Origin of the sequence: Vibrio satsumensis (genome assembly GCF_050337435.1) — a bacterium.
GTDB classification, from domain to species: domain Bacteria; phylum Pseudomonadota; class Gammaproteobacteria; order Enterobacterales; family Vibrionaceae; genus Vibrio; species Vibrio satsumensis.
Map to the genome: position 1 here is coordinate 114,893 of NZ_JAKJSX010000007.1, position 57,671 is coordinate 172,563.

59 protein-coding genes (2 of these 59 running past the window's edge) are annotated in these 57,671 nt (G+C 43.6%); 27 read left to right on the top strand and 32 right to left on the bottom strand.

Annotated elements, in window-relative coordinates:
• Positions 1-591: the 3' portion of an AI-2E family transporter gene (locus tag L4C44_RS09785; RefSeq protein WP_146492117.1), read on the top strand. The gene continues 486 nt to the left of window position 1, outside the view; the window shows 591 of its 1,077 coding nt (coding positions 487-1,077); the start codon falls outside the window, past its left edge; it ends in the stop codon at positions 589-591.
• 124 nt (positions 592-715) lie between these two features.
• Here the strand turns inward: L4C44_RS09785 and bcp are convergent, their stop codons facing one another.
• Positions 716-1,186, bottom strand: coding sequence for a thioredoxin-dependent thiol peroxidase (gene bcp / locus L4C44_RS09790; RefSeq protein ID WP_285954327.1), 471 nt, complete (start codon positions 1,184-1,186; stop codon positions 716-718).
• A 12-nt stretch (positions 1,187-1,198) separates the two neighbouring features.
• Positions 1,199-1,741: a glycine cleavage system transcriptional repressor gene (locus L4C44_RS09795; RefSeq protein ID WP_146492478.1), complete on the bottom strand. Its 543-nt coding sequence runs from the start codon at positions 1,739-1,741 to the stop codon at positions 1,199-1,201.
• A 374-nt stretch (positions 1,742-2,115) separates the two neighbouring features.
• On the opposite strand from L4C44_RS09795, the gene dapA reads away from it, so the two are divergent.
• Entirely contained in the window at positions 2,116-2,994 is an 879-nt protein-coding gene (gene dapA, locus L4C44_RS09800; protein ID WP_146492477.1) for a 4-hydroxy-tetrahydrodipicolinate synthase, read from the top strand.
• 49 nt (positions 2,995-3,043) lie between these two features.
• Entirely contained in the window at positions 3,044-4,090 is a 1,047-nt protein-coding gene (gene bamC / locus L4C44_RS09805; protein ID WP_428804955.1) for an outer membrane protein assembly factor BamC, read from the top strand.
• A gap of 146 nt (positions 4,091-4,236) precedes the next feature.
• Here bamC and L4C44_RS09810 read toward each other — a convergent pair whose 3' ends face one another.
• The 4 genes from L4C44_RS09810 to L4C44_RS09825 all read right to left on the bottom strand — a co-directional run bounded on the left by L4C44_RS09810 (position 4,237) and on the right by L4C44_RS09825 (position 6,758).
• The gene (locus L4C44_RS09810; RefSeq protein ID WP_146492475.1) at positions 4,237-4,446 is read right to left on the bottom strand and encodes a DUF2897 family protein; all 210 of its coding nucleotides are present in this window, start codon (positions 4,444-4,446) and stop codon (positions 4,237-4,239) included.
• An 8-nt stretch (positions 4,447-4,454) separates the two neighbouring features.
• On the bottom strand, positions 4,455-5,129 hold the full coding sequence (locus tag L4C44_RS09815; protein WP_132941892.1) for a M15 family metallopeptidase: 675 nt from the start codon (positions 5,127-5,129) through the stop codon (positions 4,455-4,457).
• Positions 5,130-5,174: 45 nt separating this feature from the next.
• On the bottom strand, positions 5,175-6,311 hold the full coding sequence (dapE, locus tag L4C44_RS09820; protein WP_428804956.1) for a succinyl-diaminopimelate desuccinylase: 1,137 nt from the start codon (positions 6,309-6,311) through the stop codon (positions 5,175-5,177).
• 99 nt (positions 6,312-6,410) lie between these two features.
• Positions 6,411-6,758: an ArsC family reductase gene (locus tag L4C44_RS09825; RefSeq protein ID WP_060982502.1), complete on the bottom strand. Its 348-nt coding sequence runs from the start codon at positions 6,756-6,758 to the stop codon at positions 6,411-6,413.
• 205 nt (positions 6,759-6,963) lie between these two features.
• Here L4C44_RS09825 and L4C44_RS09830 point away from each other — a divergent pair, with 205 nt between their 5' ends.
• Positions 6,964-7,251, top strand: coding sequence for a winged helix-turn-helix domain-containing protein (locus L4C44_RS09830; RefSeq protein ID WP_004734273.1), 288 nt, complete (start codon positions 6,964-6,966; stop codon positions 7,249-7,251).
• A gap of 92 nt (positions 7,252-7,343) precedes the next feature.
• On the opposite strand, the gene L4C44_RS09835 is transcribed toward L4C44_RS09830, so the two are convergent.
• Both L4C44_RS09835 and L4C44_RS09840 read right to left on the bottom strand, forming a co-directional pair.
• On the bottom strand, positions 7,344-7,676 hold the full coding sequence (locus L4C44_RS09835; RefSeq protein ID WP_371715071.1) for a DUF4156 domain-containing protein: 333 nt from the start codon (positions 7,674-7,676) through the stop codon (positions 7,344-7,346).
• 12 nt (positions 7,677-7,688) lie between these two features.
• Positions 7,689-8,033, bottom strand: coding sequence for a DUF2956 domain-containing protein (locus L4C44_RS09840; protein ID WP_428804957.1), 345 nt, complete (start codon positions 8,031-8,033; stop codon positions 7,689-7,691).
• 109 nt (positions 8,034-8,142) lie between these two features.
• Between L4C44_RS09840 and L4C44_RS09845 the strand changes: the two genes are divergently transcribed.
• The 4 genes from L4C44_RS09845 to L4C44_RS09860 all read left to right on the top strand — a co-directional run bounded on the left by L4C44_RS09845 (position 8,143) and on the right by L4C44_RS09860 (position 12,279).
• On the top strand, positions 8,143-8,604 hold the full coding sequence (locus tag L4C44_RS09845) for a DUF2919 domain-containing protein (protein ID WP_428804958.1): 462 nt from the start codon (positions 8,143-8,145) through the stop codon (positions 8,602-8,604).
• A gap of 65 nt (positions 8,605-8,669) precedes the next feature.
• On the top strand, positions 8,670-9,593 hold the full coding sequence (locus tag L4C44_RS09850; RefSeq protein ID WP_428804959.1) for a Dyp-type peroxidase: 924 nt from the start codon (positions 8,670-8,672) through the stop codon (positions 9,591-9,593).
• Positions 9,594-9,714: 121 nt separating this feature from the next.
• A complete protein-coding gene (locus tag L4C44_RS09855) occupies positions 9,715-10,848 on the top strand; it encodes a flagellin (RefSeq protein ID WP_428804960.1) in 1,134 nt (377 codons plus the stop codon).
• Between the two features lie 297 nt (positions 10,849-11,145).
• Entirely contained in the window at positions 11,146-12,279 is a 1,134-nt protein-coding gene (locus L4C44_RS09860) for a flagellin (RefSeq protein ID WP_010436625.1), read from the top strand.
• Between the two features lie 614 nt (positions 12,280-12,893).
• On the opposite strand, the gene crr is transcribed toward L4C44_RS09860, so the two are convergent.
• The 5 genes from crr to cysZ form a co-directional block, all read right to left on the bottom strand.
• Positions 12,894-13,403, bottom strand: a complete 510-nt coding sequence (gene crr, locus L4C44_RS09865; protein WP_004737851.1) for a PTS glucose transporter subunit IIA — start codon at positions 13,401-13,403, stop codon at positions 12,894-12,896.
• Positions 13,404-13,509: 106 nt separating this feature from the next.
• The gene (gene ptsI / locus L4C44_RS09870; protein ID WP_017061935.1) at positions 13,510-15,234 is read right to left on the bottom strand and encodes a phosphoenolpyruvate-protein phosphotransferase PtsI; all 1,725 of its coding nucleotides are present in this window, start codon (positions 15,232-15,234) and stop codon (positions 13,510-13,512) included.
• A 136-nt stretch (positions 15,235-15,370) separates the two neighbouring features.
• Entirely contained in the window at positions 15,371-15,628 is a 258-nt protein-coding gene (locus tag L4C44_RS09875) for an HPr family phosphocarrier protein (RefSeq protein ID WP_004734263.1), read from the bottom strand.
• A 302-nt stretch (positions 15,629-15,930) separates the two neighbouring features.
• Entirely contained in the window at positions 15,931-16,899 is a 969-nt protein-coding gene (cysK, locus tag L4C44_RS09880; protein ID WP_017061934.1) for a cysteine synthase A, read from the bottom strand.
• A 238-nt stretch (positions 16,900-17,137) separates the two neighbouring features.
• Positions 17,138-17,896, bottom strand: coding sequence for a sulfate transporter CysZ (cysZ, locus tag L4C44_RS09885; protein ID WP_146490396.1), 759 nt, complete (start codon positions 17,894-17,896; stop codon positions 17,138-17,140).
• 229 nt (positions 17,897-18,125) lie between these two features.
• On the opposite strand from cysZ, the gene zipA reads away from it, so the two are divergent.
• The 5 genes from zipA to cueR all read left to right on the top strand — a co-directional run bounded on the left by zipA (position 18,126) and on the right by cueR (position 24,327).
• Positions 18,126-19,169: a cell division protein ZipA gene (gene zipA / locus L4C44_RS09890; protein WP_428804961.1), complete on the top strand. Its 1,044-nt coding sequence runs from the start codon at positions 18,126-18,128 to the stop codon at positions 19,167-19,169.
• Positions 19,170-19,261: 92 nt separating this feature from the next.
• Positions 19,262-21,274 (top strand): NAD-dependent DNA ligase LigA, encoded by a 2,013-nt coding sequence (gene ligA / locus L4C44_RS09895; protein ID WP_146490394.1) that lies wholly within the window; start codon positions 19,262-19,264, stop codon positions 21,272-21,274.
• Positions 21,275-21,799: 525 nt separating this feature from the next.
• Complete coding sequence (locus L4C44_RS09900) at positions 21,800-22,936, top strand: porin (RefSeq protein WP_146490393.1); 1,137 nt, start codon at positions 21,800-21,802, stop codon at positions 22,934-22,936.
• 99 nt (positions 22,937-23,035) lie between these two features.
• The gene (locus L4C44_RS09905; RefSeq protein WP_428804962.1) at positions 23,036-23,842 is read left to right on the top strand and encodes a DUF2057 domain-containing protein; all 807 of its coding nucleotides are present in this window, start codon (positions 23,036-23,038) and stop codon (positions 23,840-23,842) included.
• Between the two features lie 92 nt (positions 23,843-23,934).
• Entirely contained in the window at positions 23,935-24,327 is a 393-nt protein-coding gene (cueR, locus tag L4C44_RS09910; protein ID WP_060982188.1) for a Cu(I)-responsive transcriptional regulator, read from the top strand.
• 61 nt (positions 24,328-24,388) lie between these two features.
• Here the strand turns inward: cueR and L4C44_RS09915 are convergent, their stop codons facing one another.
• From L4C44_RS09915 to L4C44_RS09940, 6 genes are all read right to left on the bottom strand, one after another.
• Positions 24,389-24,568, bottom strand: coding sequence for a hypothetical protein (locus L4C44_RS09915; RefSeq protein ID WP_081090150.1), 180 nt, complete (start codon positions 24,566-24,568; stop codon positions 24,389-24,391).
• 319 nt (positions 24,569-24,887) lie between these two features.
• On the bottom strand, positions 24,888-25,337 hold the full coding sequence (locus L4C44_RS09920; protein ID WP_146490391.1) for an NfeD family protein: 450 nt from the start codon (positions 25,335-25,337) through the stop codon (positions 24,888-24,890).
• A gap of 3 nt (positions 25,338-25,340) precedes the next feature.
• Positions 25,341-26,270, bottom strand: a complete 930-nt coding sequence (locus L4C44_RS09925) for an SPFH domain-containing protein (RefSeq protein WP_017063395.1) — start codon at positions 26,268-26,270, stop codon at positions 25,341-25,343.
• Positions 26,271-26,483: 213 nt separating this feature from the next.
• Positions 26,484-27,338: a co-chaperone YbbN gene (locus L4C44_RS09930; RefSeq protein ID WP_428804963.1), complete on the bottom strand. Its 855-nt coding sequence runs from the start codon at positions 27,336-27,338 to the stop codon at positions 26,484-26,486.
• Positions 27,339-27,734: 396 nt separating this feature from the next.
• Positions 27,735-28,562 (bottom strand): SDR family oxidoreductase, encoded by an 828-nt coding sequence (locus L4C44_RS09935; RefSeq protein WP_372383920.1) that lies wholly within the window; start codon positions 28,560-28,562, stop codon positions 27,735-27,737.
• Positions 28,563-28,605: 43 nt separating this feature from the next.
• Entirely contained in the window at positions 28,606-29,520 is a 915-nt protein-coding gene (locus L4C44_RS09940) for a TIGR01777 family oxidoreductase (protein ID WP_428804964.1), read from the bottom strand.
• Positions 29,521-29,808: 288 nt separating this feature from the next.
• Here L4C44_RS09940 and L4C44_RS09945 point away from each other — a divergent pair, with 288 nt between their 5' ends.
• Genes L4C44_RS09945 through yfcE form a run of 5 tightly spaced genes read left to right on the top strand, consistent with a single transcriptional unit; the run spans position 29,809 to position 32,671 of the window.
• Complete coding sequence (locus tag L4C44_RS09945; RefSeq protein WP_327783590.1) at positions 29,809-30,543, top strand: DUF1538 domain-containing protein; 735 nt, start codon at positions 29,809-29,811, stop codon at positions 30,541-30,543.
• A complete protein-coding gene (locus L4C44_RS09950; RefSeq protein WP_428804965.1) occupies positions 30,540-31,334 on the top strand; it encodes a DUF1538 domain-containing protein in 795 nt (264 codons plus the stop codon). Before L4C44_RS09945 ends, L4C44_RS09950 begins: the two co-directional genes overlap by 4 nt.
• Positions 31,324-31,674: a P-II family nitrogen regulator gene (locus L4C44_RS09955; protein WP_054547637.1), complete on the top strand. Its 351-nt coding sequence runs from the start codon at positions 31,324-31,326 to the stop codon at positions 31,672-31,674. Before L4C44_RS09950 ends, L4C44_RS09955 begins: the two co-directional genes overlap by 11 nt.
• On the top strand, positions 31,671-32,078 hold the full coding sequence (locus L4C44_RS09960; protein WP_428804966.1) for a CBS domain-containing protein: 408 nt from the start codon (positions 31,671-31,673) through the stop codon (positions 32,076-32,078). The genes L4C44_RS09955 and L4C44_RS09960 overlap by 4 nt, the downstream gene beginning before the upstream one ends.
• A 47-nt stretch (positions 32,079-32,125) precedes the next feature.
• Positions 32,126-32,671, top strand: a complete 546-nt coding sequence (gene yfcE / locus L4C44_RS09965; protein WP_428804967.1) for a phosphodiesterase — start codon at positions 32,126-32,128, stop codon at positions 32,669-32,671.
• Between the two features lie 71 nt (positions 32,672-32,742).
• Here the strand turns inward: yfcE and L4C44_RS09970 are convergent, their stop codons facing one another.
• From L4C44_RS09970 to L4C44_RS09980, 3 genes are all read right to left on the bottom strand, one after another.
• A complete protein-coding gene (locus L4C44_RS09970; RefSeq protein WP_428805014.1) occupies positions 32,743-33,021 on the bottom strand; it encodes an Rdx family protein in 279 nt (92 codons plus the stop codon).
• 195 nt (positions 33,022-33,216) lie between these two features.
• A complete protein-coding gene (locus L4C44_RS09975; protein WP_061019528.1) occupies positions 33,217-33,732 on the bottom strand; it encodes a regulatory protein ToxS in 516 nt (171 codons plus the stop codon).
• A gap of 1 nt (position 33,733) precedes the next feature.
• Entirely contained in the window at positions 33,734-34,645 is a 912-nt protein-coding gene (locus L4C44_RS09980; protein ID WP_146490383.1) for a transcriptional regulator, read from the bottom strand.
• 270 nt (positions 34,646-34,915) lie between these two features.
• Here L4C44_RS09980 and htpG point away from each other — a divergent pair, with 270 nt between their 5' ends.
• The 3 genes from htpG to hemH all read left to right on the top strand — a co-directional run bounded on the left by htpG (position 34,916) and on the right by hemH (position 39,095).
• Positions 34,916-36,820 carry a molecular chaperone HtpG gene (gene htpG, locus L4C44_RS09985; RefSeq protein ID WP_061019530.1) on the top strand — a complete coding sequence of 635 codons (1,905 nt, stop codon included), beginning with the start codon at positions 34,916-34,918 and terminating at the stop codon, positions 36,818-36,820.
• A gap of 388 nt (positions 36,821-37,208) precedes the next feature.
• A complete protein-coding gene (gene adk, locus L4C44_RS09990; RefSeq protein WP_060982203.1) occupies positions 37,209-37,853 on the top strand; it encodes an adenylate kinase in 645 nt (214 codons plus the stop codon).
• Between the two features lie 279 nt (positions 37,854-38,132).
• Positions 38,133-39,095: a ferrochelatase gene (gene hemH, locus L4C44_RS09995; RefSeq protein WP_428804968.1), complete on the top strand. Its 963-nt coding sequence runs from the start codon at positions 38,133-38,135 to the stop codon at positions 39,093-39,095.
• Positions 39,096-39,185: 90 nt separating this feature from the next.
• On the opposite strand, the gene L4C44_RS10000 is transcribed toward hemH, so the two are convergent.
• A complete protein-coding gene (locus L4C44_RS10000; protein WP_123311293.1) occupies positions 39,186-40,580 on the bottom strand; it encodes a peptide MFS transporter in 1,395 nt (464 codons plus the stop codon).
• 503 nt (positions 40,581-41,083) lie between these two features.
• On the opposite strand from L4C44_RS10000, the gene rfaH reads away from it, so the two are divergent.
• The gene (gene rfaH / locus L4C44_RS10005) at positions 41,084-41,590 is read left to right on the top strand and encodes a transcription/translation regulatory transformer protein RfaH (RefSeq protein WP_061019532.1); all 507 of its coding nucleotides are present in this window, start codon (positions 41,084-41,086) and stop codon (positions 41,588-41,590) included.
• Between the two features lie 78 nt (positions 41,591-41,668).
• Here rfaH and asnB read toward each other — a convergent pair whose 3' ends face one another.
• The 4 genes from asnB to nagA all read right to left on the bottom strand — a co-directional run bounded on the left by asnB (position 41,669) and on the right by nagA (position 47,599).
• Positions 41,669-43,339, bottom strand: coding sequence for an asparagine synthase B (asnB, locus tag L4C44_RS10010; RefSeq protein WP_017062196.1), 1,671 nt, complete (start codon positions 43,337-43,339; stop codon positions 41,669-41,671).
• 235 nt (positions 43,340-43,574) lie between these two features.
• Positions 43,575-45,161 carry a cation:proton antiporter family protein gene (locus tag L4C44_RS10015; RefSeq protein WP_285954943.1) on the bottom strand — a complete coding sequence of 529 codons (1,587 nt, stop codon included), beginning with the start codon at positions 45,159-45,161 and terminating at the stop codon, positions 43,575-43,577.
• Between the two features lie 84 nt (positions 45,162-45,245).
• Positions 45,246-46,460: a DNA-binding transcriptional regulator NagC gene (gene nagC, locus L4C44_RS10020; RefSeq protein WP_061019534.1), complete on the bottom strand. Its 1,215-nt coding sequence runs from the start codon at positions 46,458-46,460 to the stop codon at positions 45,246-45,248.
• A 2-nt stretch (positions 46,461-46,462) separates the two neighbouring features.
• Complete coding sequence (gene nagA, locus L4C44_RS10025) at positions 46,463-47,599, bottom strand: N-acetylglucosamine-6-phosphate deacetylase (RefSeq protein WP_146490379.1); 1,137 nt, start codon at positions 47,597-47,599, stop codon at positions 46,463-46,465.
• A 475-nt stretch (positions 47,600-48,074) separates the two neighbouring features.
• Here nagA and nagE point away from each other — a divergent pair, with 475 nt between their 5' ends.
• Positions 48,075-49,634, top strand: a complete 1,560-nt coding sequence (nagE, locus tag L4C44_RS10030; protein ID WP_048612171.1) for an N-acetylglucosamine-specific PTS transporter subunit IIBC — start codon at positions 48,075-48,077, stop codon at positions 49,632-49,634.
• Positions 49,635-49,936: 302 nt separating this feature from the next.
• A complete protein-coding gene (gene glnS, locus L4C44_RS10035; RefSeq protein WP_146490378.1) occupies positions 49,937-51,604 on the top strand; it encodes a glutamine--tRNA ligase in 1,668 nt (555 codons plus the stop codon).
• Between the two features lie 150 nt (positions 51,605-51,754).
• Here the strand turns inward: glnS and fcrX are convergent, their stop codons facing one another.
• Positions 51,755-52,204, bottom strand: a complete 450-nt coding sequence (fcrX, locus tag L4C44_RS10040; RefSeq protein ID WP_048606469.1) for a ferric iron uptake transcriptional regulator FcrX — start codon at positions 52,202-52,204, stop codon at positions 51,755-51,757.
• Between the two features lie 207 nt (positions 52,205-52,411).
• On the opposite strand from fcrX, the gene L4C44_RS10045 reads away from it, so the two are divergent.
• The gene (locus L4C44_RS10045) at positions 52,412-52,918 is read left to right on the top strand and encodes a DUF4442 domain-containing protein (RefSeq protein WP_060982212.1); all 507 of its coding nucleotides are present in this window, start codon (positions 52,412-52,414) and stop codon (positions 52,916-52,918) included.
• A gap of 96 nt (positions 52,919-53,014) precedes the next feature.
• On the opposite strand, the gene fldA is transcribed toward L4C44_RS10045, so the two are convergent.
• The 3 genes from fldA to L4C44_RS10060 form a co-directional block, all read right to left on the bottom strand.
• Positions 53,015-53,548 (bottom strand): flavodoxin FldA, encoded by a 534-nt coding sequence (fldA, locus tag L4C44_RS10050; protein WP_010436745.1) that lies wholly within the window; start codon positions 53,546-53,548, stop codon positions 53,015-53,017.
• A gap of 58 nt (positions 53,549-53,606) precedes the next feature.
• The gene (locus L4C44_RS10055) at positions 53,607-53,825 is read right to left on the bottom strand and encodes a DUF2788 domain-containing protein (protein WP_009847328.1); all 219 of its coding nucleotides are present in this window, start codon (positions 53,823-53,825) and stop codon (positions 53,607-53,609) included.
• 107 nt (positions 53,826-53,932) lie between these two features.
• A complete protein-coding gene (locus L4C44_RS10060; protein WP_146490398.1) occupies positions 53,933-54,694 on the bottom strand; it encodes an alpha/beta fold hydrolase in 762 nt (253 codons plus the stop codon).
• A gap of 93 nt (positions 54,695-54,787) precedes the next feature.
• On the opposite strand from L4C44_RS10060, the gene seqA reads away from it, so the two are divergent.
• Both seqA and pgm read left to right on the top strand, forming a co-directional pair.
• Positions 54,788-55,327 carry a replication initiation negative regulator SeqA gene (seqA, locus tag L4C44_RS10065; protein ID WP_017061953.1) on the top strand — a complete coding sequence of 180 codons (540 nt, stop codon included), beginning with the start codon at positions 54,788-54,790 and terminating at the stop codon, positions 55,325-55,327.
• Positions 55,328-55,419: 92 nt separating this feature from the next.
• A complete protein-coding gene (pgm, locus tag L4C44_RS10070; RefSeq protein WP_428804969.1) occupies positions 55,420-57,066 on the top strand; it encodes a phosphoglucomutase (alpha-D-glucose-1,6-bisphosphate-dependent) in 1,647 nt (548 codons plus the stop codon).
• A 156-nt stretch (positions 57,067-57,222) separates the two neighbouring features.
• On the opposite strand, the gene L4C44_RS10075 is transcribed toward pgm, so the two are convergent.
• Positions 57,223-57,671, bottom strand: partial view of a DUF1853 family protein gene (locus tag L4C44_RS10075; protein ID WP_428804970.1) — the 3' portion only. Its footprint extends 310 nt past the window's final position; 449 of the gene's 759 nt are visible here — the last part of the coding sequence; the start codon falls outside the window, past its right edge; its stop codon occupies positions 57,223-57,225.

Genomic DNA, 57,671 nt, shown 5'->3' on the forward strand with positions numbered 1-57,671 from the left:
GCAGTTTACTTGATTCTAGTACCGCTGCTGATCTTCTTCTTACTAAAAGATAAAGAAGAGATGATTAGCATGGCGAGTGGTGTTCTTCCTCGAAACCGTCGTTTGGCGACCAAAGTATGGGTTGAGATGAACCAGCAAATATCGAATTACATTCGCGGTAAGGTCTTAGAGATTTTAATCGTTGGTGGTGTCAGCTATGTAACTTTCGCGATTCTGGATCTGCGTTATTCAGTATTGTTGGCTGTAGCGGTTGGCTTCTCGGTATTGATTCCTTATATCGGTGCGGCAGCTGTGACTGTTCCGGTGGCGATTGTTGGTCTGTTCCAGTGGGGATTAGAACCTCAGTTTTACTGGTTGCTTCTCGCTTACGGTATTATTCAAGCGCTAGATGGCAACGTGCTCGTTCCGGTTCTTTTCTCTGAAGCGGTGAACCTGCACCCTGTGGCTATTATTGTTGCTGTGTTAGTGTTTGGTGGACTGTGGGGATTCTGGGGGGTGTTCTTTGCTATCCCGTTGGCAACGCTAGTTAAGGCGGTTTGGAATGCCTTACCGAGTCACGCATTAGACGATGACCCTGAACATCAAAAGTAATTGAACTTGTTATAGAAAAAGGCCGAACATTCATGATGTTCGGCCTTTTTTCGCTTAGCTTAATGAGTGTTGCTCTTGGCTTAGAGAGTGATGAATCTAAGGCATTAACTCACTCAAATCGCCTTTAAGCTTCTTGATTGAAGTAATCTAGAACCACTTCGTGGTGAGTCTTAGTCTTGAACTTGTTGAAGACGTGCTCAATCTGACCTTCTTCGTCAATTAGAAAGCTAATGCGGTGCAGGCCATCGTAAACCTTGCCCATGAATTTCTTCTCGCCCCAAACACCGAACTGCTCAGCAACACTGTGGTCTTCGTCAGATAGCAGTGTGAAGTTTAGAGATTTCTTCGCAACGAAGTTTGGTAGGCGTTTCACTGGGTCGATGCTGACACCCAGAACAACCACATTGAGGTCATCAAGCTGTGCTTTGATATCACGCAGGCCTTCTGCTTGCACAATACAACCTGGAGTCATTGCTTTTGGGTAGAAGTAGAAAAGTACTTTTTTACCTTTGAAGTCACCAAGAGATACGATATTGCCATCTTGATCTGGAAGCGAAAAAGCAGGTGCTGGAACACCAGCCGTTAGCGTATTCATGACATTTCCTTTTTAAAGACTGTTTTTAATAAAGTTGAGCGAGCCTTGGACTGATAGGCTCTGACACAGCGAGTTGAATTCTTCTTGTAGCTGCATCAAATTACATTCTGATTGTACAGAAGCGGTAATAGAGATATGGAATTGGTCGTTGTCGAGTTGAACCTTAGACTTATTGATGGTTCGTGCACTTAACGAATTGAGGCCGATATTTCGGTCTGCGAAGAACTGGGTAAACTGCTCAGTAAGGCCGATTTTATCGTCTGACTCAACGAACACCTCTACTGTGTAAGAGTTCTCAATAACATCATGAGGTGAGGTTCGCTTCATAATCGTAATCAAGTCGTGCTCTTGGCCAAGCAAGGGCAGGGTGGTTTCAACGCGGGTAATGTTATTTGCCTTTCCAGACAGCAGCATGATAAGCGTAAATTCTTCGCCAAACAGAGCGATACGGCTATCAATAATGTTACAGCCTGATTGGGTGACTAAATGAACCACTTGGTTGCATACACCTGGGCGATCAGTGCCCACAGCTGTGATTACTAGATGTTGAGTCATAAAATCACGTCTCTTTATATTCCATTGATTCATGCATGTTAGCACAGTTAGCTCGTGGAATAAGCGTGCGTACGGGGCTTTTTATGAGGCTTCTTGCTTCTAACATGTAACCAATGATAAGAATATTGAGAGTGTTAAAAATGAGATAGAGTGGTGAGAGTACAGCTTACTTGTTGCTGACATCCAATGATGTGCTATCCGCTAGATTGAGCGCAGGTTACCAAAATTCTAGGTAGAACCGCCGTTAGAAGTCGTTTTACCTCAAACATACGACAATATTTACTGCAGATGTTGCCGCTAAGCCACTTTAATGTCTTGTGTTTATTGATTGGCTTACAGTAACATGCAAAAAGAATAAATTAAGGGAGATAGACATGTTTTCAGGAAGTATCGTTGCGCTAGTTACGCCATTTAATACAGATGGTGAAGTGGATTTCGACAGCCTTAAAAAGTTAGTTGAGCACCATGTTGCTGCAGGTAGTGATGGTCTGGTTGCGGTTGGCACAACAGGTGAGTCTTCAACACTCACTATTGAAGAGCATGTCAAAGTCGTCAATAAGATCGTTGAATTTGCTGATGGTCGTATCCCAGTTATCGCAGGTACAGGCGCTAATGCTACGCACGAGTCAGTGCTATTCAGTCGTTTATTGAACGGTTCTGGTATTGCGGGTTGCCTTAGTGTAACGCCTTACTACAACAAACCGACTCAAGAAGGTTTGTACCAACACTACAAAGCGATTGCTGAAGTAAGTGACGTTCCTCAAATCCTATATAATGTACCGGGTCGTACTGCCGTAGACCTATTACCAGAGACTGTTGCTCGCCTTTCTGAAATCGAAAACATCGTTGCACTCAAAGATGCGACGGGTGATCTCGACAGAATTGCAATTCACCGTGAACTTTGTGGCGAAGATTTTATCTTACTAAGTGGTGATGACTTAACAGGTCTAGAATTTGTTAAGCGTGGTGGTGATGGCGTGATTTCTGTAACGAATAACGTTGCAGCGGCGGATATGGCTACTATGTTCAAACTTGCGAAAGAAGGTAAGTTTGAAGAAGCAGAAGCGATCAATGAGCGCTTGATGCCTCTACATAAGAATTTGTTCGTTGAGTCTAACCCTATTCCCGTAAAATGGGCGGTTCATAAAATGGGTCTGATTGCTGAAGGTGGCTTACGTCTGCCTCTGACTGAACTGTCAGAACCAGCTCAACCTGTTGTTGCTCAAGCAATGACTGAAGCGTGTATTTACTAAAAACGTATGAAGTGATGCCGAAGCGAACCTTCGGCATTTAGGAGTATAAATGAAGTATTCTCACCAGCTAGTGATTGGGTCACTGGCTGTTTTCGTTCTTACAGCATGTTCTGGCAGCCCGACTCAACGTCGTCAAGCCAAAGATGATTTCGAATACTTAGAAACACCTGAGTTTTCACAATGGCAATTGCCTGAAGATGCTCAGCCTCAGTTCTACCCAAACTTTGACATCCCAAGCGGTGAGTTCAGCGGTGGTATTGGCCGTGAAGTGGATATTCGTCCTCCGCAACAGGTTCTTGAATTGATTCCTGGTGCTCGTGCTGAGCGTCAAAATGGTGAAGTGACACTATGGCTTCTTCGTGCTGAAGAGGCTGACAGAGTGTGGCAAACGGCTGTAGATATGCTAGCTCAGCGTGGCATTGGTATTCGTGAGCAATCAGAGAATGAAATTGAGACTGATTGGGTAACTTGGGTTTCTGAAGATGAAGACGTAGAGATTGGCAGCCGCTACTCTATGTCTCGTTTCCAAGCGAACAACCGTCACGGCTTCAAGATTAACCTGATTGATTGGCGTGAAGGTACTGAAGAGAAACCGGTAACGGCAACCAATAAAGAGCGTTACAACGCGTTCCTGACTAACCTAGTTATGGCTAAGTACGATGAAAACCTTCGTGCTGAAGCAGCGCTGAAAGCGCAAGAGTTGGTGAAGCGAATCCCAATCTCAATGGGTGCGGACCGCAGTGGTTTCCCTGTGATTATTGCTCGTACACCATACAATGTATTCTGGCAGCGCCTGCCTAACTTGTTGCCTGCTATGGGCTTTGAGCTTGAAGAACGCAATCAATCTCAGGGTACGGTGAAGGCGAAGTACGCAGCACCAGATGATGAGTTCTGGGAAGAAATTGGCCTAAAGCCTATCGATTTAGCGCCAGGCACTTACAACTTCCTATTTGGTGATCTTGGTAACCGTACGTCGATTAACGTAACGGATGCATCAGGTAAGCCAGTAGAAGAAGAGCTGCTTAAGTCAATGGTTCCGGTACTAGCGCATATTGCTGACCAGACCAAAAATGACAAAGAAGCGAAAGCTGAGTAGTAGCACTTAAGCAGTCACAGAGCTGGGTTCAATCAGATCTGTGACTAGCTAAGGCCAATAAAAAAGAGGACACATTGTGTCCTCTTTTTTTGTATTCGTTGTTATCAGACTATTGGTCAATCAAGCGGATTAGCCAAAGAAAAAAGCTATGCGTCTTTACTGTCTTTGGATTCTTCTTTTTCAGCTTTCTCTTGATTCTGTTTATCCAAGCGATTGAGCTTATCTAAGTCTCGCTCTGTTTTACCACGACCCGTCAGATCCATATTTGCGGTCTGTTTAAGAGCTGCGATGTTACCCACCACAACGCTAACCACGATGATGATGATAACCCAAGGGTTTGTAAGCCACTCCAACATAAGCGCTCCTAATGGCTGATGTTCGCTACGAAGCGTGCGTAGATCTCGTCTAGCTGCTCCATAATAATCTCATACCCTAATATTGGCTTAGATTGGAGTTGCTTGCCAAGTAAAGTGGGAGATAACTGTGATAAACACGACTCCGAAACGTTACGATGGCTAATATGCCAAGGCTCTATCGCCACACCACCCAGGTCTTGGCTGTAAGGAAAGAAGAACCCAAATTGCGCAGCATGAACCGATAGCCATTGGTAAAACGCTTGCTGGTGGCCAGTAAGGTATTCCCATGGTTCTAATTGCAGCTGTGTGCCTTCAGGTAAGTGGTTACGAGCAAAGACATCGAAGTCACAACCCCAATGGTGACGGCTCGCACCGGGAAGCGCAGACCATCTCAGGATAGCCGATAATTTTCGATGTTCAGTCAGTGTTGAAGCATCAAGAGGTTGGCTTTCTGAATCTAATATCGGAGCTTCGCCAGAAAACTTACGGTTCCAAATCAGAGATTGCCTTTCATAGTCGCGAAAGCCACTGGCAATCTCCATTTTAAAACCAGCGAGCTGAGCAGCTTCAATCAAATTATTCAGGTCATTCTTAACCTCACTGTGAACCAAGAAGGTCTTGGTACCGATCAGGCTAGGTTCTAGATGAGAATCTGATTGTCCGGTAAGCTGCTCTGGTGTCATAACGAGTCTCTCAATAATTGGATGCTATGAATCGCTGATGAAAGACTATTTAGCGAACAGGTTCACTAATGTTCTTTCGTACATGTCAGTTAGCTTTTCTAAATCAGCTACTTTCACGCATTCGTTGACCTTGTGAATCGTTGCATTCACAGGGCCTAGTTCAACCACTTGTCCGCCCATACGTGCAATAAAGCGACCATCAGACGTACCGCCAGTCGTTAGCAATGCTGGTTTCACATCATTGACGTGACCCACTGCATCAACAATAGCATCAAGCAACGAACCTGCGTCTGTTAAGAACGGGTCGCCATTGAATGTCCATTTTAGGTCGTATTCGAAATCATACTTGTCGAGTGTTGTTGTGATGCGCTCAACGATGATGTCGTTGCTTAACTCGGTACTAAAACGCAGGTTAAACTGAACATTAAACTCGCCAGGGATCACGTTTGAAGCGCCGGTACCCGCACTCACATTTGGAATCTGGAAGCTTGTTGGTGGGAAGTAATCATTACCTTTGTCCCACTCAGTTGTTGCCAGCTCATGAATAGCAAGCAGAGAGCTGTGTACTGGGTTGTTTGCTAGGTGAGGGTAGGCAACATGACCTTGTGTACCCTTAATCGTTAGGTCGCCTGTGATAGAGCCACGACGACCGTTCTTCACTACATCACCTACAAACTCAGTGCTTGATGGTTCACCGACAATACACATGTCGATGTTCTCACCGCGCGCCATCAACGTTTCAACAACACGTACCGTACCGTTGATGAAAGGACCTTCTTCATCAGAGGTGATAAGGAAACCGATTGAACCAGTGTGATCTGGGTGTTTGGCAATGAACTGTTCTACAGCCACAATCATTGATGCCAGAGAGCCCTTCATATCTGCCGCGCCGCGACCATGTAAGTAGCCATCAACAATCGTTGGCTCAAATGGCTTGGTGTTCCATTGTTCGATTGGACCAGCTGGAACCACGTCAGTGTGGCCTGCAAAAGCAAATAGAGGGGCTTCGGTACCACGACGAGCCCAGAAGTTCGTAGTATCTTCAAATACCATGACTTCGATTTCAAAACCGAGTGCTTTTAAGCGTTCAATCATCAGGTCTTGGCAACCTGCATCTTCTGGTGTTACCGATTGACGGCTGATTAGGTCTTTTGCCAGAGCCAAAGTTGGGCTGCCTGTCATCCTTGAATTCCTTGTTTAAATAAAACGTCTAGTCATTAATGTTTAGGACGCTGATTTCATGATCAACGTCCAGTTGTTTATCTATGTGAATACAACGGCCTAAGAAAAAATAGCCGCGTATTGGTCTGCTTTAAATCCAATGTGAAGCTTACCATCTACTTTTAAGATTGGGCGCTTGATCATTGCTGGTTGCTCAACAAGCAAAGCCACTGCTTTTTCTTCCGTTAACGTGTCTTTTTGCTCTTGAGGAAGTTGGCGATAAGTTGTCCCACGTTTGTTTAGCACAAGCTCCCAACCTAGCTCAGAACAGAAGTTTGTTACTAGCTCTGTGTTGATGCCTTGTTTGCGATAATCGTGAAATTCGAACTCGATACCTTCAGCTTCGAGCCATTTCTTTGCTTTTTTAATAGTGTCGCAATTTGGGATACCAAACATAGTGATAGTCATTATTCTTCCTTTGAGTGATTTTATTTCATTGTTATGAGTTGAATCCTATCAGGAAGCAGCAACTCAGACAAAATAGAGTGATGAATATTTCATAGAGTGAAAAAAAAGCGTAAGAAAATGTCACTATTGGAGACTTATTGATCAGCCTCAACATGTTGTCAGCGAAAAAAGAAATAATTGAGCTGCACATATATAGGAGGTGTCAATGGAGTTGAGTCCTGTTTTTGCAAGGCGGCTATATTTAGCATTGTTAGTGGAAAGCCTTGATAGGCCAAATGTGCCTAAACTCATCGAAAAAACGGGGTGGCCTCGTCGTACTATTCAAGATGTACTCAAGGCGTTACCGGGGATCGGTATTGAACTTATGTTTGTTCAAGATGGGCGACGTCATAATGATGGCTATTACCAGTTATCCGACTGGGGGCCATTTGACAGTCAATGGGTGATCCAGCGTAAAGGCGATATAGCAACAAGCCTTGGATTTAGTGCATAAGCCAGCGAAAGCTGGCTTTCTTTTTTGTAGTAGAAGTAGTCGTGGTAGCATCTCGCTCATTTTAGTGCTGAGCTACCTAATTACGTTTCTATCTACTCACACAAATAAGCTGTGCCCAGCATGGTCACGGAAGTGGCAAAGTCTTGGGGAAGGGTAAATATCACGGTGTCTGCACCTAATTCAATGGCGTTGAATTTTAACTCGTTCATTGCGCCTTGAATCAGAGTGTCATTTGGGAAGAATAGATAGCTGTACCAGTGGCCTTCGCTGCCAGTGACTTCCCCTTTGTAATCGCACTTGTTGATATCAATCAGTCCATGATAATCCATTTTTACTTGGTCAGCTTCGCTATGGGGCATTGATGTCGGTGTCGTGCAACCTAGCAATGCACCACTTATAATCAAAGCGACTAATTCCTTTTTCATACGATTATCCTGTTATTTCATCAAATAAATTGCGAAGCCTATCCAGCTAGCGACCAATAGTAGCCACGGCAATTTATTGGCGTGATTTGATGCGGTTTCAACGCTAGTGTCGATATCCTGCTCTTGAGCTTGGTGCGCTTGTTGAGTCTGCTTCTCTTTCTGTACACGTTTCTTTGCTTTATCAGCTTGGCGACTGCGTTCTTTTTGCTGTTTCTTATAGAGCGCAATGCCTTTCTCAATCCCCTGAGCAATCAATTTAGTTTGTTCTTTGGTTTGAGCGGGTTTTTGAGTCGCTTTGGCTATCTTCAGTGCTTCTTGTTGAGATTCAACAGACGGTGTAATAGTTTTATTTTTCATACTGAGTTCGATAATTAAAACGGATTAACCAATAAGATAACGCAAACCTAGTTAAGTATGAATGATTTGCGTTAAAGTGTTGGTTTGAAACTAAGTGAAAGTGAGATTTGTGCGGTACTCCATAGAACAATACGATAAGCACGGCTTTTTAAAAGCCCCAATTCTATTATGGTTGGGTTGGCTGTTTCTTGCGAAAGCGCTGGTCGTGTTCATTGTTGCAGGTGCAAGTAGAGAGTCGGGAACCGATATTCTCGAGATCATCTATCCAGACCATCAGATGTTTTATGTTGGAATTGCGTTGAGTGTTCCTAGTTTGCTACTGATGTGGTTGTTTGGGCTAAGATCTCCAGATAGAAAGCGCCTGAATAAAGTCGTATCTTGGGGGCGTTGGGTCACCATGACGGCTATCTTGGCACAAGGAACCCATACACTTTATTTAATCTATCTGGATAATGGATGGTTCCGTTGGTCAAATGGCATCACCCTGTTGTTGCTTCTATGGTTAGCGCTTTTTCTAACCAATAGTCATGCCGCTAGGGATTGCTTTAAAGTGGTTGAGCTCGAAGACTGATTCTCATCAAAACATTTGTCCCATTCACAATTATACTTAGAAGCTAAAACTGGAAGGAATAATCTATGCTTAATGTCTCAAATGAGCAGCCTAACGTTCAAAGTGCTATCTTGCCAGAAGCTGGGCCTTTCGCTCTTTACGTTCAACTTAAAGTGAATGCTAACGCTACTAATGTACTCGCAGAAATTCAAAAGATTCCTGCGCTAATCGAAGGGCTCAATCAAACTCAACCAGATGCGAACTTAACGGCGTCAGTTGCGTTCTCAAAGGCTTTTTGGGATAAGTTCGAGCAAGCTGCTCCCGCGGACTTAATTGATTTTCCTGCGCTTGGCGAAGGTGATGTCACTGCACCGAGCACATTGTCTGATGTTCTGATTCACTGTCATTCAAATCGACACGATCTGCACTTCTTCATCCTACGTAAATTGCTATCTGAAGTAGCTGCGGACGTTGAAGTAGTTGATGAAACCTACGGTTACCGTTTCCTAGATTCACGTGACATGACCGACTTCGTTGATGGCACCGAAAACCCGAAAGACGCACAGCGCGCTGAAGTGGCGATTGTGCCTGAAGGTGAATTTGCTGGCGGTAGCTATGTGATGGTGCAACGTTTTGTGCACAACCTACCTGCTTGGAACCGATTGAATGTATCAGCACAAGAGAAAGTCGTGGGTCGTACTAAGCCCGATTCAATCGAGCTAGACGATGTTCCTGCGGCGTCTCACGTTGGTCGTGTGGATATTAAAGAAGAAGGCAAGGGCCTTAAAATTGTTCGTCACAGCCTGCCTTACGGCACAGCAACGGGCGACCACGGCTTATTGTTCATTGCTTACTGTAATGTCCGTCATAACTTTGATGCGATGCTAGAGAGCATGTATGGCGTAACAGATGGTAAAACAGACCAACTGCTTCGTTTTACTAAAGCGGTGACAGGCGCTTACTACTTTGCTCCTTCAACTGAGATGTTGAGTGCATTAACGGTTAAGTAAATCGCCTCAAATAGAATAAATAATGGGAGCCTCAGGGCTCCTTTTTTATTAAAGCTTTAGATGAATTGGTCGATATAAGAGCAATCGTGAGTTTTATTCATCTTTTTGTAAGTGAAGGTCTATGGCTATAACTGTTAATACAAATGTCTCAGCGCTGGTGGCTCAGAGGAATCTGTCGAATGCCAACAACATGCTGAACCAATCTTTGGAGCGCTTAGCTTCAGGGAGTCGTATTAATAGTGCAAAAGACGATGCGGCTGGCTTACAAATTTCGAATCGATTAGAAGCGCAGATGAGCGGCATTGATGTCGCGGTTCGAAACGCTAACGACGGCATCTCCATTATGCAGACGGCAGAAGGAGCAATGAATGAAACCACTAATATCATGCAGCGCATGAGAAATTTGTCCCTACAAGCGAGTAACGGGTCGAATAGCTCATCGGAACGAATCGCTATTCAAGAGGAAGTCACCGCCTTAAATGACGAGCTGAATCGAATTGCAGAAACCACCTCATTCGGTGGTAAAAAACTCCTCAACGGCAGCTTTGGACATACCTCTTTTCAAATCGGTGGCAGTTCTGGCGAAGCGGTGCAGATAGGCTTAAAAAGCATGCGTACCGATGACATCAACATGGGTGGATTTAGCTATGTCTCCAATGGTATGGCTAGTAATTCATGGGAAGTGAAATCCAACCAGAATGATATGACGATGTCGTTTACCGATCGTTTTGGTCAGCCACAAGAGATCACCATCAACGCGAAAGCGGGCGATGATATTGAAGAGCTGGCGACCTACATCAATGGTCAGACGGATCTCGTGTCGGCTTCGGTTAATGATGACGGGCAACTTCAGATCTATATGTCTGGCGAAGATACTGCGGGCACGATCTCTTTTTCAGGTTCTTTAGCCAGTGAGCTTTCGATGTCGGCGGGTTATTACGAATCTGTCGATGACATCAATGTCACCGATGTGGGTGGAGCGCAACGTGCTGTCTCTATTTTAGATACAGCAATGAAGTACGTGGATAGTCATCGTTCTGAACTAGGGGCAATGCAAAATCGTTTTGATCATGCGATTAATAATCTCGAAAATGTTCATGAGAACTTGGCTACATCAAACAGCAGAATCAAAGATACCGATTACGCTAAAGAAACCACTCAAATGCTTAAGCAACAAATTTTGCAGCAAGTGAGCACAACGATACTCGCTCAAGCCAAGCAAGCTCCGAATCTCGCTTTAACGTTATTAGGTTAATGAATTACCTCGAATCTTATAAAGGTATTTCAGCTTAATCAGTCTGTTTGGTTAATTAAAATACAAATTATTGCTCGACCGACTTCTCGGCAACTTTAGCGTTTTTCTCATCTTTTTTTGATAATTTTACTGCCAGTCACGCTTTCTTCTCCTTTATCGCTATTTCTTTAATTTTGTTGTTTTTTTTCCTAAAGGTTTCGCCAATCACGCCGTTATTAAAAGTAACTTTGAGAGAACTACTTGGTTTTCCGAGACGTCGGAAACCGCTATACCGGAAAATCAATTGGAGAAATCACCATGGCAGTGAATGTAAATACAAACGTTTCAGCGATGACAGCGCAACGTTACCTAAACAACGCAAACAGCGCACAACAAACATCAATGGAGCGTCTAGCTTCAGGCTCAAAAATCAACAGCGCAAAAGATGACGCTGCGGGCCTACAAATCTCTAACCGTTTGAACGTTCAGAGCCGCGGCCTTGATGTTGCAGTACGTAACGCGAACGACGGTATCTCGATTGCACAAACTGCTGAAGGTGCAATGAACGAGACGACTAACATCCTGCAACGTATGCGTGATTTGTCTCTACAATCTTCAAACGGCTCAAACTCAAAATCTGAGCGTGTAGCGATTCAAGAAGAAGTAACAGCACTGAACGACGAACTAAACCGTATCGCGGAAACSACGTCTTTTGGTGGYAACAAGCTGCTTAACGGTACTCACGGYACTAAATCATTCCAAATCGGTGCGGATAACGGTGAAGCGGTAATGCTTCAACTGAAAGACATGCGCTCTGATAATGCTCAGATGGGTGGTAAGAGCTACCAAACTGAGAACGCKAAAGACAAAGATTGGAACGTTCAAGCTGGCTCTAACGACCTAAAAYTGTCGTTCACTGATAACTTCGGTCAAGCACAAGAAATCGACATCAACGCAAAAGCGGGTGACGATATCGAAGAGCTAGCAACGTACATCAACGGTCAACAAGACTCTGTGAAAGCGTCTGTAACTGAAGATGGTAAGCTACAAATGTTTACTGGTAACAACAAAGTTGAAGGCGAAGTGGCATTCTCTGGYAGCCTTGCTGGTGAACTAGGCATGCAACCTGGCAAAGACGTAACGGTTGATACTATCGACGTAACATCAGTTGGTGGCGCACAAGAGTCTGTAGCCGTTATCGATGCGGCACTTAAGTATGTAGACAGCCACCGTGCTGAGCTAGGTGCTTTCCAAAACCGTTTCGACCACGCTATCAGCAACTTAGACAACATTAACGAGAACGTTAACGCATCTAAGAGCCGTATTAAAGATACCGATTTCGCGAAAGAAACGACTCAGATGACTAAGTCTCAGATCCTTTCTCAAGCTTCAAGCTCGATTCTTGCTCAAGCGAAGCAAGCTCCGAACTCGGCACTTAGCCTACTAGGTTAATCGATTGAAAGGCCACGTTGACTATAAGCATGGTTGATCATAAGCGTTAACGTTAGGCTTCCACAAATTAGCTCGTGGTGAGAGATGAGCGCTAAACAGACCCAGCTTCGGCTGGGTTTTTTATTGCCTGCGATTTGGTGAAGGTGTATTGGGAAAAGTGCAATGTTGGTAAGCGGGAGCAAAAACGAGATTCCCTATCACGTTCGTTCCTCACTGTAGGGGGAATGACGGGAGTTGGGAAGTGGTGATTTTCTCGCTTACTACATCGAAGCAATCTTTCGTCATTCCAGAACCGAGTAGAACAAGGTATCAGGAATCTGCTTTTGATCGAGAAGTAAGTCAGATGTTAGGGTTCTTGTTGTGGTCGAAAGACATACTGCGTGATCTAACGTGTGGGACCTGCGCCAAGGGTGGTGTTTTGTGTGGTTTAATAGCAAAGTAGGGTTACGTTGGTAATTAATAATTGGGTATTACTGTGGCTTATTGAGGGATTGTTTACAGCGAGGTGAGGAGTAGTAATCAGAACTGTTGTTTAAGGAACTCGAGCCAAATAACAGGCACAAAAAACGCCACCCTTAGGTAGCGTTTTAATTAAAGCAGATAAGTAATCGAAATTACTTAGTTACTTTAAGAACTGGAGTTTCGCCAACAGTTACAGAACCAGAAAGCTTGTTCAGCTCCTTGATTTCGTCCATGTTAGAGATAACAACTGGAGTAAGCGTAGATTTCGCTTTCTCTTCTAGAAGCGCTAGGTCAAAAGTGATGATAGTGTCACCAGCTTTAACAGATTGACCTTCTTCAGCTACGCGAGTGAAGCCTTCGCCTTTAAGTTCAACAGTATCGATACCGAAGTGAACGAAAAGCTCAACACCGTCGTCAGACTCGATAGAGAATGCGTGGTTAGTTTCGAAGATCTTACCGATAGTACCGTTAACTGGAGCTACCATTTTGTCGCCAGCTGGTTTGATAGCGATGCCGTCACCAACGATTTTTTCAGCGAAAACTACATCTGGCACGTCTTCGATGTTTACGATTTCACCAGAAAGAGGTGCGATGATTTCGATTGCACCAGCATCAGCGCTGTCATCAGATACAAGCTTTTTCAGTTTGTCAAACAGACCCATTGTGTCATGCTCCTAACGTTTAGTTTTATTCTGTAGAATATACTATACCAATCTAACAAATTAGACGACTATTTTTAGCCGTCTAACTTTATTAAGCATTTGGCGATTACTGAGTTTTCTCAGCGATGAATTTTTCTACGCAAGCTTCAATTTCTGCAGCTGTAGGTAGAGATAGTGCTTCGTCAGCCATAGCTTTAACTTCAGCGAAGTTAGAGTTACGGATTACTTTCTTAACTTTAGGGATAGAGATACCGCTCATAGAGAACTCATCTAGACCCATGCCAAGAAGAAGTAGCGTTGCACGCTCATCACCAGCAAGCTCACCACACATACCAGTCCACTTACCTTCAGCGTGTGATGCGTCGATCACTTGCTTGATTACTGTAAGAACAGCAGGAGATAGTGGGTTGTATAGGTGAGAAATCATTTCGTTACCACGGTCTACCGCAAGAGTGTATTGCGTTAGGTCGTTAGTACCGATAGAGAAGAAAGATACTTCTTTCGCTAGGTGGTGTGCGATTGCAGCTGCTGCTGGAGTCTCAACCATTACGCCGATTTCGATTTCTTCATCGAAAGCTAGGCCTTCAGCGCGAAGTTCAACTTTGTACTCTTCGATTGCTTTTTTCAGTTCACGGATCTCTTCAACAGAAATGATCATTGGGAACATGATACGTAGTTTACCGTGTGCAGATGCACGTAGGATGCCACGTAGTTGGTCACGTAGGATTTCACGACGATCCAAGCTGATACGTACTGCACGCCAGCCTAAGAAAGGGTTCATCTCTTGTGGAAGGTCCATGTATGGTAGGTCTTTATCGCCACCGATATCCATAGTACGGATAATCACTGACTCACCTTCCATTGCTTCTGCTACTTCTTTGTAAGCAACGTATTGCTCTTCTTCAGTAGGAAGCGCGTCACGGTCCATAAATAGGAACTCAGTACGGTACAGACCAACGCCTTCACCGCCGTTACGCAGGATACCGTCACAGTCTTTTACTGTACCGATGTTGCCACAAACTTCTACACGGTGACCGTCTAGAGTTTCAGCATGTAAATCTTTTAGTTTTGCTAGTTCAACCGCTTCTGCTTCGAAATCTTCTTTGATTTTTTTAGCTTCTGCTAATTCAGCATCTGAAGGGTTGATGATGATCTTGTTGTTCATCGCGTCTAGCACAAGCATGTCGCCGTTCTTAACTTGCTTAGTGATATCGTTAGTACCAACGATAGCTGGAAGCTCTAGAGAACGTGCCATGATTGAAGTATGAGATGTACGACCGCCGATGTCACAAGCGAAACCAAGAACGTAGTCTAGGTTGATTTGTGCAGTTTCAGATGGCGTTAGGTCGTAAGCTACTAGGATAACTTCTTCATTGATATCTGCTAGAGATACAATGTTGATGCCTAGAGCATTTTTAACGAAACGAGTACCGATATCACGGATATCAGTTGCACGTTCTTTTAGGTACTCATCATCAAGAGACTCTAGTGCAACAGCTTGCTCTTCGATCACAGTGTGGATCGCGTTATCTGCGTGCATTTTGTCTTTCTTGATGAGTGCTAAAATCTCTTCTTCTAGCTCTTCATCTTCAAGCAGCATAATGTGGCCTTCAAAGATTGCTTCTTTTTCTTCGCCAAAAGTTTCAAGTGCTTTTTGCTTAACAACTTCAAGTTGCTGAGAAGATTTGTTACGAGCGTCAAAGAAACGCTGTACTTCTGCTTCAACTTGGTCGTCAGAGATAGATTGAGTGTTTAGGACAATTTCATCTTCTTGAAGTAGTAGTGCTTTACCGAAAGCAATACCAGGAGATGCTAGGATGCCTGAAATCATAGCCTTACCTTAGTTGTTCAACTGTAAACGGGAGAGTGTGTGACTTTAAGTCGTCGACTAATGTCGCGCTTATTCCTATCTATTTCGAACAAAGCCACTTTGCTATGCAAAATGGCTTTGAAAGAAGGAGACCGTATTAGTGTAGTTGATCCATAAGAGCAACTAGGTGGTCAACTGCTTGCTGAGCTTGAGGACCTTCAGCTGAAATAGTAACGTTAGTACCTTTTACTAGGCCTAAAGTTTGTAGTTTGAACAGGCTTTTCGCGCTAGCGCTTTTGCCGTTAGAAGTCACTGTGATGTCAGCGTCGAAAGATTTTGCTTCTTTAACGAACTGTGCAGCTGGACGAGTGTGAAGACCGTTTTCTGCTGTGATTTCTACTTGCTTCTCGTACATTTTATATACCCCAATTAATTTATTTTTTGTAAGTTTGTAACCAGATTAGCTTAACTGCTTTAGCCCAAATGCGCTAGAGGCTAGTACGCCATGTTCGTGTTAGAACTTAGACTGGTTATAAATTTTTATCCAGCCATGGTCGTCTTTTGTTGAGTACTCATGACTTTCAGAATTTGTTTATTGCTTCTTTTATTTTGAAGCGAAAAATAAAACAGACCCGATATTACCAAAGGTGGGGCAGGGATCAACAAAAAAGCCCCTAAACGGGGCTTTTTTGGACGAAAAATTGATTTGACCACATATTATTGTTGGTTCTCTTTTTCCGTAAAGATGCCAGCAAATAGGGCTGTACTTAGGTAACGTTCACCAGAGCTTGGTAGTACCGTTACGATAGTTTTTCCTGCAAATTCAGGGAGTTCTGCGATTCTGTTTGCGGCTACTACAGCTGCACCAGATGAGATGCCAGCAAGGATACCTTCTTCTTTCATTAGGCGTTGAGCCATCTCGATCGCTTCTTCAGAAGTTACCGATTCTACGCGGTCAATAATCTCTAAATCTAGGTTTCCAGGGATGAAACCTGCGCCGATACCTTGAATTTTGTGCGGAGCTGGCTTGATTTCTTCACCTGCAAGCGCTTGTGCAATTACTGGAGACTCAGCCGGTTCAACCGCTACTGAAGTAATCGCTTTGCCTTTTTCACCTTTAATGTAACGACTTGTACCAGTGATAGTACCGCCCGTACCAACACCCGCTACAAACACGTCGATTTCGCCGTCTGTTGCTTCCCAAATTTCAGGACCAGTCGTCTGCTCGTGAATCTGTGGGTTAGCTGGGTTGTTGAACTGTTGTAGTAGTAGATACTTGTCTGGGTCTGAAGCAACAATCTCTTCTGCTTTAGCAATCGCGCCGTTCATGCCTTTTGGTGCTTCAGTTAGCACAAGGTTTGCGCCAAGCGCTTTAAGCAGCTTACGACGTTCTAGGCTCATTGACTCAGGCATCGTTAGCGTTAGCTTGTAACCGCGCGCCGCAGCTACGAAGGCAAGAGCAACGCCAGTGTTACCACTAGTTGGTTCAACAAGCTCGATACCTGGCTTCAGAGTACCTGCTTTTTCAGCTTCCCAGATCATGTTTGAACCGATACGGCACTTAACACTGAAGCTTGGGTTACGAGCTTCGATCTTAGCTAGGACGTTACCTTTGCTTACTTTGTTAAGGCGGACTAGAGGTGTGTTACCAATCGTTAGGGTGTTGTCTTCGTAGATCTTGCTCATGCGATATTCCTTCATTTAATGACAGAACTAAACGTAGTATATCAATCACTTTACCGTCTAGTGTCTTTCGATGTTTTTTCAGCTTGAATTTAGATTAAACAAGTTGAAAAAAAGGTAAAAGGATTAAAAAGTTATATCATATAGATATGTAGCAGAATTGACGCCTATCTTTATTGAAATCAGAACTTCAAAAAGATAGGCGAAACTAGGAAGTATAGGCAGGGTTAGAGATGAGGACTTATAGACGTGAGCGTAGAGCTTGGTCTTTAAACTCAGCAACCCACATTGCTGTTGCGCCACAAACGGCAACGGGCATCACAATCAGGTTTAAAATTGGAATAGTCGTGAAAACAGAAACAAGCGCACCGAAGCTGTAGCTCTTACCTTGTTTTTGTTTCAAATTGTTTCTCATGTCATCGAACTTGATTTTATGGTTATCGAACGGGTAGTCAGCGTATTGAATCGCTAACATCCATGCTGTGAAAATGAACCATAAAAACGGTGCAACGGTTTGCCCTAGTGCTGGAATTAACAAAAGTAGGAATAAACCTATCGCTTTTGGCAGAACGTAGACAAGCTTGCGCCATTCTCTCGCTAAAATACGTGGGGTATCTTTGAGTACATCCAGTAAACCATCGTCATTGACTTTTTTGCCACTGAGTAACTCTTCTACCTTTTCAGCGAGCAATCCATTAAAAGGCGCGGCAATGAAGTTCGCGAGGGTGCTAAAGAAATACGAGAAAGTGGCCAATACGGTTAACACAAGTAATGGCCATAAAATGTATGACAACCACGATAAGAAGCTTGGTAATGCACCAATCCAACCCTCAATCCAAGTGTTTAGGTTGGAGAAGATATAAAACAAAGCACCACCAACGAGTAACACGTTCGCGATAAGTGGCATGAGTACAAACTTACGAATGCTCGGCGACAAGGCGATTTTTATTCCGAAAATAAAATAGCCAAAGCCGGAGCGGGGAACAGATTCAATAGTCATATTTAAATTGGGTCACATGTGAATTTGATTAAATAGCAAACATGTCTAGTGTACTCGACCGAAATTAAGAAAAAAAGCGTGGTGAAAATCACACCATGTAAGGAACTAATTGTATTAAGTTGTTCTAAAACAGTGGCTACTTTTGATAGAGTAGTGAGATTAGCCAAATTAACCCAACTTAGTGACAGCGTGTTTATAGCTAGTTGACTAAGAAAGCTGAGAGCGAAAAATGCAGGAATTGCGATTTGTACTCATTATTGTTGGCGCATTAGCTATCGCCGCATTATTGTTCCATGGCCTATGGACGAGTAAAAAAGAAGGGAAAGCAAAGTTTGGAGATAAGCCGCTTGGTAAGCTTGATAACGACAGCTTAGATCAAGCAGAAACAATCCCAAACCGTTCATTCGCCCCAGAAGATGATTTTGAGATAATCCGAAAAGAGCGTAAAGAGCCGGATTTTGCTGTTTCACCATCGGCGACTGATCCGCTGATTGACTCTGATCCACTAACAGCACCAGTAATGAAAGAAGCTCACGAAGACGACATCGAGTTGAGTGATCTTCCTTCTTTCAGCGTAGAAGACCCAATTAAGGTTGAAAGTGAACCTGAAGTGATTGAGGAAGAGAAGGTTGTTGAGCCTGAAGTTCCAAGCTTTGAGTTGACTGACGAGCAAAAAGAAAACCATGCAGGCTTTAAAGAGCAGTACGGTTCGTTTGAAGAGTCTTCTGAGGCGGTTGATGAGCCACTCGTTCCAAATGAAACGTTCACTCAAAGAGAGCCAGTTGTTGCGAAAGAAGTCGTTACTCCGCAAAGTGCATCTGTTGAAGAAGCGAAGCCAGATGAAGAACTTGGCTTAGAAGTTATCGTTCTTAATGTTCACTGTGCTGGAGAGATCCCATTTGTGGGTACAGAACTTTTCCGTAGCATGGAGAACAACGGTTTAACTTATGGTGAGATGTCTATCTACCACTGCTTTGCACAATCTACAGACGCACCAAAGGTTATTTTCAGCGTTGCAAATATGATGCAGCCGGGAACGCTAGAACATGATGATCCTGCTGACTTCACGACTAAAGGTATTTCGTTCTTTATGACGTTGCCTTGTTACGGTCAAGCTGATCAGAACTTCAATGTGATGTTGAGTGCGGCGCAGAAAATTGCCGACGATATGGGCGGAAACGTATTGGATGAATCGCGCAACTTAATGACACCAAACCGTTTATCTGAATACCGCAAGCAAATCAGAGACTTTATGACGGCATCGAATGCCTAGCCGTATTGTTTAGCCTTGTAAATAATCTATATTTATAGAAAAGGGCTCCTAAGGGAGCCCTTTTTGATATTTCAATCACGACAGAGAATGATATGAAAGAATCGATTCAAGTTACCTTAGAGCAGTTAAGAGAAACTCTGCATTATCACGCCGTTCGTTATTACGTAGAAGATAGCCCTGAGATCCCTGATGTCGAGTACGATCGATTAATGCAGCAATTGCTAAAGATCGAAGAAGAGAACCCAGAGCTAGTGACGGTAGATTCTCCGAGCCAGCGTGTTGGTGGTCAGCCTCTCGATGGTTTCACTCAAGTGACTCATGAGATCCCAATGCTTTCTCTGGACAATGCTTTCTCTGATGAAGATTTGGATGCGTTCAATAAGCGAATGTCTGATAGGGCGCCAACCGCAAATCTCAAGACTTTCTGTTGTGAACCTAAGCTTGATGGCCTTGCCGTTAGCTTGCTCTATGTGAATGGTACCCTAGTTCAGGCTGCTACACGTGGTGACGGTGCGACGGGTGAAAATATCACTGAAAACGTGCGTACTATCAGCTCTATCCCACTTAAATTACAAGGTGCAGGCTGGCCAGAGCGTATTGAAGTTCGTGGCGAGGTGTTTATGCCAAAAGCGGGTTTCGATAAGTTGAATGAGATGGCGTTGAAGAAAGGCGAGAAAGTCTTTGTTAACCCACGTAATGCCGCAGCAGGTAGCTTACGTCAGCTGGATTCTCGTATTACAGCGAAACGCCCGCTGGCTTTCTATGCCTACAGTGTTGGTGTTGTAGAGGGCGCTGAGCTATCTAATAGCCACTATCAACGCTTCTTACAGCTGAAAGGCTGGGGGTTACCTATGTGTCCTGAGACTAAGCAGCTTAGCTCACTTGAGGACGTAAAGGCTTATTACCAAGACATCATGACCCGTCGCGATGCTCTGGCTTATGAGATTGATGGTGTGGTGATCAAAGTCGACGATATTGCCGCACAAGAAGTGCTTGGCTTTGTTGCTAGAGCGCCTCGCTGGGCGATTGCTTACAAATTCCCAGCGCAAGAAGAGGTCACTCTGCTTAACGATGTTGAGTTCCAGGTAGGCCGTACGGGCGCTATTACGCCGGTTGCTAAACTGGAACCTATCTTTGTTGGTGGTGTGACGGTGAGTAATGCCACGCTTCACAATGCCGATGAGATTGCTCGTTTAGGCGTGAAGATAGGCGACAGCGTTATTATTCGCCGTGCTGGCGATGTGATTCCGCAAATTGTGGCTGTTGTACTAGATCGTCGTCCTGAAACTGCGAAAGACATCGTATTCCCGAGCGCTTGCCCAGTATGTAACTCAGCAGTTGAGCGCATAGAGGGTGAGGCTGTAGCGCGTTGTACTGGCGGTTTAGTATGTCAGGCGCAGCGTAAAGAAGCGCTGAAGCACTTTGTGTCGAGAAAGGCGCTGGATGTTGATGGTCTTGGCGTAAAGGTGATAGAGCAGCTTGTAGACCGTGAAATGGTAGAAACGCCCGCTGACTTGTTCAAGCTCAGCGCGGGCGTGATCACAGTTCTTGATCGTATGGGGCCTAAATCGGCGCAAAATGTGGTGAGTGCGCTTAATAAAGCCAAAGACACAACACTGGCACGTTTCCTTTATTCGCTAGGTATTCGTGAAGTGGGTGAAGCAACTGCGATGAACTTGGCGCAACACTTCAAAACACTGGAGCTGGTTCAAGTGGCGACCCATGAACAATTAGTTGAGGTGTCTGATATTGGTGACATCGTCGCTAGCCATATCACAAGTTTCTTTTCGCAAGAGAAAAACAGAGCGGTAGTCGATCAGCTGATAGAACTTGGCGTGAACTGGCCTGTCATCGAAGAAGCTGCGGATGATCAAGAGCTACCACTAGAAGGTAAGGTAGTTGTGTTGACTGGGTCACTTTCTCAACTAGGTCGCAGTGAAGCCAAAGCGGCATTGCAAGCATTGGGTGCGAAAGTTACGGGTAGCGTATCTAAGAAAACGGACATCTTGTTTGCCGGTGAAGCGGCGGGTTCTAAATTAACCAAAGCACAAGATTTAGGTATCGAAATAAGAACAGAAGAAGATCTAATAGCCCTTATTTCGTAAGTAAATACAGATAAAAAAAGCTCAAAGGCACTCCTTTTAAGGGAGTGCCTTTTTTGTTTCTGATATAAAAATGAGGGCTTTTTAATTGTTGATAATTTTGTTCCTATATGAACTCTAAAGTCAGGACAGTGACGCTGCTCAATATTAATGAAATACCGTTCCAGTTGTATGAAATATGCGAGTCATATCTATTTTTATAAAAACAACAAATCGTTAAGTTATTGTTTTTTATTGATTTAATTGTATTTCGGGGTGGCTTTTTCAATTTATCGATCTGGATCACTAAGTACCTACTAAATTTGCACCAACTCATATTTTTTTAGATGAAAATTAAGTTCTCATTGATCTTTTTGAGGGCGAAGTTAGTCTTAATGCCATGGATGCACACGATGTGTATAACCAGAAAGGAAATAGAGAATTCAGAGTTCAGGGTTCTCAAACAAGAAAAGGTATTTCTCTCTACGGCGGCCAACTTTAGGCGGGGAATATTCAAACAGCTATATCCATTTTTAGGAGTTTTATTCCATGGAAAACAAAATTTTCAAACGTACTCTACTAGGTGCAACAGTTGCACTTTTATCGACAGGCGTAATGGCGAAAGAAGTTGGTATCAACTCTGACTTCAACGTTGACGTATACGGTGTTGCAGCTATCTCTTTAGTGAACTACAACACAACTGACAACAATGACTCTAGCTCTGGCTATGCTGTAGAGAATGAATCTCGTATCGGCTTCCGTGCTCACAAAGATATGTTTGAAGACGTTACAATCACAATGCAGATCGAATCTGGCTACGTAGATAGCACAGACTGGTCTCACGGTGGCGTTTCAGGCGGTGTTCTAGGTTTCCGTGATACTTTCGTTGGCGCTTCTGGCTCTTGGGGTAATCTACGTGTGGGTCGTGTTCTTACGCCACTATACGAAATCGTCGACTGGCCATTCTCTAACCCTGGTCTAGGTTCTGTATTCGATTGGGGCGGCATCAACGGTCACTACGATCGTCAATCTAACCAAGTACGTTACGATTCAGCTAAATTTGGTGGTTTCTCTTTTGCAGCTTCTGTTGGTCGTGATGATAACGACAACGGTGGTGGTGCGGCGACTCGTGATGCTAACTTCGTTGGTGCAAGTGCTAAGTACAGCTTCGAAAAAGTAACATTCATGGGTGCAGTTGAATCTGGTACACGTGTAGTTGCGGCTTCTGGTGGTGAGTACTTAATCGCTCAAGAAGAAGTTAAGCTTGCTGACGGTACTGTTGTTAAAGCTGGTGACCAATATCAATCAGATGTAGTTGCGGGCTACGATGATGATACATTTGCATACATCGTTGGCTTTGAAGCTAGCCTACCAGCGGGTTTCGGCTTTGCTGCAGCATATAAAGGTGAAGAGCTAGACAATGGTATCCGTAAAGTGACTCAAGACTCTTACTCTATCATTGGTCAATACTGGAACGGTCCAATCGGTTTCAAACTAGGTTACGCAGCGAACCTTGAGTCTGAAACAAACGGTTCTAAAGACGCTAACTCAGATAGCAACACTATCTCTGGTCAGCTAATGGCAGTTCACAACGGTTTCGTACCTTACCTACGTGTAGCGGGTCGTACTGTTGGTGACGCTGATACAGATATCGTAACTCGCGTTGGTCTTGAGTACGGTTTCTAAGCTAAAGTTATCAGCTTAAAAATAGTTAGATAAAAATCAAAACGCTGGTAAATTATTTTGCCAGCGTTTTTCCATAGTGAACATAAGGAATTAGTCATAATGAATAAAGTTAGTGTAGTTGTATTATCATTATTTTTGGGAGCTTGTAGTTCACTCGATTCAAAAAGTAATTTTGCAGATTCAGTAGCAGATGTACAGCCTAAAGGTGGTTACATTCAAGTGACTGGACAATCTTATGTGGCTGAAAGTAAAGCTAATGTAGGGGCGGATATCCTGAAATCGTCACTCTACTTTACGTATAACAAAGAAGTAACACAGAATTCAGCCCCAGAATCTTCAATCACTATGGATGTAAGCTACTTCCAAAGTTATAAAGAGTACGAAACTGTTAGCTTTTTTGGTAAGACGATAGAGCTAGAAGAGAGACAAGTACCAAGAGAAAGCTGCAGTGAGCATTGTACAAAGACTCAATATATTAAATTTCCATTAAGTGATGCTGACATTCAGCAATCAAGAGCAAAGAATTTAGAGTTTACGCTTGATGGACAAAACTCAACAATGAGTACAACTTTTATTGTGCCGAAAGCGTATATCGACACAATCTACAACGGTGCGAATAATCATACAGCTATTGCGGTTGCTCCTGTAGCTGCAGTGCCAGTAGCAGCAGTTTCTGCAGAGGAACCAAAAGCCTCGCAAGCACAAGAGATGGTTAACTACTGGTACGGCGAAGCAACAAAAGAAGAACAAGCTGCAGTGACAGATTGGGCATTCAAGAACCGTAAGAACGCTAACCCTGCATCACTAGAAGGCTCAAAAGAAATCGAAATGGTTTCATATTGGTTCAATAAGCTAGACAGCGAAGAAAAATCTCAAACTATGATTTGGCTGTTAGAGCAAGAGTAGGCTTCTAACGTAAGTCTCTAGCTATGTTTTTCAACCGCAGTATTGTATAACAGCAGTACTGCGGTTTTTCTTTTATGCTTACAGGTAAGATTGTGAATATTGGTGAAGTAGCAAAGCGTGTTGGTACGACAGCGAAATCCATTCGTTTTTACGAAAGTAAGGGCATGATGAGCCCACCGCACCGTTCAGAAAATGGGTACAGGCAATACGGCGAGATTCACATCGAACAGTTGGAGTTTGTACTGAGAGCTAAGATGGTTGGATTCACTCTTGACGAATGTAAAGCGCTTGTTGAATTGGCAATGAACCCCAACAGACAAAGCTACGAAGTAAAAAAGAAAGCCACGCAGAAGTTAGATGAAATAGAGTTGAAGCTTGCGGAATTAAACAAGATGAAGGTGCAGCTGCAATCTTGGGTACATGATTGCCCTGGAGACACTTCAACGGAATGTCCTATTTTAAACAACCTTGCTGGCCGCAGTTAGTTTCGAATGTAAATAATAGTCAGGCTGCAAATAGTATTACTAGCCTGACTTTAATTACTTATCACAGTACTGTTCCGCCGTAATGTTTGCAGATCAGAATTGGTACATGAGTGACAGCATTGCCATCTGAGCACTTAACAATAGGCCCCATGTTTCCGTTACCTGGAGACTGACTGCTCGCCAGAGCACTGCCGAATGACAGGCTGAATATCGCTGTTAAAATTATTAGGAAATGTCTCATACAGACTCCGTTATGTTTATCTCTTGTTGAGATAAATGAAAGTATGGACAAGGAAAGGAAAATTTCAAAAGTTGGACGGACTTAACATTTTTAACAATTATAATTAAGCGAGAGCGTGGCTCACTATTCATATATATATTGGTTAAGAAACCTGACTTTCTTATATCTTTTTAGCTCAATCAAAATTTTTAGCTTTACGAAATAAGAACTTATTTTTTTTACTATTCAATCTATCGTAATGATAATTCGAATATTATTAAGGTTCAAAAATAGAAAAAGCCTGCATTCATTGAAAATACAGGCTTCATATAGCTCTTTTTTATAAAGGTTCTATTATTAGAACTATTCCGTCTAAAGCGACAATCCTAATTTCGGTGCCAGATGGGATATCTTGACTCGCCTTTGCTGACCAAGAAGAGTCACCGAACTTAATTCGACAGCTACCTTTCTTTACGTCTTCACTTAGAATAATGGTTTGACCTACCAGTTGTTTTTCTCTTTGGTTTAACTCTCGCCCTGCATCTGACTGCCTGTCATTAGACAGTTGTCTTCTCCACCATAACCAAGTGGTAATCAGAGAGAAGCTAGCGAAGGACAGCCATTGCATCTGCCAACCGATTGGTAGTGCGCCTAATAGGGCACCGACCAACATGGCAGATATGCCTATCCATAAAAAGTAACCAGCGGTTCCAATTAGCTCAAGCGCTAACAATGCTAGACCAAACGCTAACCAATGCCAGTGGTTTACTTGTTCTAGTAATTCGACCATAAGTTAGTCCTTACTACCTTTGTCATTCTTATGTGCAAACATCTCCGCGATACCCGCGACAGAACCCATAAGGCCAGTTGCTTCGAGTGGCAGCATGATGATCTTGCCGTTTTCAGCTTGGCCTATAGATTTCAATGCGTCGGTGTAACCTTGTGCAATAAAGTAATTGACCGCTTGCATGTCACCTTGAGCAATTGCCGTTGATACCATTTCTGTCGCTTTAGCTTCTGCTTCTGCGGCACGCTCACGGGCTTCTGCTTGCAATATTGCTGCTTGCTTCTCACCTTCTGCTTTCAGGATCTCTGATTGCTTGTGACCTTCTGCTTTCAAGATCTCAGCTTGTCGTACACCTTCTGCCTCAAGGATATCAGCACGTTTATTACGCTCGGCTTTCATCTGGGCATTCATCGCAGCAGTAAGGTCTGCTGGTGGCTGTACGTCTTTAATTTCGATACGGGTGACTTTTACGCCCCACGGGTTAGTTGCTTCATCAACGATATTTAGGAGCTTAGTATTGATCATGTCACGCTGGCTAAGCATCTCATCCAGCTCCATCGAGCCCAGTACAGTACGAATATTAGTGAGGGTTAAGTTACGAATCGCGTGTTCAAGGTCATTCACTTCATAAGCCGCCTTAGGTGCATCGATCACTTGAACAAAACACACCGCATCAATAACTACATTCGCGTTATCTTTGGAGATGACTTCTTGTGCTGGGATATCGAGAACACGCTCCATCATACTGATGCGTTGTCCAACTTTATCAATAAATGGAATGATTAAGTTAAGACCCGGTTTAAGAGTATGTGTGTATCGGCCAAAGCGTTCTACGGTCCAGTTATTGCCTTGCGGAACCGTTTTTACTCCGGCGAAAATAAACAGTAGTGCGACGGCAGTAAAGACGCCAATAGTAATCAAGGTATCAATAGGCATACAAAGTCCTTTGCAAGTTTAAGTTTTTGAATGTTTATTACTCATACTGGCGCATATTTAAAGGCGGGGCAAATTTATAAATGAGAAATGGGCCATAAAACATTGATTTTATGGCCCATTATGGAGTTTTGCATTCAAAAACCTAATAGGTAGATTCGCTGAATTTAGATTTGATAGCTAACTGGCTTAAGACTTAGCAGTTACAGAACTTGACTAGTAAAGCAGAGAGTAAAGTTGACGGCGGTACTTACTGGCAACTAGGTTACCTTGTCCAAGCGCACTCAATATGTCCATGAACTCTTTTTTCATGTCGCCATCGAGAGTATTAAGATCTTTGGCTAGGAAAGACCACAATAGATTCATTGCTTCTTCACTGCGGTTCACTTGGTGATATTGTAATGCTAATTCAGATGCTGTTTTAGCGTCGCTCGGATTTTGCTGAAGAGCGGCTTCTAATGCTTGTATTTCAGGGCTGTCTGCAGCCTGGTTGTGAAGATCAAGTTTGGCGACTAAGCCTTTGTAGTAATTATCTTGGTACTCAAGAGGGATGGTTGATAGCTGAATTTCAGCAAGGTCAAATTGTTGCGTTTCTAACAAACACTCTGCGATCGCCAGTTTTACTTCACCTTTATTCGTTAGCTCAGCTGGAAGTTGCTGCATTGCTGCTAGTGCTTGTGTGTGTTCACCTGCTTGCATTTGCTCAAGAGCTTGACGTAAAGCTAGTTCATCTTGACTAGGAAGGTGTTTGCCTAGCATCTCTACAATCGCATTTATGCTTTGAGGACCACCGAGCCCATCGACTGGCTGACCGTTAACAAACAGTGCAATCGTAGGCAGTGCTTGAACACCAAACTGGCTAGCAATCGCTTGTTCTTGCTCGCAATTCAATAGCGCTAACGTGAAAGCACCGTTGTATTGCTGAGTTAAGGTTTGAAGTTCAGGAATGACTTGGGCGCTCTCTTGGCTCATTGGTGCCCAAAAATGGATGAGTACAGGGGTCTGCATCGAACCTTCTAATACTTGACGAAAGTTCTGCTCATTAAGTTCAACAATATGCGGAGATTGCATTTACGTTCCTTGAGGTTTGTTTTGTGGATACGTTGCAAATATGGGGGGATTAGTCGGTAACTTCAAGATCTAACTCGGTTATCTCGGATAAAAAGAACCAAAAATAGAAAAACGCTATGCTTCGATGTTGATAGAGTTGTTATCTCAACATGGAAGGCATAGCGTTATCATCGAGGTAGTCAGTGAGGCGTTGCGTGAGATACTCAAAACAGAATAAACAACGTAATAGCCAGACCCACACCTACCCAATTAAGGCGGTTTAAAGTCATGAGATTTCCAGAGTAGAACCATCAATTGGGAATAATTGATGGGATAGGATCATCATGGCATCTTATTGTTACGGAAAAATTACATCGTTACATTAAAGTTTGCGACTCTGCATTCAAAGTTAGCAATTTATGCAGCTTTTCTCAAAATAGGGTCTAGCAAGCGACTCGGTAGAATTCTTTTCAATACCGCGAACACCTTAGTTGGAGTTGTAACTCGATATCTTAACTTGGGTTTATCGGCTGTGAGAGCATGGAATACCGGCTCAATACAACTTTCGGGAGGCAGCACAAAAGCGTTATTCGATGATTCTTTTTTGAGTCGATCTTTTTGTTGTTGATAAGCGTCTTGGTGAGCGCTGCCAGAAATGTTGATCCATTTATTGAACGCTTTTAAGGCATTGGTTCTAAATTGAGTCTCAATTGGCCCTGGTTGCAGTAATGAGATCTGTATACCACTGCCATGCAGCTCCAATCGCAAGGTATCCGTCCAGCCCTCAATTGCGAATTTAGAAGCATTATAAGCACCACGATACTTCATCGCTGCAAAACCTAATACGGAACTGTTTTGTACGATTCGACCTTCGCCACGTTCGCGCATGTGCGGAAGGATCTGACAAACGAGATGATGCCAACCAAAGAAGTTGGTTTCGAATTGCTCTCTGAGCCCCTGGGTCGGTAAGTCTTCTAGCGCACCTGCTTGACCGTAAGCACCGTTATTGAATAATCCATACAATCCATTAGGTGCGAGATCAATAGCAAGCTTGGCGCCATGCTCAATACTTTCTTGGTTGGAAAGGTCTAATTGAATACAGGTGAGGCCTTCGTCTTGAAGGCGTTGAACATCTTGTGGATCACGACAAGATGCAATGACATGAAAACCACGCTTTTGAAGTGCATGAGCACATGTATAGCCAATACCTGTTGAGCAACCGGTAATAAGAATCGACTTGTTCACACTTAATCCTTTATTAGAGTCTCTATCGATCTAGGGTAAAGAATTAGTCTTGATGTTGTAACAAGTTTTTTAGTGCCGGCTCGATTCTTGAGTAACTAAAGATGAATCCCATCTCAGTGAGTTTCTTCGGTTTGGAGCGAATGCTGTCAAATAGCAGACAAGATGATTCGCCCATCAGAAGCGACATTGCCCATTTCGGGGTGAATAAGAAATGGGGGCGGCCTAATTGTTTAGCTAACGTGCTGCTGAACAGTTTGTTGGTAACAGGGTGAGGTGCACACATATTGAATTCCCCTTGAGCATGAGGAATTGACAGCAAATGGTTGATGGCTCTCACCATATCAAGCATGTGAATCCAAGGCATATACTGTTCACCTGAACCTAGTGGTCCACCGACCCCTAGTTTATAGGGCATTAACATTTTTTTGAGTGCGCCGCCATTTTCGCCAAGTACAATCCCTGTTCGTAGTAGTATCACACGCGTATTGTCTGATTGGGCTCTCTTGGCTATTTCTTCCCAGTGGGCACAGACTTTATGAGGAAAGCTCTCATCCTCTACTTGTAATGATTCATCAAACGGGTGTTGTTGTTGATCGCCATAATAACCGACGGCTGAACCACTAATGAAAACCTCAGGCGGATTGCTGCTGGCATGAATTAACTCGACCAACTTTTCTGTGATGTGCCAGCGGCTACTGCAGATTCTCTCTTTTTGTTCTTCGCTCCAACGCTTGTCGGCTATCGGTTCGCCAGCAAGGTTAACCACCACATCGAAGTCATTAAGATTGCTCAGTTCGTCAAGGGATTGAATGTAATGAAGGTTGTTCTGGTTCAGGTGATTTAGATTTTGTTTCGCATTTTCAGGACTCCGCGTCAGCAATGTCACGTCGTCAGTGTTCCAACTCTTGACTAATTCAGAGCCAATAAATCCAGTACCACCAGTTAACAATATCTTCATACCAATCTCCCTATTAAACATAATTATAGACATGGCTTGTTTTTAGTCGCCAATCAATACGAAAAAATCACTATAACGATCATAAGGTTTCAATCGTGTGATGCCCAAATTACGCCTTTTTCAATTTACTCAGGGTGAAATTAAATTCATTTGGTCAAGATGTGTATCGCTATCACACTTATGCACTTTATTCGGATATGTTACCAACTGCGTAATATTTGTCACATAAGGAATTATAAGGATTTGCCATGATTATTAGTAATTCATAATCAGCAACAAGGAATTGCGATGACGGCGGTGCTTGCTTTGTTTCGATCCATGTTAGGTAGCCTTAGGGATCTATTGCCAATCGTAGCGGTAATCGCTTTCTTTCAGCTTGCTGTTCTGCAAGAGCCACTCCCTCATCTGTTGTCTATTTTGACTGGCTTAGTGCTGGTGGTATTTGGTCTGACTTTCTTCATCTTTGGCCTTGAAATGGGGTTGTTCCCGATTGGCGAATCGATGGCTCAAGCATTTGCGCGAAAGGGCAGTGTGTTCTGGTTATTGACCTTCGCTTTCTGTTTAGGATTCGGCACCACCATTGCCGAGCCCGCGTTAACCGCAGTCGCTGCCGAAGCTGCAGAAGTGGCAGCCGAGGGAGGAGTCATTCCTAATTCATTAGATGAAATGGAGCAGTATGCCGATGGCCTGCGCTTTACTGTGGCGTTGTCGGTTGGCATTGCTATTTTACTCGGCGTGTTACGAATCTTAAAAGGTTGGCCAATTCAGTACATGATCATTGGTGGTTATATTGGTGTGGTGGCGCTCACTGCTTTTGCTCCTGAAAATATTATTGGGATTGCGTACGACTCTGGGGGGGTCACAACATCGACGATCACCGTTCCTTTGGTAACAGCGTTGGGCGTTGGCTTGGCCTCGGCAATTAAAGGACGCAATCCGATGATTGATGGGTTTGGATTGATCGCGTTTGCTTCATTGTTACCAATGATGTTTGTCATGGTGTACGGAATGGTGGTGACATGATCAGTGCTCAACAATTTATCGATACCTTTTTAGGCACTGTGATGGATGTGATTCCGATTGCGGTCATCATCTTTGGTTTTCAGTTAGCAGTGCTGCGTAAGCCAGTCAATAACCTAGCCAAAGTACTCATTGGTTTCTTTTACGTCATTCTTGGTTTATCACTTTTTCTGATGGGCTTGGAGCTTGCGTTGTTCGCTCTAGGGGAAACGATGGCAATGCAACTCACTGAACCAAGCTTTTTGGCTGAGTTTAAGATCAGCTCTGGTCTTGCATTGACTTGGTTTGATTATTACTGGGTCTATCTTTTCGCGTTTTGCATTGGTTTCAGTACCACGATAGCCGAGCCTTCTTTGATCGCTGTGGCGATTAAGGCAAACCAAGTTTCCGGTGGCAGTATCAGCGTCAATGGATTGAGGATCGCCGTGGCATTAGGGGTTGCTATCGGTATCTCACTTGGCAGCTATCGTATCGTTGCGGGTGACCCGATCCATTACTACATCATTTTTGGTTATGTCATCGTGGTCATTCAAACCTTTTACGCCCCAAAACTCATTATTCCACTGGCCTATGACTCGGGCGGCGTAACCACGTCAACGGTGACAGTCCCTTTAGTAACGGCGCTCGGGCTTGGGCTCGCTTCAACCGTACCAGGACGAAACCCTGTCATTGATGGTTTTGGATTGATCGCTTTTGCCAGCTTATTTCCCATTATATCGGTGATGAGCTACGCCCAAATAACTCAATGGTTAAACCGTTTACACACCTCTAAGGAGAGCAAAGATGCGCTTTAAATTGATCTTAGCGTTTGTAGAAGAGAGCAAGACCGACACCGTGCTCGATGCCGCGCGTGATGCGGGCGCAACCGGAGCAACGGTGATTAACAATGCCAGGGGGCAGGGGTTAAACCAAAAGCGCACCTTCTTTGGGTTAACGTTAGAGGTGCAAAAAGATGTATTGCTGTTTGTTGTCGAAGAGCATCTAGCAAGGCATATCCTAGAAAGGATCAGTGAAGTGGGTGAGTTCGACCAAGAGTCAGGACAAGGTATAGCAGTGCAGATCGACGTCGAAGATGCCGTCGGGGTAGCGCATCAAGTCGAAACATTAACTAAGGTTGTGGAGGATGAACTATGAATACCAATGACAAGATTCGTGTGAGTGACGTAATGGCCAATACCTATGTGATTATTGATGGGCTAACCACGGTGTTGGAAGCGATAGAGATGGCGAAGAAACACAAAGTAAAGGCCATCATTGTCGATAAACGCCACGCAGACGACGAGTACGGCATTGTATTGATGAATGACATTGCCAAGAAAGTACTGGCTAAGAACCGTTCTACCAAGCGTACTAATGTTTATGAGATCATGACCAAGCCAGCGCTAAGCGTGTCTGCTGAGATGAACGTAAAGTATTGTGCTCGCCTGTTTGAGCGCTTTGGTATCAGTCGTGCGCCAGTAGTGCGTGACAACAAGATAGTCGGTATGGTTAGTTACAATAATATCGTGATCAACGGCATGGCGAGAGATGACGTGTAGCATTTAGATACGTACAATAGGCTCATAAATTTTATGGAGAAGTACGTGTGAAATTATTTTTTGCTTCAGACCTACACGGTTCGCTGCCCGCAACAGAAAAAGTATTAGAGCTATACCGAACGTCTGGTGCGCAATATTTAGTGTTATTGGGTGACATTCTGAATCATGGACCAAGAAACCCGATTCCAGAAGGATACAATCCGCCGGTGGTTGCAGAAAAGTTGAATGCGTTTTCTCAAGAGATTATTGCTGTTCGTGGCAACTGCGATAGCGAAGTGGATCAGATGCTGTTGTCTTTTCCTATGATGATGGATTATTCGTGGGTACTATTAGAATCAGGCCAACGTATCTTTCTAACCCATGGTCATTTATACAACACCAACAAACGTCCAGCGCTGAAAGCGGGTGATATTATTGCCCATGGCCATACCCATGTTCCAGTTGCAGAATATCAAGATGATATATTTATCTTTAACCCTAGTTCGGTGACATTCCCACGAGATTGCCACGCGGCGAGCTACGGTATATATGAAAATAATACGTTCAAAGTTATTAGTCTTGAAGGTGATGAGCTTGTGAGTGGCCAGCTATAAACTCTCGTAGTCAGTTTCATCAACATTTAATAGGGGGACGGAACTTGAATCTGTCACTGCTATAAAAAGGCTTATTTTGAGTCTACGTGGCCGAGGTCTCTGTCTGGAGCAATGATTTTTCGCACTCTTTGCTTCAGAATTTTAGCCTCTGGAAAACCTTCATCTGTTTTTCTTTCCCAAATCTGTACACCATTACAAAAGATTTCGAATCTGCCTCCGGTATCTGGATGCAAGCTTACTTGTTCAATTTCCTCACTGAAGGTATGAAGCAGCTCTTGGCATAACCAACTAGAACGAAGCATCCAATTGCACTGGCGACAGTAATATATGGATATGGAAGCCTTAGCAATTGATGTCGCTGTTTGAGTAGGTTCTGTTCTCATGGATGCTCCTCTAAACGCTATAATAGTAATTTCCTACTGGTATCATTGCTCCAATGACGAGATGGAGCACGGATAGCAAAAAAGGGGCGTCATGCCCCTTTTCCTATTGGTTTACCGTTTCATGGTATTAGCCATTGGAATGCAGTAAATAGCTTTCCAATCTTAGTTTGAAAACAATACGGTAGAACCATGATTTAAGCTAGTCAGTAACAGTGCCTTCGGGTTAACGATGTCAATGCGACGACTTTGCTCAGCGTCCATCTTAATGACTTGAGTGATAAGCTCTAGTTGTTCTTCAGAAAAGTCTTGGCGCTGAGCAGAAGTCACATCTTTAAACTCTGTTGGTGAAACCAGTAAGTAGTTATCGTTAATATCCCACTGACCTGTTTCAGAGATGTTGATGACATTTGCAGGTGCCGTTTGAGTGCCGTACAGTCTAACCACAGACATTCTCAGGTACGTACCATTGGGTAGGTACTTTGCATTCGATGACAGTTCAACTTTACGAAGTGGGCCAATTGAATCAGCTTGTTTGTTGTCGCTAATTAGAGTCACCATTTTCGATTGCCATTCATGCTGAGTAAGCAAGCGCTCTACTTTTGCATCGCTGCCCCAATGTAGCCAACCACTTAAAAACGCAGATAGAACCAGTAAAATAATTGATACTTTTAATTTCATGTTACTGACCACCGTTACAAATGTCGTTTACATCCGACTGGTTTGCGTAAATTCTTAGGGTTACATTTTCGCTTGAGTACTCTTGCGGGTGAATGTAGTTGAGAGCAAGGTTGTTGGTTTGTCCACCTGTTGCAATCACTTCAGTCGGCTTTAGCATACCAGTGTGATTAGTGTTGTAACGCAATACACACTTCTCTATCGCTGGCAGCCAACTACTGAGATCTGGGTGATTAATCGGTGATTGAACTTTTACACCATCCACTTCAGCCAATGTTTTGAACTTAGACTCTGCCGGGTTAGTAAACGTTAATACCAAAATTGGCATGATGAAAGCAGCAAGCAGTAACGAAAACGTTAACCACTTATCGGTGCGTTTTGCCGGAGTCGCAACAGGAGTTGTTGCTGGTTCTGCTTCAACCTTAGTTTCTTGAACGTTCGCAATCGGTTCAGGTTCAACCGTTTCAGTGCTCGCTTCTTCAGCCGCTGTCGGTGTTGCAAACGTTAGGATAGGTTCTACGTCATTTTCTGCAATTTCAGCCGCTACTGGCTGATCATTTGATGAAAATGGAGCAGAGCGCTCGACCGTCGCAATAAATTGGTAACCGCGCTTAGGCACTGTTTTTACGAATTCTGGAGACTTGGTCGAGTCTTTGAGCATCTTTCTCAGGGTCGATACTGCTTGCGTTAAGCTTGAGTCATCAACCTCAAAGCCTTGGTCTCGCCAAACATACTCATGTAATTCATTGCGAGTGATAACTTCATTGGGTCTTTCTGACAGCATCAGGAGAATGCGGCTTTCATTGCTGCCAAGACGTACGACTTCGCCGTCGCTCAGTTGGTCAACAAGTGAGTTGCTGTTTGGATCGAATACGAACCGCTGTGCGAGAATAAACTTTGTGCCGATATTGCTCATTGAATTCTTCTATTTTGGATGATTTTGGGTGCGAAATAGACAAATCTCAGGTGAAGTTCCGTTAATTCTTCACCAAATCATGGCTTCTTTTATGTTCTTTTATATTTATCAGACTCAAGGATAATAAAAACAGATCAAAAAAACAGTGTTTTTATGATTTTTGACCTTGAATTTACATTTGTCATCCTCATGTTAATGAACAGAAGAGTGGCATCAAGTGTTACGCCCCTATGATTATTCAACATAAAGTATAGATGTTTTGGAGTAAAAATGAGCGAAACGGCAACGCAAAATAAAGAGACTCGTGGCTTTCAATCTGAAGTAAAACAACTACTTCATCTAATGATTCACTCACTGTATTCAAATAAAGAAATCTTTTTACGTGAGCTGATCTCTAACGCATCTGACGCGGCTGATAAGCTTCGTTTTCAAGCTCTATCGAACGGTGACCTTTACCAAGGTGATGCAGATCTAGGTGTAAAACTTTCATTCAACGCTGAGGCAAATACGTTAACGATTTCTGATAACGGTATCGGTATGAGCCGTGACAACGTTATTGAACATTTAGGCACAATCGCTAAATCAGGCACTGCAGACTTTTTCTCAAAGCTATCTGAAGACCAAAGCAAAGACTCTCAATTGATTGGTCAATTTGGTGTTGGTTTCTACTCTGCATTCATCGTTGCTGACGCGGTAACGGTTCGCACACGTGCCGCAGGTCTTGCAAGCAATGAAGCGGTGCAATGGCACTCTGCTGGTGAAGGCGATTACACAATTGAAGACATCACAAAAGAGTCTCGTGGTACTGACATCATTCTTCATATGCGTGAAGACGGTAAAGAGTTCTTAAATGAATGGCGTCTGCGTGAAGTGATTGGTAAATATTCTGACCACATCGGCATTCCAGTTTCTATCTTCACAGCTGTGAAAGATGATGAAGGTAAAGACACCGAAGAGAAACACTGGGAACAGATCAACAAGGCGCAAGCGCTTTGGACTCGTAACAAGTCTGATATCGAGAAAGAAGAGTACCAAGAGTTTTACAAGCACGTATCTCACGACTTTGCTGATCCACTGACGTGGAGCCACAACAAGGTTGAAGGTAAGAACGACTACACAAGCCTGCTTTACATCCCAGCTAAAGCACCTTGGGACATGATGAACCGTGACCATAAGAGCGGCTTAAAGCTTTATGTACAGCGTGTATTCATCATGGACGATGCTGAACAGTTCATGCCATCTTACATGCGTTTCGTTCGCGGCTTGATTGATTCAAACGATCTGCCTCTGAACGTGTCGCGTGAAATCCTACAAGATAACAAGGTGACTCAGTCTCTTCGTGGTGCATGTACCAAGCGTGTGCTGACTATGCTTGAGCGCATGGCGAAGAACGACAATGAAAAGTACCTTGAGTTTTGGAAAGAGTTTGGCCTAGTAATGAAAGAAGGCCCAGCGGAAGACATGGCGAATAAAGAGAAGATCGCTAGCCTGCTTCGTTTCTCATCAACGGAAGTGGACTCGGCTGAACAAACCATCAGCTTAGCGTCTTACGTAGAGCGTATGAAAGAAGGCCAAGATAAAATTTATTACCTAACCGCGGATAGCTACGCTGCTGCTAAGAACAGCCCACACTTGGAGCAATTCAAAGCAAAAGGTATTGAAGTGGTTCTAATGTACGATCGCATTGACGAGTACGTAATGAACTATCTGACTGACTTTGACGGTAAACAGTTCCAATCGATCACTAAAGCGGGCTTAGATCTAAGCAAGTTCGAAGGTGAAGAAGAGAAAGAGAAACAAAAAGAGACAGAAGAAGAGTTCAAGTCTGTTGTTGAGCGCACTCAATCTTACCTAGGTGGTCGTGTTAAAGAAGTTCGTACGACCTTCAAGCTAGCAACAACACCTGCGGTTGTTGTCACTGACGACTTCGAAATGGGCACGCAAATGGCTAAGCTTCTTGAAGCTGCGGGTCAAGCGGCACCGGAAGTTAAGTATATCTTTGAGATTAACCCTGAACACGCACTTGTGAAACAGATGGCTGATGAAGCTGATGAGCAAGCGTTCGGCCGTTGGGTTGAATTACTCCTTGGCCAAGCTATGCTAGCTGAAAAAGGCTCAATGGAAGATCCGTCACAATTCTTGGGTGCAATCAACGAGCTACTAACAAAGCGTTAGTCTTTCGACTTTAGGTTAAGTCAATAATTGTAATAAAAAGCTCGCAAATGCGGGCTTTTTTTATGAACGTCGCTGAAAATTGACCTAACGTGGTCAACGTCACCGTTATCGTCACAACAAATGTTGTCGATGCATTCTTTAGTCGTAAATTCAGCCAAATTGAATATTAATGTGATAGAATGCTCGACCTAATCAGCTGGGGCTAGGAAGCTACTATCTCCAGTTGTATGATTTTTAAACGTTATACCGAAACTTACCGTTTTGCTTCTGTTCACAGTTTTGCTTAGCCTCAATGGTTACTTAACTCTTTCTGTTCATCCTAAAAATGAGCAAGAATGGAGGGATAGTGAGCTTCGGTATAAATCATAATTTTATAAGAGGATTAAACATGCGCATCATTCTTCTAGGTGCTCCTGGCGCGGGTAAAGGTACTCAAGCTAACTTCATCATGAACAAATTTGGTATCCCTCAAATTTCAACTGGTGACATGCTACGTGCTGCTATCAAAGCGGGTACTGAGCTTGGTAAGCAAGCAAAATCAGTAATCGACGCTGGTCAGCTAGTTTCTGATGAAATTATCCTTGGTCTTATCAAAGAGCGTATTGCTCAAGATGACTGTGAGAAAGGTTTCCTACTAGACGGTTTCCCACGCACAATCCCACAAGCTGATGGCCTAAAAGAAATGGGCATCGCTGTTGATTACGTTGTTGAATTTGACGTAGCTGATGATGTGATTGTTGAGCGTATGGCTGGTCGTCGTGCTCACCTTCCTTCTGGTCGTACATACCACAATGTGTACAACCCACCTAAAGAAGAAGGTAAAGATGACGTAACTGGTGAAGAGCTAGTTGTACGTGATGACGACAAAGAAGAAACAGTTCGTGCACGTCTAGGTGTATACCACGATCAAACAGCTCCGCTAATCTCTTACTACGGTAAAGAAGCTGAAGCAGGTAACACTCAGTACCTTAAGTTTGACGGTACTAAGCAAGTTGCTGAAGTTAGTGCAGAACTTGAGAAAGCACTAGCATAATTGGCTAACAGCCAGTTTTAGAATTTGATATATTGGAAGCGACCTTAAGGGTCGCTTTTTTTGTTTCAATTTTTAGTACGATACCAATCTAAATAATTCGATTACACATCGTTCAAGACGAAACCGTTTTTGATGAAGGTGGCTCACAATCGAAAGTAGATGTTGTGATATCCCGTTTAAAGAATGATTATTCAGACATTTAGTGGGAAGCAATGATCTTAAACTTATGCAGATTAGTATATTACTTTCCAGAAAATCACATATTGGTCTCAGGTATCTATGGAAAATAATAAAAAGCAGGGCGTTTTACTGGTGAATTTAGGTACGCCTGATTCTGCGACCCCAGCTGGCGTTCGTCGATTTTTGAGTGAGTTCTTGCACGACAAGCGAGTAGTAAACCTAACTCGTTGGCTTTGGTGTCCTATTCTGCATGGGGTGATTCTTCCTATTCGTTCACCTAAGGTTGCGAAGCTATATCAGTCGGTTTGGATGGATGGTGGATCACCTTTGCTCGTTTACTCGCAGAGACAAGCGGAAAAGCTAGAGAAAAAATTAGAGATGCCGGTTGCATTGGGAATGACCTATGGTAACCCAAGCCTTAAGACGGGTATCGAACAACTGATGGAGCAGGGCGTTGAAGACGTTATTGTATTGCCTTTGTACCCTCAGTACTCAGGTACAACGACAGCGGCTGTTTCTGATGGCTTAACCAAAGCTTTTAAGCAGATGCCTGTAATCCCAAGCTATCGCTTTATTCGCGATTACTATTCACACCCGAGCTATGCCAAAGCACTGGCTGAAAGCGTTCGCAGTCATTGGGATCAAAATGGCAGAGCTGATCACTTGGTTTGTTCGTTCCACGGCATTCCGAAGCGCTTAGCTGATGAAGGCGATATCTATCCACAGCACTGTGAAGCAACGACAAAACTGCTTGCAGCAGAGCTAGGTTTATCTGAAGAAGACATCACCATGACCTACCAATCTCGATTTGGTCGAGAGGAGTGGTTGAAGCCATACACTGATGAGACGCTTGAATCACTGCCAAACAAAGGCATCAAGAAGATCGATATCATGGCGCCTGCATTCTCGGTGGATTGCTTGGAAACATTGGAAGAGATTTCAGACCAGTGTAAAGAGACTTTCATCGAAGCTGGTGGCTCAGACTTTAGCTACATTATGTGTCTTAACGATAGAGACTCACATATCGACATGATGGCTGAACTAGTAGCGCTTCATCGCTAATTGATGTGTCGATTGAATAGATAACAAAAGGGCTGCTCATTGAGTAGCCCTTTTTGATCTTGATGTTTCTTCTTGAAATGGATCTAGATATTAAGCCACCGACGTTTCTGCTGTCTCAGCTTTTGGTTCTGCTTCAAGCGTCATGTTGGTTTCTACACCATGCATCCATGATACAAGCTTACCAGCACAAAGAAGCAATAATACGCCACTAATTGTTGCTGTAATCGCGATACCACCAAAGATAGACATCGCGCCAAGTTCACCAACGTGAGAACCCACTAGGCCTGCTACGTAGTTTGCAACCGCATTGAAGCCGAACCAAGCACCCATCATTAGTGATGCTAAACGAAGTGGAGCTAGCTTAGTGACCAACGACAGGCCAATAGGAGATAGACAAAGCTCGCCAAGGGTATGGAAGAAGAAAGCACCGACTAGCCACAGCATTGATGTTTTCACTGTTAGGTCGCCGCCTTGCTCCATTACCGCACCCATCATGCACACAAAGCCAAGTGCTAAGAAGAACAACGCCATCGCAAATTTAACCGGTGAGTTGGGTTCACGCTTACCTAATTTCACCCAAAATGCAGCGATGATCGGTGCAAGTGTAATGATGAAGAATGGGTTCAGAGATTGGAACCAAGCAGCTGGAACTTCAAAACCACCAATCATACGGTCAGTATATTGTTGAGTGTAGATGTTCATTAGGCCGCCAGCTTGTTCAAAGCCAGCCCAGAAAACGATCACGAACAGACCCATAATCAGAATAACTTTTAGTCTGTCGAACTCTTCTTTGGTGAGTGGCGCTTTCTCTTTTGATTTGTTCAGCTCTTTTGCTCGAGCAGCCGCAGGCACAGAACCGATGTTGCCTAACCAAGATTGAGCCATCGTCATCTGCATGATCAAGCTAATAACCATACCAATACCAGCAGCCAAGAAACCTGCTTTCCAGCCGAATGAATCGACTGCTGCACCCGAAATCAAGCCACCAAGTAGCGCGCCTAAGTTGATGCCCATGTAGAAAATGGTGAAAGCACCATCACGGCGGTTATCACCTTCCTGGTACAAGTCGCCAACCATGGTCGAGATGTTTGGCTTAAACATACCGTTACCACTGATAAGCAGTGCTAAACCAAGGTACAGAGCGTTGACTTGGTCTAAGCCAATAAAACCGTTAGGTAGGGCAAGTGTGAATTGGCCTAGAGCCATTAATACACCACCAATCAGGATCGATTTACGTTGTCCTAGGTAGTTATCGGCAATCCAGCCACCAATTAATGGTGTGATGTAGACTAAACCCGTGTAGATCCCGTAGAGATCGAGTGCGTCTTTTGTTGACCAACCAAGGCCACCATTAAGGGTGGTATCAGTTAAGAATAAAACAAGAATTGCACGCATTGCATAGTAGGAGAAACGTTCCCATAGCTCTGTGCTAAATAGTAGAAATAGGCCTCTAGGGTGGCCAAAGATGTTGTGGTTGCTTGGCATAAGTTTTACTAATTTTAGGTATTAAAAGATTTTATAGTCATTCATGTATACACAGTGGGATAAAAGTCTGCAATAGACGTATTTTATGGTTACGATAACTTGATTTGGTTAAGTTGTTGATATTAAAAGTATTTGTTTTTAATGTTGCCCATTTAGGGTGTGCTGCAAACTAATTTTCCAGATTTGAGCTGGTTGGTTAATAACCGTTTTAAATGATCTGTTAAATAAAAATGTTTAGATGTATTTGTCTATTGTATCGTTTTGGATTTAAATGGAATGGCGTTCCAGTTTGAGTGCGGCATACATATGCTTACAACAATGAGTCTTTTGATCTTTAAATGATCCTTGTACAATGCTTAACCACTTTCGATTCCTATAACTTTTTGTTGATAAATTGGTCTGCTACGCATTATTTCTTGTTAGTAATGACTCATTTTATGAATGGCGATTTAACCGTTTTAGGCATGTGGTAAAATATCTAAAAATATGAAATGGCTGGTTAAATGAAACGTTGGTATTTGCTTTACTGTAAGCGTGGTGATCAAAAACGCGCTCAGCAGCACTTAGAGAATCAAGGGGTAGAGTGCTTTTACCCTCAAATAGAAGTCGAAAAGGTGGTGAGAGGGAAAGAAAAGCAGGTCAAAGAACCGCTGTTTCCGTCTTACATCTTTGTTCGCTTCGATTATGAGCAAGGTCCTAGCTTCACGACCGTTCGTTCAACACGTGGCGTTGTGGACTTTATTAAGTTCGGTGCTCGGCCGCACGAGGTCCAAGGAGACTTAGTGTTTGAGCTCAAAGAGTTCGAGAAGTGCTGCAGCATAGAAACTGAAGATTGTTGTGTTGAGTTTGAATCTGGGCAGGTAGTTAAGATTCAGAGTGGCCAATTTGCTGGGGTTGAAGCTATTTTCGATCAGAAAGACGGTGAGGCTCGATCGATTATGCTGGTGAAAATGATCAGCCAAGTGGTTCCAATCAGTATTGAGAACGAAGCACTACAAGCTCGCGCATAACTGCAGTAATAAAAATAGGCTTAAAACAAAAGGCGCATAATGCGCCTTTTTTAGTCTTTAGGATTTGTTCAAAACGCTCTAAGCGTTGTAAGCATCGTTGTGAACGGCTTGTACTGCACGTCCAGATGGGTCGACACAGTTTTTGAATGACTCATCCCACTCAATCGCTTTCGCTGATGAACAAGCAACTGAAGGACCACCAGGCACACATTCTGCCGCTGATTCTAGAGGGAATAGCTCCTCAAAGATTTCACGGTAAGCATAACCTTCTTTGGTTGTTGGCGTGTTGTAAGGGAAACGGAACTTAGCAGCTTCCATTTGTTGATCCGTTACTTTTGCTTCAGCCGTTGCTTTCAATGTATCAATCCAATCGTAGCCAACACCATCAGAGAACTGCTCTTTTTGACGCCATGCGATTGAATCTGGTAGGTAGTCTTCAAAACACTCACGCAGGATGTGCTTCTCCATCTTACCGTTGCCACACATCTTATCTTCAGGGTTCAGACGCATTGCGACATCGATGAACTCTTTATCCAAGAATGGTACACGGCCTTCAACCCCCCATGCCGCTAGCGATTTGTTTGCACGAGCACAGTCGAACATGCTTAGAGCAAGCAGCTTACGTACTGTCTCTTCGTGGAACTCTTTCGCGTTTGGCGCTTTATGGAAGTAAAGGTAGCCACCAAAGATTTCATCAGCACCTTCACCAGACAGTACCATTTTGATGCCCATTGCTTTGATCTTACGAGCAAGCAAGTACATTGGCGTTGATGCACGAATCGTCGTTACATCGTAAGTCTCGATGTGGTAGATAACATCACGGATGGCATCTAAGCCTTCCTGAATAGTGTAAGTCATCTCGTGGTGAACAGTACCGATCTTGTCCGCAACTTCACGAGCAGCGATAAGATCTGGCGCGCCTTCAAGGCCAACAGCGAATGAGTGCAGTTGTGGCCACCAAGCTTCAGATTGCTCATCATCTTCGATACGCATCGCAGCAAAGCGTTTAGCAACGGCAGAAGTAATTGATGAATCAAGGCCACCAGATAGAAGTACACCGTAAGGAACGTCAGTCATTAGTTGACGTTTAACAGCTGCTTCTAGCGCCTCAGTCAGTTCTTCTTTGCTTGTGCTGTTACCTTGTACTGCAGCGTACTCGTTCCAATCGCGGATGTAGTAGCGTTGAGGTTCTGCATCTTTCGAAGAGTAGAAGCTACCAGGAGGGAATTCACTGATCGTTTTACATACTTCAACCAATGCTTTCATCTCTGAAGCAACGTAGTAGTTGCCGTGCTCATCGTAACCTTGGTAAAGCGGGATAATACCAATATGGTCGCGGCCCACTAGGTACTCGTCTTTCTCTTCGTCGTATAAAACGAATGCGAAAATACCGTTAAGTTCTTCTAGAAGGTCTGCACCCATCTCTTGGTAAAGCGCTAGGATAACTTCACAGTCAGAATCAGTCTGGAACTGGTACTTATCTTCATAGCGTGCGCGAAGTTCTTTGTGGTTATAAATTTCACCGTTCACTGCAAGAATGTGCTTTTTGTCTTGGCTGTATAGTGGTTGAGCACCACTGTTCAAGCCAACAATAGCAAGACGTTCATGAGCAAGGATTGCTTTTTCACCTGCATAGATACCAGACCAGTCCGGACCACGGTGACGAAGCTTTTTAGACATTTCTAAAGCAATAGGGCGAAGTGCTGCGGCATCACTTTTAATGTCGAGAATGCCAAATACTGAACACATAGAACTTCCTTTTAAATAATTTCCAAATCAACTGCATTCAATTTGCCATTCTGGCTAAAAAAAGCAACCGGATATGAGCAAAAAAATAATATAAAGGGTGTTATGTTAGAAATTATCTAATTTTTATGTGTTTTTGATGTGTGACGTTTAATTGCGGTTGGTTTTTTAAACAAAAACCTCTCAAAAGTGCGAAAAATAGGCAGTTTTGAGAGGTTTAGTTGAATACAGTTTAATGCTAGATTTTATTGATATTTGGATTTAACTGCTCGCAAACGTGGCGAGCAAAACCACTACCAGCCTCGCTGTAAATGTTAAATGCCGCATCAACGCCATTCTCTTTCAGTGTTTCGAGTTGATCTGGATATTCAGCAATAGCCGCAATCTGGCCTTTAAAGTTACGTGACTTCAGTTGTTCTAAAGCGGTTTGATTACCTTGGTGGTGAGGCATTGCCAAAATTACCAGTTTTACGTTTGCTGTATCTAAGATTCGTTCCCAAAAATCTGGGTCTGTCGCATCGCCAGAAATCACGTTTCTGCCATGGCTTCGGTGGTTGTGCGCGGCTTCTTCACGAACTTCGACCCCTAGGCTGACTTTACCATAGCGAGAACGTAATTCGTCATAAGCACCAGTACCAATTCGGCCCATACCAAGAATAAGTACTTGGGCACGACCTGGGTCAATTCGCTTATCACGTCGGTGAAGCTTTTCTGACGCATGCTCTTTCAGCCATTTACCTGACTGCTGATAGAGTTTGTGACCTGCTCGGTTTAAAGGTGCAGCGATTAAGAATGACAGTGAAACCGCAATGGCGACGGCAACTAAGATATCACCAGACATCCAACCCATCTTGAAGGCGAGGCCACCAACGATGAGGCCAAATTCGCTGTAATTAAACAGTGATAGAGAGGCGAGTAGAGATGTTCGAACACGGAACTTGAAACGGTTAAGCACTAAGAAGTAGAGAACCCCTTTCACTGGCAGCATCAGTAAGAACAAAACTGCAAGCATAAAGCCTTGAATGGTTGGTTGCTCTGACAAACCAATGTTCAAGAAGAAACAGACAAGGAAAAGCTCTTTGAGATTAAACAGAGACTTCGAGAGCTCCGAAGCCTTTGGGTGGCCTGCTAGCAACATACCGAGGATAAGTGCACCTAAGTCTGGTTTAACACCAACCAAATGGAATAAACCAGCACCGACGACTAATGCGAAGAAGATGCCGGATAGAACTAGCATTTCACCATGACCAACCCAATCGAGCACTTTGTAGAACAGTGGACGTAATAAGGGCAGGGCAAACAGGGCAATCGCATACCACTCAGGTATTTTGCCCGTAGAAGCCGTTAGGAATACTACGGCGAAGATATCCTGCATGACCAAGATACCAATCGCCAACGTTCCGTAGGTCGCATTCATTTCGCCTTTCTCTTGCAGAGTCTTAACCGCAAATACGGTACTAGAGAATGAAAGAGCAAAACCGAGCAGAACGATCTGTTCTACCGACATGGCGGCTAGCGATGAAATACCTAAGAATTTAAAACCAAACAGGGCGACGGCGAAAAACAGAGTGGATAAAAGGTTGTGGATTGTCGCGCCAGCCCAGATCTCCTTAGAGAGTAGGGTTTTTATGTCGAGTTTTAAGCCGATAGTAAATAGAAGCAGCGTGACACCAAGGTCAGCCAAAGTAATGATGGTGTCATTGGTTTCAAAGCCAAAGGCAAAAAGCCCAAAGCCTGCAACCAAAAAACCAACTAATGGGGGAAGGTGACACTTTAAAGCAATAAATCCTGCGATAAACGCAGTGGATATTAATATAAGTTCCATAACTTGTTGTTGTAGTTCCCTAGCTTAAAAAAACGGGCCGTGTTCATACAAACACGGCCCGCGGAAAATCAGAATTGTTTTTCTTTAGTCTTCGAGAAGCTTTTGAAGCAACACACCGTTGAGCATAGCGCGCTTGATCATTGCAAAAGCTCCCATCGTAGGATGTTTATCGATCTGTGATGCTACAATAGGCAAGCCGCTATGGAAAGTCGTTAACGACTGATTCTCTACATTGCGCTTAATTGCAGGGAAAACAATCTCTTGTGCCTTGGTAATATCACCGGCAATGATAACTTTCTGAGGGTTAAATAAGTTAATCGTCATCGCGATAGCTTTACCTAACTGGTTTCCTACTCGAACTAAGCTTTGCTTGGCTAGTTCGTCACCATTGATCGCGTGATCACAAACATCTTGGATCGTAATTCGTTCAAGCTCTGTTAAAGAAGACTCGTAGCCTTGCTTAATCAGCTTCTGCACTCGCTCAACGATAGCTGGGTTTGCGGCTACGGTTTCAAGACAGCCGAAGTTACCACATTGGCACTGCTCGCCTAGCGGATCAATTTGGATGTGACCAATTTCACCGACGTTACGGTTATGGCCTAAGAAAACTTGACCATTAACGATAATACCTGCACCTGTACCACGGTGAACACTGACCAAAATAGAATCTTGACTGTCTTTACTTGCTCCGAAGTAGTGCTCAGCAAGCGCCATTCCTCGAACATCATTCCCAACAAAACAAGCGACATGGAATGTGTCGCGAATAATATCGCTTAATGCGAGGTTATCGATGTCTGTGTTTGGCATGTACTCAACGACACCTGTCGTCGGGTTAACCAAGCCTGGAAGAGTGACACCAATGGCAATCAGTTGGTCGATCTTTGGTTGATGTTCAGCAATGAAAGCCTTCAAGTTATTGACCAAGCCTTGAGTAAGGTCTGATTGGTCGGAATAATTCAGGTCTTGCTGCTGGAAAGCCAACTCACGACCACCAAGGTCATGCAGGCTTATTTGAATATAGTCTCGGCCTAAGCGCACAGCGACAGAATGAAAAGGCTCTACTTCTGTGGTCAGGGAGATAGCGCGTCTACCGCCAGTAGACGCTTGCTGCGCGACCTCTTTAATTAGGCCGCGCTCTAAAAGTTGGCGGGTAATTTTTGTAACACTTGCCGGTGCGAGTTGGCTTACATCAGCCACTTGTATACGACTGATAGGCCCTTGTTGGTCTATTAGTCGGTATACCGCCGCACTGTTTAGTTGTTTAACTAAGTCTACGTTACCTATTTGTCCGCCATTCATACTTAATTGTGCTCGTATTGTCCGTTAACAACAGTCGCTTTAACGTTAAAATCTCGGTCAAATACAGCTAGGTTTGCAACCATGCCTTTTTTGATTCGACCTAGCTTGGTTTCTACACCGATAGCCGTAGCTGGGTATAGCGTAGCCATGCGAAGAGCTTCGTCTAAAGCGATACCAGCGTGCTCAACTGTATTCTGAACTGCTTCAATCATAGTCAGAGCCGAGCCGCCCAGTGTGCCGTTTTCATCAACACACTTACCATCTCGGTAATATACTTTCTTACCGACAAAAATAAAGTATTCCATGTCAGCACCTGCAGGAGCTGTGGCATCCGTCACTAATACCAACTTTTCTCCCTTGATTTTATGCGCAATTCTGATGTTTGCGTAATCAACGTGGAAACCGTCGGCAATGATGCCTGCGTACACCTCAGGTGTATCGTAAATCGCGCCAACCACACCAGGTTCACGACCAACCATAGGTGTCATTGCATTGAATAGATGCGTTGCAAACGTGATTCCCGATTCAAAACCTTGACGCGCTTCTGCGTAAGTTGCGTTGGTGTGACCAATAGAAACAACTACGCCAGCTTTACGTAGACGCTCGATGTGTTCTGGGTCGTTAAGCTCAGGAGCTAGTGTTACTTTCGCAACAAGGTCACTGTTCTCACAGATAAGCTCGATCATTTCGCTATCAGATTTGCGGATGTGATCGACGCTGTGGATGCCTTTTTTTGCAACGTTTAGGTACGGACCTTCAAGGTGCAGGCCTAAAGATTGGTTTTGGTATTGGTTGTGGTACTCGCGAGCTGCTGTGATAACGGCACGCATGTCTTCATCTGATGAAGTGATTAGCGTTGGAAGGAAGCTAGTACAGCCAGATTTAAGGTTTGCTTCGTGCATGATCTGCATGGTTTCTGCAGTGATCTCATCATTAAGCATTACACCGCCACAACCATTCAGTTGTAGATCAATGAAACCCGGGCTTAGGTTTGCTCCGTCTAGGTCGCGAACCTCGATTCCTTCTGGCAATTCAGAGATAGGACAAACTTTTTTGATCAGTTCGTTTTCAATTACAACAGCATGATCGGTTAGAACATCACTACCAGTGTAAATTTTACAGTTACTTAGCGCGTACATAGTCAGCTAATCCTTATTTCTTGAGATCTTTTAAATTCGTTCGTTACCTAAATGCGGACTTAGTTTGCGAGCATCATTTACGTAACGATTTATCTTTTATGGGCAAACGGCTCCAAAGTGGGAGTCTACTTAAGTTGTTGAAAAATAAATGAACAATCAGTCTTTATTATACATTTAGGTTCATTGTTAATGGTTATTCATACGGCAATGCAAGCCCAGAGATACCATCTTTTTGCCTAATGAGTAGATTTGGATTTTATCTATAAATGTTCATTTTTTTGAATGATAAAATAAGTTTTATGATCTCGCTAGCAAAAACCTCTGGATTTGGTAAAAACTGGTGATTACGATCACAAATGGTAAGGTTTTAATTTGCGGAGCAAAATTAATTGAATACACTGAATAGGACTAAATTGAGCGACTAAAATAAGTTTCTCAAACGAATTCTAAAAAATCCTATAGGGGGAAACAACTGGTGAATATTCTAGGATATGCACAGAAGCTTGGTAAGGCGTTAATGCTACCAATCGCAACGCTTCCGATTGCGGCGCTTCTTTTACGTTTAGGTCAAGGCGATCTACTTGATATTCCATTCATGGCGCAAGCTGGTGGTGCTATCTTCGGTAACCTACCATTGCTATTTGGTCTAGGTATCGCGATTGGTCTTTCTAAAGACGGTAACGGCGCAGCAGGTCTTGCTGGTGCAGTTGCTTACTTCGTACTAACAGCGACAGCAACGACAATTAACGCAGACGTTAACATGTCATTCTTCGGCGGTATCTTCGCTGGTATCATCGCAGGTCACTCTTACAACGCTTTCCACGCGACACGCCTTCCAGAGTGGCTGGCTTTCTTCGCTGGTAAACGTTTAGTACCTATCATGGCCGGTCTATTTGCACTTGTTGCAGGTGCTGTGTCTGGTGTGGTTTGGCCTGGTGTTCAATCTGGTCTAGACGCACTTGCTCACGCGGTATCAACGTCTGGCGCTATCGGCCAATTCGTTTACGGTACTCTTAACCGTGCACTTATCCCTGTAGGTCTACACCATGTATTGAACTCATACTTCTGGTTCGGTATGGGTACATGTCAAGAAATCATCGTTGCTGGTCAAGGCGCATTCGCTAATATCACTCAACTTTGTGTTGACCCAGCACTGGCTAAAACTCTAGTTGTTGGCCAAGAGCACACATTCACATTCGCTAACTCTGTAACTCCAGAAATCACTACTGTAGTTAAAGAAGTGACTGAAACTGTTAAATCTGGTGACCTACACCGTTTCTTCGGCGGCGATAAAGGCGCTGGCGTATTCATGAACGGTTTCTTCCCTGTAATGATGTTCGGTCTACCAGGTGCTGCACTTGCAATGTACCTAGCTGCTCCTGCTGAAAAACGTAGCCAAGTTGGTGGCGCACTATTCTCAGTTGCATTCTGTTCATTCCTAACAGGTATCACAGAGCCGCTAGAATTCATGTTCGTATTCCTAGCTCCTGCTCTATACGCAATGCACGCCGTATTTACAGGTCTGTCTCTAGTAGTTGCTAACATGTTTGGTACTCTGCACGGTTTCGGTTTCTCTGCTGGTCTTATCGACTTCGTATTGAACTGGGGTCTAGCAACTAAACCATTCGTACTACTACTAATCGGTCTTGGCTTCGGTGCTCTATACTTCTTCACTTTCTCTTTCGCAATCCGCGCTTTCAACTTAAAATCGCCAGGTCGTGAAGATGATGACGAAGCTGTTGCAGCTCCTGCTGGCGACGCACCAAAGGGCGACCTTGCACGTCAATACCTGAAAGCTCTAGGTGGTCACGACAACCTAACTTCAATCGACGCTTGTATCACTCGTCTACGTCTAACTCTTAAAGACCGCTCTGTTGCTGATGAAGTTGTTCTTAAGAAACTAGGTGCTAAAGGTGTGGTAAAACTAGGTGAAAACAACCTACAGGTTATCCTAGGCCCACTAGCTGAAATCGTAGCTGGCGAAATGAAAGCTATCGGTGCAGGTGAAGACCTATCTGATGTAAAACTTCCATAGTCAGGGAAGTACTTAACTGAGCTGTAATTAATACTCTCAAGTAAGTGTCAAATTGAAAGCCTCCCACATGGGAGGCTTTTTTGTGCCTACGATCTAAGAGTAACGAACGCGGTTCGTTCTATTCTTCATCGAATAGCAGAAATAATCGCAATTAAGGGACGGTTCTTATTGTGCAAAGGCAAAGAATTGTGGATGATTAGCAACAATGATCTTTCTATCTTTGACCGGTGCTCTAACCGACCGTTTCTTTGAGATGAAAGGTAACTTTCTCTGACAATACTAAATACATAGAGGTGCTATAGATGAGTGAAGCTGAGGCTCGTCCATCGAATTTCATTCGCCAAATTATTGATAAAGATTTAGCGGATGGTACACACAGTAGCGTGCATACTCGTTTCCCGCCGGAACCAAATGGCTACCTGCATATTGGTCACGCTAAATCTATTTGCTTGAACTTTGGTATTGCTCAGGACTACCAGGGACAATGTAATCTTCGTTTCGATGATACAAACCCTGAAAAAGAAGACGTTGAATACGTTGAGTCAATTAAGAATGATGTAAGCTGGTTAGGCTTCGAATGGTCTGGTGATATTTGTTACTCATCAAACTACTTCGATACGCTTTACGCTTATGCTGTGGAATTAATTAATAAAGGCTTAGCGTATGTTGACGAGCTAAGTCCTGATCAAATCCGTGAGTACCGTGGCACGCTAAAAGAGCCAGGTAAAGCGAGCCCATACCGTGATCGTAGCCCTGAAGAAAACCTAGCGCTATTTGAAAAAATGCGTGACGGTGGCTTTGAAGAAGGTAAAGCGTGTCTACGTGCTAAGATCGACATGAGTTCTTCATTCATGGTTATGCGCGATCCTGTTATCTATCGTGTTCGTTTTGCTCACCACCATCAAACTGCTGACAAGTGGTGCATTTACCCAATGTACGACTTTACTCACTGTATCTCTGATGCGCTGGAAGGTATTACGCACTCTATCTGTACGCTTGAATTCCAAGATAACCGTCGTTTGTACGATTGGGTTCTAGATAACATCACGATTGATTGCCAACCTCGTCAGTACGAGTTTAGCCGCCTGAATCTTGAATACACAGTGATGTCTAAGCGTAAGCTGAACCAACTTGTGGTTGAAAATCTCGTTCAAGGTTGGGATGACCCACGTATGCCTACTATTTCTGGCCTGCGTCGTCGTGGTTTTACTTCAAGTTCGATTCGTGAATTCTGTAAGCGTATTGGCGTGACTAAGCAAGAGAACATGATTGAATTCGGTTCACTTGAATCTTGCATCCGTGATGATCTGAACGAAAATGCACCTCGTGCAATGGCTGTTCTGGATCCAGTTAAGATCGTTATTGAAAACTACGAAGCCGATGCAGTAGAAACGCTAACTGTTGCAAACCACCCAAACAAGCCAGAAATGGGCACTCGTGAAGTACCATTTACACGTGAAGTTTGGATTGAACGTGATGACTTCCGTGAAGAAGCAAACAAGAAGTACAAGCGTTTGGTTCTAGGTAAAGAAGTTCGTTTACGTGGCGCTTACGTGATCAAAGCTGAGCGTATCGAAAAAGATGCAGAAGGCAACATTACCACTATCTTCTGTTCTTACGATAACGAAACACTGGGTAAGAACCCTGCAGATGGCCGCAAAGTGAAAGGTGTTATCCACTGGGTATCTGCTGATAAAGCGCTGCCTGCTGAGATTCGTTTGTACGATCGTCTATTCACAGTGGCAAACCCAGCCGCTGCTGATGACTTCGCTGCAACGCTAAACCCTGAATCACTTGTTACGCTAAACGGTTTTGTTGAACCTAGCTTAGCTGAAGGTGTTGCAGAGCAAGCGTACCAGTTTGAACGTACAGGTTACTTCTGTGTGGATTCGAAAGACTCTAAAGCAGGTGCATTAGTCTTCAACCGAACGGTTGGTCTACGTGACACTTGGGGTAAAACTGAAGCTTAATGCTTGAGTACTTAGTTTGTTAAAAGCGATCCAATAAAAAACCGGCTTAGAGCCGGTTTTTTTGTGTCTGAATAATGCGTGGATCTAAAGAATAATCTAGCGGACTTTCAGCCCTATATAAAAAACGCTGGCCTAAGCCAGCGTTCTATATTACTTCTTCGCTTTATGTGCGTCTGGATTGCCTTTGCAATCTCCGCTAATGCTTTTGCCGTATAAGTATAAACTGTGGTTTGTCAGTTGCACATTGTAACGCTGAGCAATCTCTTTTTGTCTTTCTTCGATGATGTCATCAGAGAATTCGATCACTTCACCACAGTCTAAACACACAAGGTGGTCGTGGTGGTGCTGTGTAGAAAGTTCAAATACAGACTTGCCGCCTTCGAAGTGGTGGCGAGTTACAATGCCAGCGTCGTCGAATTGGTTAAGTACTCGATAAACGGTTGCAAGACCGATTTCTTCACCTAGGTCAATCAGCTTCTTATATAAATCTTCAGCACTAATATGTTGGCAGTCTGGCTGTTGTAATACTTCTAAAATTTTGAGCCGTGGAAGGGTCACTTTAAGACCTGCATCTTTTAGCGCTTGATTATTGTCTGACATATACTTTCCTGTTGATGATCTGCAGCAATTAACAGAATTCAATATTAATACCATTATAGTTTAGTCAGACATAACAATAAACCACGAACTTCAAAGGGTTACTTACTGACATCACAATCTGTTTTGTAAATTGGAAGTATCTCACTTATAGTGGAGGTACGACCAGTCAAGGTGACGGTGTTTCTGATATGAACATGGAATGTTGTTATGAATAAGCAACTCGCAAAAATATATAAACCCAACATTGTAAAATTTGCTCTCAATATCTGGCCTCCTTTTTGGGGCTCGGGAATTCGAATAGCCCACATTAGCGCTGACTTTAGGGTTGTTAAGACGGTACTTAAGCTACGTTGGTGGAATAAGAACGCCAATCGTACTCAATATGGCGGTAGTATCTTCTCTCTTACTGATCCCGTTTACTCTTTGATGTTAATGGGAATTTTAGGGGAGCGGTATTATGTTTGGGATAAAGAGGCGAGTATTAACTTTATCAAGCCGGGCCAATCCGACTTGTATGCAGATTTTGAGATAAGCCAGGGGCAACTTGATGATATTTATCGTCAGACGCAGCTTGGTGAAAAGTGTTTCCCTGAGTTTATTATCCACGTGAAAGATAAGCAGGGGAATGTGGTTTCAGAAATTCAGCGTACCCTCTATGTAAGAAAGAAGCCGCAATTTAGAGATGATGACGAAGCATTAGAAGCTGAGTGTTAATGAATAGATTTTAAATAGCAAAAAACCTCCGATAAGGAGGTTTTTTCATATTTATATAATGGTTATTAATTGTAACAATTAACAACCAGCAGAGAATTAGTCTTCTAGCTCTGCTAGGCACATTTCTTCATGGATTTGTTTAACCCAATTAGATACGCGCTCATCAGTTAGCTCAGGTTGACGGTCTTCGTCGATACATAGACCAACAAATTGGCTGTCATCGCCTTCAACTAAACCTTTTGATGCTTCGAATTCGTAGCCTTCAGTTGATGTGTGACCTAGGATAGTACCGCCTTTCGCTTCAACGATGTCACGGATAGTACCCATAGCATCACAGAAGTATTCTGCGTAATCTTCTTGATCGCCACAACCAAAGATTGCAACAAGTTTAGTTGAGAAATCAATAGCTTCTAGCTCTGGGAAAAAGTCATCCCAATCACATTGTGCTTCGCCGTAGTACCACGTAGGGATACCAAGCAGCAGTAGATCGAAGTTATCGATATCTTCTTTGCTGCTTTTTGCAATGTCTTGAACGTGAACGAGCTGTTTGCTCAATTGCTTTTGAATCATCTTAGCAACAGCTTCAGTGTTACCTGTATCGCTACCAAAGAAGAGACCTACACTTGCCATAGAATCATTACCTTTCATTTTGTCTGTTGTCGGTGTAATAAAGTTCGGAAGAGAGTCGTTAGATCCCAGTTCCTTCCCAGCTTAGTTGGATTATCCCTTTGGCGATAAAACCCGCACAGCCAAGGAAAAGTACTAACCACACAATGCGACGACCAAATGCAGGAACATTTCCCTGCTTGAGAACGTCCTTAATTGCCATACCGATTAAAAAGAAAATCGCGGCAAACAGGAGATCTAAACCAACAGATTCGATGATGTTCATGTAGTCGTAAAGCATGGGAACCTTATATACCAATTTTGCTTGGGCGCACTATATCACTGTTGTGAGATAAAGTTAATCTGCAGTAATTACACAGCTCTCATTTATCTGCACGAAAAGAGTAGCTAAGCGATGAATTTTCTAATTGCTCTAAGCACTTCTGCTGGTTTTTCAGCATGCAGCCAGTGACCCGTATTGGCAATGACATGTGCCTTTGCGTTAGAAAATTGCTGCTGAACGGCCGTTTGATGCTCAGCTGTGAGGTAATCTGAGTCACCACCCTTTATTAGCAAGGTTTTGACCGAGGTTTTATCAATCGGTTCCCAACCAATAATTTGTGGGTAGTTGTTGAATAGCGAGGCAACGTTGAAACGCCATTCCATGATGCCTTGTTCTGATTTGAACAAAGATTTCGTTAAGAACTGGCGAACGCCATCAATCTCGATGTGTCTTGCGAGGATCTTTAGCGCATCTGTGCGTGAGGTTGGCTTTTCTTCAATCACGGCTTGTAGACCGGCGAATACGTTGTCGTGTCGACTTTGAGTGTACGCGACCGGTGCCATATCCAAGACAATCAATTTTTGCAACGCAAGGTGTTGTGTTAGTGCCATCGCCACTTTGCCACCCATAGAGTGACCAATCACGGTGACATCTTCTAAATCAAGATCATTCAGCAGTTGAGCTACATCTTGTGCCATTGCTTGATAATTATGAGAGTCGCAATGGAAGGATTGACCGTGGTTGCGTAGATCGATACTAAGCACTTTATGATCGGCTTTTAGATCCCTAGCGAGCAAGCCAAGGTTGTCCAGATTACCGAATAATCCATGGATCAAAACAATGGTGTGACCCTCACCTTCAATTTTATAGTTGAGCTGTACTGACATTTTTATCTTATTCATGGTGGGTTTGACGTAGAGTATCCGCGCGGATCTCGCTATAATCCCCCAGAGTTTAAACATTGAGATTGTGAAAAGCGAATGAAAACAATTGAGGTTGATGAGGACCTATACCGTTTTATTGCGGGTCAGACAGAACGTATTGGCGAAAGCGCTTCAGATATTCTGCGCCGCTTGTTACAGGTTGATAGCCAAGGCATGGCTCCGATCGAAGAGATCGTCGAGCCTAAAGGTATCGTTGTTAGCAAAGAGGTAGGCTTTACTCCAGAGAAGTTCGATGGCGTTAAAGAAATGCGCTCACTACTAATATCAGATGAGTTTGCATCACTAAAGAAAGCCATTGATCGCTTCATGCTTGTGTTATCAACACTGCATAAAATCGACCCTTTAAGCTTTTCAGAAGCAACTCAAGTAAAAGGCCGTAAGCGCGTTTACTTTGCAGACAATGAAGCTACGTTGCTAGCAAACGGCAACACGACGAAGCCTAAAGCTATTCCACAAAGTCCTTTTTGGGTTATTACTAATAACAATACAAGCCGAAAAAGACAGATGGTTGAGCAGCTTATGAGCCGCATGAATTTCCAAGCAGAATTGATAGAAAAAGTAACAGGTTCAATTTAACGAAATCTGATTTAAACCTCATAATATCCATGGATAAGAAGATATTATGAGGTTTTTTTGTTTTTAAATTTTATATATAAGGATGTCGAAAAATGGCTATGCACCCTCGTGCTGGGCAGAAAGCTCAGCAGGAAGATCTTCATAATATCCCGGCTTTAGTTGCGAACTATTTCTTACAGCAACCGGATGCTACTAACCCAGATCACAAAGTACTTTTCGGTACTTCAGGTCACCGCGGTACAGCAGACAAATCAACATTTAACGAAAACCACATTCTAGCGATTGCACAAGCGGTTGCTGAGGTTCGTGCCGAACAAGGTACAACTGGCCCTCTTTTCTTAGGTAAAGATACTCACGCTCTGTCTGAGCCTGCGTTCTCTACGGTTATCGAAGTGCTTGTAGCGAACGGTGTTGAAGTTATTATTCAAGAAAACAATGGCTTTACTCCAACACCTGGTATCTCGCACGCGATTCTTACTCACAACCTAGTGAATGACAAAAAAGCCGACGGCATTGTTATCACGCCTTCGCATAACCCACCTCAAGACGGCGGTATCAAATACAACCCGACGCACGGTGGCCCGGCTGAAGCTGAACTTACTCAAGCGATTGAAGACCGTGCGAACGTGATTATTGCTGAGCAAATGCAAGGTGTTAAGCGTACTCCTATCGCACAAGCTAAACAGTCTGATCTAGTAAAAGAAGTCGACTTAGTTGCGCCATACGTCGCTGATTTGATTAACGTCGTGGATATGGAAGCGATCCAGAAAGCAAACATCAAAATTGGTGTTGATCCACTGGGTGGCAGCGGTATTGATTACTGGCGTCAAATTGGCAAAGCGTACAATCTAGATCTTACTCTGGTAAGTGAAGCGGTTGACCCTTCATTCCAATTTATGTCTCTAGATAAAGATGGTGTGGTTCGTATGGACTGTTCTTCACCATACGCAATGGCGGGCTTGCTTGCGCTTAAAGATGAGTACGCACTAGCGTTTGGTAACGACCCAGATTACGATCGTCACGGTATCGTGACACCTAAAGGCTTGATGAATCCAAATCACTTCTTAGCGGTTTGTATTGATTACCTATATCGTAACCGTGAAGGTTGGGGCAAAGACGTAGCAGTTGGTAAGACACTAGTATCAAGCGCATTAATCGACCGAGTAGTTGCAGACCTTGGTCGCGAACTTTGTGAAGTACCAGTTGGATTCAAATGGTTCGTTGACGGTCTATACAACGGTCAGTTTGGTTTCGGTGGTGAAGAGAGTGCAGGTGCATCTTTCTTACGTAAAGACGGAACGCCTTGGTCAACAGACAAAGATGGCCTAATTCTTTGCCTACTTGCGGCTGAGATCACAGCTGTAACTGGTAAGAACCCACAAGAATACTACGAAGAGCTTGCTGCTAAACACGGTGAATCTAAGTACAACCGTATTCAAGCGGTAGCAAATGGCGCACAAAAAGACGTGCTTAAAAAGCTATCTCCAGAGATGGTTTCTGCTGAGACACTGGCTGGTGATGCAATTACTGCACGCTTAACACACGCTCCAGGTAACGGTGCTGCGATTGGTGGCCTGAAAGTGACAACTGAAAACGGTTGGTTTGCAGCTCGTCCATCAGGCACGGAAGACATCTACAAGATCTACTGTGAAAGCTTTAAAGGTGAAGAGCACCTAAAAGCAATTGAAGCAGAAGCTCAAGAGATTGTTAACCAAGTATTTGCAGCCGCTGGCCTATAATCCAATACGATTCATAGCGTTATCAAGCAAATAGTAGAAGGGTTGATGTGAAAGCATCAGCCCTTTTTATTTGTCTGTAAGTAAGTAAGTAAGTAAGTAAGTAAGTAAGTAAGTAAGTAAGTGGCTAAGACTAAGTCAACTCAATGGTTGAATGGATTAGCCGTGTGGCCAACTTTGTGGCATCACAAACCAGAATTGCCCGGGCTTGGTTTGCCCATGGACGAAGCGATCACCAAACTCGGTGATAGGCTGACTGTTGAAATCATCCGTCCCGGCCGCCCATTGTTCTTTGGTGAGAGGGTAGAGCGCTTCAGTGATTAGATGAGCTTGGTCTTGATAGCACCAAAAACCGTTTACTTGGCTTGGGTTAATGTCGTAACCCAAACATTCAGTAGGTACTTTTTGATCTAAGAATGGGTTGGTGTATAGACGACCTTGCATAAGTAAGTGCTTTGAGTCGACATTGATCTCTGGATATTGCTCAATAAACGCTGCAGAAGAGGACATTGCCAACTGGTGGCTGAGCATTCTGTCGAGTTTCTTATCCAATTGGTCGTGAGAGTTGGGTCCAAACCATGTCTGTTCGTGGAGCAGGTAAAACTTAA

Coding starts and splice junctions, on each gene's coding strand:
- cysZ (WP_146490396.1), bottom strand. CDS start 17,896: ATGACTATTGAATCTGTTCCCCGCTCCGGCTTTGGCTATTTTATTTTC.
- asnB (WP_017062196.1), bottom strand. CDS start 43,339: ATGTGTTCAGTATTTGGCATTCTCGACATTAAAAGTGATGCCGCAGCA.
- dapE (WP_428804956.1), bottom strand. CDS start 6,311: ATGACAGGCAGCCCAACTTTGGCTCTGGCAAAAGACCTAATCAGCCGT.
- bcp (WP_285954327.1), bottom strand. CDS start 1,186: ATGAATACGCTAACGGCTGGTGTTCCAGCACCTGCTTTTTCGCTTCCA.
- L4C44_RS09830 (WP_004734273.1), top strand. CDS start 6,964: ATGGAGTTGAGTCCTGTTTTTGCAAGGCGGCTATATTTAGCATTGTTA.
- L4C44_RS09955 (WP_054547637.1), top strand. CDS start 31,324: ATGCGCTTTAAATTGATCTTAGCGTTTGTAGAAGAGAGCAAGACCGAC.
- L4C44_RS09815 (WP_132941892.1), bottom strand. CDS start 5,129: ATGACACCAGAGCAGCTTACCGGACAATCAGATTCTCATCTAGAACCT.
- bamC (WP_428804955.1), top strand. CDS start 3,044: ATGAAGTATTCTCACCAGCTAGTGATTGGGTCACTGGCTGTTTTCGTT.
- L4C44_RS09940 (WP_428804964.1), bottom strand. CDS start 29,520: ATGAAGATATTGTTAACTGGTGGTACTGGATTTATTGGCTCTGAATTA.
- L4C44_RS10055 (WP_009847328.1), bottom strand. CDS start 53,825: ATGCTTTACGACTACATGAACATCATCGAATCTGTTGGTTTAGATCTC.
- L4C44_RS09960 (WP_428804966.1), top strand. CDS start 31,671: ATGAATACCAATGACAAGATTCGTGTGAGTGACGTAATGGCCAATACC.
- htpG (WP_061019530.1), top strand. CDS start 34,916: ATGAGCGAAACGGCAACGCAAAATAAAGAGACTCGTGGCTTTCAATCT.
- L4C44_RS09825 (WP_060982502.1), bottom strand. CDS start 6,758: ATGACTATCACTATGTTTGGTATCCCAAATTGCGACACTATTAAAAAA.
- L4C44_RS09980 (WP_146490383.1), bottom strand. CDS start 34,645: ATGAGCAATATCGGCACAAAGTTTATTCTCGCACAGCGGTTCGTATTC.
- pgm (WP_428804969.1), top strand. CDS start 55,420: ATGGCTATGCACCCTCGTGCTGGGCAGAAAGCTCAGCAGGAAGATCTT.
- nagC (WP_061019534.1), bottom strand. CDS start 46,460: ATGAATGGCGGACAAATAGGTAACGTAGACTTAGTTAAACAACTAAAC.
- nagA (WP_146490379.1), bottom strand. CDS start 47,599: ATGTACGCGCTAAGTAACTGTAAAATTTACACTGGTAGTGATGTTCTA.
- hemH (WP_428804968.1), top strand. CDS start 38,133: ATGGAAAATAATAAAAAGCAGGGCGTTTTACTGGTGAATTTAGGTACG.
- seqA (WP_017061953.1), top strand. CDS start 54,788: ATGAAAACAATTGAGGTTGATGAGGACCTATACCGTTTTATTGCGGGT.
- ligA (WP_146490394.1), top strand. CDS start 19,262: ATGAAAGAATCGATTCAAGTTACCTTAGAGCAGTTAAGAGAAACTCTG.
- L4C44_RS09850 (WP_428804959.1), top strand. CDS start 8,670: ATGCTTAATGTCTCAAATGAGCAGCCTAACGTTCAAAGTGCTATCTTG.
- L4C44_RS09950 (WP_428804965.1), top strand. CDS start 30,540: ATGATCAGTGCTCAACAATTTATCGATACCTTTTTAGGCACTGTGATG.
- L4C44_RS09855 (WP_428804960.1), top strand. CDS start 9,715: ATGGCTATAACTGTTAATACAAATGTCTCAGCGCTGGTGGCTCAGAGG.
- L4C44_RS09900 (WP_146490393.1), top strand. CDS start 21,800: ATGGAAAACAAAATTTTCAAACGTACTCTACTAGGTGCAACAGTTGCA.
- adk (WP_060982203.1), top strand. CDS start 37,209: ATGCGCATCATTCTTCTAGGTGCTCCTGGCGCGGGTAAAGGTACTCAA.
- cysK (WP_017061934.1), bottom strand. CDS start 16,899: ATGAGCAAGATCTACGAAGACAACACCCTAACGATTGGTAACACACCT.
- rfaH (WP_061019532.1), top strand. CDS start 41,084: ATGAAACGTTGGTATTTGCTTTACTGTAAGCGTGGTGATCAAAAACGC.
- fcrX (WP_048606469.1), bottom strand. CDS start 52,204: ATGTCAGACAATAATCAAGCGCTAAAAGATGCAGGTCTTAAAGTGACC.
- fldA (WP_010436745.1), bottom strand. CDS start 53,548: ATGGCAAGTGTAGGTCTCTTCTTTGGTAGCGATACAGGTAACACTGAA.
- L4C44_RS10000 (WP_123311293.1), bottom strand. CDS start 40,580: ATGCCAAGCAACCACAACATCTTTGGCCACCCTAGAGGCCTATTTCTA.
- L4C44_RS09810 (WP_146492475.1), bottom strand. CDS start 4,446: ATGTTGGAGTGGCTTACAAACCCTTGGGTTATCATCATCATCGTGGTT.
- L4C44_RS09920 (WP_146490391.1), bottom strand. CDS start 25,337: ATGGTCGAATTACTAGAACAAGTAAACCACTGGCATTGGTTAGCGTTT.
- L4C44_RS10060 (WP_146490398.1), bottom strand. CDS start 54,694: ATGTCAGTACAGCTCAACTATAAAATTGAAGGTGAGGGTCACACCATT.
- L4C44_RS10045 (WP_060982212.1), top strand. CDS start 52,412: ATGAATAAGCAACTCGCAAAAATATATAAACCCAACATTGTAAAATTT.
- ptsI (WP_017061935.1), bottom strand. CDS start 15,234: ATGATTTCAGGCATCCTAGCATCTCCTGGTATTGCTTTCGGTAAAGCA.
- L4C44_RS09835 (WP_371715071.1), bottom strand. CDS start 7,676: ATGAAAAAGGAATTAGTCGCTTTGATTATAAGTGGTGCATTGCTAGGT.
- L4C44_RS09840 (WP_428804957.1), bottom strand. CDS start 8,033: ATGAAAAATAAAACTATTACACCGTCTGTTGAATCTCAACAAGAAGCA.
- L4C44_RS09930 (WP_428804963.1), bottom strand. CDS start 27,338: ATGCAATCTCCGCATATTGTTGAACTTAATGAGCAGAACTTTCGTCAA.
- L4C44_RS10015 (WP_285954943.1), bottom strand. CDS start 45,161: ATGGAACTTATATTAATATCCACTGCGTTTATCGCAGGATTTATTGCT.
- L4C44_RS09925 (WP_017063395.1), bottom strand. CDS start 26,270: ATGCCTATTGATACCTTGATTACTATTGGCGTCTTTACTGCCGTCGCA.
- zipA (WP_428804961.1), top strand. CDS start 18,126: ATGCAGGAATTGCGATTTGTACTCATTATTGTTGGCGCATTAGCTATC.
- L4C44_RS09905 (WP_428804962.1), top strand. CDS start 23,036: ATGAATAAAGTTAGTGTAGTTGTATTATCATTATTTTTGGGAGCTTGT.
- crr (WP_004737851.1), bottom strand. CDS start 13,403: ATGGGTCTGTTTGACAAACTGAAAAAGCTTGTATCTGATGACAGCGCT.
- L4C44_RS09915 (WP_081090150.1), bottom strand. CDS start 24,568: ATGAGACATTTCCTAATAATTTTAACAGCGATATTCAGCCTGTCATTC.
- L4C44_RS09945 (WP_327783590.1), top strand. CDS start 29,809: ATGACGGCGGTGCTTGCTTTGTTTCGATCCATGTTAGGTAGCCTTAGG.
- L4C44_RS09975 (WP_061019528.1), bottom strand. CDS start 33,732: ATGAAATTAAAAGTATCAATTATTTTACTGGTTCTATCTGCGTTTTTA.
- glnS (WP_146490378.1), top strand. CDS start 49,937: ATGAGTGAAGCTGAGGCTCGTCCATCGAATTTCATTCGCCAAATTATT.
- L4C44_RS09875 (WP_004734263.1), bottom strand. CDS start 15,628: ATGTACGAGAAGCAAGTAGAAATCACAGCAGAAAACGGTCTTCACACT.
- L4C44_RS09795 (WP_146492478.1), bottom strand. CDS start 1,741: ATGACTCAACATCTAGTAATCACAGCTGTGGGCACTGATCGCCCAGGT.
- dapA (WP_146492477.1), top strand. CDS start 2,116: ATGTTTTCAGGAAGTATCGTTGCGCTAGTTACGCCATTTAATACAGAT.